This window comes from Streptomyces sp. NPDC088732, from assembly GCF_044751205.1.
Classification (GTDB): Bacteria; Actinomycetota; Actinomycetes; order Streptomycetales; family Streptomycetaceae; genus Actinacidiphila.
Window position 1 is genome coordinate 186,970 of sequence record NZ_JBIVLI010000009.1, and the last position, 57,671, is coordinate 244,640.

31 protein-coding genes, 1 tRNA gene and 1 other RNA gene (1 of these 33 running past the window's edge) are annotated in these 57,671 nt (G+C 73.1%); 23 read left to right on the forward strand and 10 right to left on the reverse strand.

What is annotated here, in order from left to right; all coding sequences use genetic code 11:
• Positions 1-478: 478 nt before the first annotated feature.
• On the reverse strand, positions 479-1,453 hold the full coding sequence (locus ACIP9H_RS17565) for a YbhN family protein (protein WP_401591705.1): 975 nt from the start codon (positions 1,451-1,453) through the stop codon (positions 479-481).
• A gap of 245 nt (positions 1,454-1,698) precedes the next feature.
• On the opposite strand from ACIP9H_RS17565, the gene ACIP9H_RS17570 reads away from it, so the two are divergent.
• Positions 1,699-3,126, forward strand: coding sequence for a fibronectin type III domain-containing protein (locus tag ACIP9H_RS17570; RefSeq protein WP_401591703.1), 1,428 nt, complete (start codon positions 1,699-1,701; stop codon positions 3,124-3,126).
• Between the two features lie 8 nt (positions 3,127-3,134).
• On the opposite strand, the gene ACIP9H_RS17575 is transcribed toward ACIP9H_RS17570, so the two are convergent.
• Positions 3,135-4,076 (reverse strand): GlxA family transcriptional regulator, encoded by a 942-nt coding sequence (locus tag ACIP9H_RS17575; protein ID WP_401591701.1) that lies wholly within the window; start codon positions 4,074-4,076, stop codon positions 3,135-3,137.
• Positions 4,077-4,262: 186 nt separating this feature from the next.
• On the opposite strand from ACIP9H_RS17575, the gene ACIP9H_RS17580 reads away from it, so the two are divergent.
• From ACIP9H_RS17580 to ACIP9H_RS17625, 10 genes are all read left to right on the forward strand, one after another.
• Positions 4,263-4,550, forward strand: coding sequence for a hypothetical protein (locus ACIP9H_RS17580; RefSeq protein WP_401591699.1), 288 nt, complete (start codon positions 4,263-4,265; stop codon positions 4,548-4,550).
• 11 nt (positions 4,551-4,561) lie between these two features.
• Complete coding sequence (locus tag ACIP9H_RS17585) at positions 4,562-4,996, forward strand: hypothetical protein (protein WP_401591697.1); 435 nt, start codon at positions 4,562-4,564, stop codon at positions 4,994-4,996.
• A complete protein-coding gene (locus tag ACIP9H_RS17590) occupies positions 4,993-5,244 on the forward strand; it encodes a DUF3817 domain-containing protein (protein ID WP_401591695.1) in 252 nt (83 codons plus the stop codon). The genes ACIP9H_RS17585 and ACIP9H_RS17590 overlap by 4 nt, the downstream gene beginning before the upstream one ends.
• Positions 5,245-5,307: 63 nt before the next feature.
• Positions 5,308-5,982: a YoaK family protein gene (locus ACIP9H_RS17595; RefSeq protein WP_401591693.1), complete on the forward strand. Its 675-nt coding sequence runs from the start codon at positions 5,308-5,310 to the stop codon at positions 5,980-5,982.
• Between the two features lie 244 nt (positions 5,983-6,226).
• Positions 6,227-7,438: a ferritin-like protein gene (locus ACIP9H_RS17600; RefSeq protein WP_401591691.1), complete on the forward strand. Its 1,212-nt coding sequence runs from the start codon at positions 6,227-6,229 to the stop codon at positions 7,436-7,438.
• A 421-nt stretch (positions 7,439-7,859) separates the two neighbouring features.
• The gene (locus ACIP9H_RS17605) at positions 7,860-9,149 is read left to right on the forward strand and encodes a glycosyltransferase (RefSeq protein WP_401591689.1); all 1,290 of its coding nucleotides are present in this window, start codon (positions 7,860-7,862) and stop codon (positions 9,147-9,149) included.
• The gene (locus tag ACIP9H_RS17610; RefSeq protein WP_401591687.1) at positions 9,146-11,008 is read left to right on the forward strand and encodes a right-handed parallel beta-helix repeat-containing protein; all 1,863 of its coding nucleotides are present in this window, start codon (positions 9,146-9,148) and stop codon (positions 11,006-11,008) included. Before ACIP9H_RS17605 ends, ACIP9H_RS17610 begins: the two co-directional genes overlap by 4 nt.
• 17 nt (positions 11,009-11,025) lie before the next feature.
• The gene (locus tag ACIP9H_RS17615; protein WP_401591685.1) at positions 11,026-12,159 is read left to right on the forward strand and encodes a right-handed parallel beta-helix repeat-containing protein; all 1,134 of its coding nucleotides are present in this window, start codon (positions 11,026-11,028) and stop codon (positions 12,157-12,159) included.
• Between the two features lie 187 nt (positions 12,160-12,346).
• Positions 12,347-13,726 carry a UDP-glucose dehydrogenase family protein gene (locus ACIP9H_RS17620; RefSeq protein WP_401591683.1) on the forward strand — a complete coding sequence of 460 codons (1,380 nt, stop codon included), beginning with the start codon at positions 12,347-12,349 and terminating at the stop codon, positions 13,724-13,726.
• A 1,108-nt stretch (positions 13,727-14,834) separates the two neighbouring features.
• The gene (locus ACIP9H_RS17625) at positions 14,835-15,926 is read left to right on the forward strand and encodes a hypothetical protein (RefSeq protein ID WP_401959680.1); all 1,092 of its coding nucleotides are present in this window, start codon (positions 14,835-14,837) and stop codon (positions 15,924-15,926) included.
• Between the two features lie 118 nt (positions 15,927-16,044).
• Here the strand turns inward: ACIP9H_RS17625 and ACIP9H_RS17630 are convergent, their stop codons facing one another.
• Positions 16,045-17,052: a ricin-type beta-trefoil lectin domain protein gene (locus ACIP9H_RS17630; RefSeq protein WP_401959681.1), complete on the reverse strand. Its 1,008-nt coding sequence runs from the start codon at positions 17,050-17,052 to the stop codon at positions 16,045-16,047.
• Between the two features lie 264 nt (positions 17,053-17,316).
• Here ACIP9H_RS17630 and ACIP9H_RS17635 point away from each other — a divergent pair, with 264 nt between their 5' ends.
• From ACIP9H_RS17635 to ACIP9H_RS17645, 3 genes are read left to right on the forward strand one after another with little or no spacing between them, the layout of a single operon-like run.
• Entirely contained in the window at positions 17,317-17,892 is a 576-nt protein-coding gene (locus tag ACIP9H_RS17635) for a sigma-70 family RNA polymerase sigma factor (RefSeq protein ID WP_401959683.1), read from the forward strand.
• Complete coding sequence (locus ACIP9H_RS17640; protein ID WP_401959685.1) at positions 17,892-19,097, forward strand: hypothetical protein; 1,206 nt, start codon at positions 17,892-17,894, stop codon at positions 19,095-19,097. The genes ACIP9H_RS17635 and ACIP9H_RS17640 overlap by 1 nt, the downstream gene beginning before the upstream one ends.
• A 25-nt stretch (positions 19,098-19,122) precedes the next feature.
• Complete coding sequence (locus ACIP9H_RS17645) at positions 19,123-23,670, forward strand: FtsK/SpoIIIE domain-containing protein (protein ID WP_401959687.1); 4,548 nt, start codon at positions 19,123-19,125, stop codon at positions 23,668-23,670.
• Positions 23,671-23,758: 88 nt separating this feature from the next.
• Here ACIP9H_RS17645 and ACIP9H_RS17650 read toward each other — a convergent pair whose 3' ends face one another.
• Together ACIP9H_RS17650 and ACIP9H_RS17655 are read right to left on the reverse strand one after the other, a co-directional pair.
• The gene (locus ACIP9H_RS17650; RefSeq protein ID WP_319663852.1) at positions 23,759-24,067 is read right to left on the reverse strand and encodes a hypothetical protein; all 309 of its coding nucleotides are present in this window, start codon (positions 24,065-24,067) and stop codon (positions 23,759-23,761) included.
• 50 nt (positions 24,068-24,117) lie between these two features.
• The gene (locus ACIP9H_RS17655; protein ID WP_401591671.1) at positions 24,118-24,987 is read right to left on the reverse strand and encodes a hypothetical protein; all 870 of its coding nucleotides are present in this window, start codon (positions 24,985-24,987) and stop codon (positions 24,118-24,120) included.
• 179 nt (positions 24,988-25,166) lie between these two features.
• On the opposite strand from ACIP9H_RS17655, the gene ACIP9H_RS17660 reads away from it, so the two are divergent.
• From ACIP9H_RS17660 to ACIP9H_RS17670, 3 genes are all read left to right on the forward strand, one after another.
• Complete coding sequence (locus tag ACIP9H_RS17660; protein ID WP_401959689.1) at positions 25,167-43,850, forward strand: hypothetical protein; 18,684 nt, start codon at positions 25,167-25,169, stop codon at positions 43,848-43,850.
• A 104-nt stretch (positions 43,851-43,954) separates the two neighbouring features.
• Positions 43,955-46,483 carry a right-handed parallel beta-helix repeat-containing protein gene (locus ACIP9H_RS17665; RefSeq protein ID WP_401591667.1) on the forward strand — a complete coding sequence of 843 codons (2,529 nt, stop codon included), beginning with the start codon at positions 43,955-43,957 and terminating at the stop codon, positions 46,481-46,483.
• Between the two features lie 185 nt (positions 46,484-46,668).
• Positions 46,669-49,776 carry a PA14 domain-containing protein gene (locus ACIP9H_RS17670; protein WP_401591665.1) on the forward strand — a complete coding sequence of 1,036 codons (3,108 nt, stop codon included), beginning with the start codon at positions 46,669-46,671 and terminating at the stop codon, positions 49,774-49,776.
• Positions 49,777-49,839: 63 nt separating this feature from the next.
• On the opposite strand, the gene ACIP9H_RS17675 is transcribed toward ACIP9H_RS17670, so the two are convergent.
• A complete protein-coding gene (locus ACIP9H_RS17675) occupies positions 49,840-50,388 on the reverse strand; it encodes a YrhB domain-containing protein (RefSeq protein ID WP_401591663.1) in 549 nt (182 codons plus the stop codon).
• A 1,157-nt stretch (positions 50,389-51,545) separates the two neighbouring features.
• Between ACIP9H_RS17675 and ACIP9H_RS17680 the strand changes: the two genes are divergently transcribed.
• Together ACIP9H_RS17680 and ACIP9H_RS17685 are read left to right on the forward strand one after the other, a co-directional pair.
• Positions 51,546-52,274, forward strand: a complete 729-nt coding sequence (locus ACIP9H_RS17680; RefSeq protein WP_401591661.1) for a hypothetical protein — start codon at positions 51,546-51,548, stop codon at positions 52,272-52,274.
• On the forward strand, positions 52,271-52,645 hold the full coding sequence (locus ACIP9H_RS17685) for a winged helix-turn-helix domain-containing protein (RefSeq protein WP_401591659.1): 375 nt from the start codon (positions 52,271-52,273) through the stop codon (positions 52,643-52,645). Before ACIP9H_RS17680 ends, ACIP9H_RS17685 begins: the two co-directional genes overlap by 4 nt.
• A 369-nt stretch (positions 52,646-53,014) precedes the next feature.
• On the opposite strand, the gene ACIP9H_RS17690 is transcribed toward ACIP9H_RS17685, so the two are convergent.
• Positions 53,015-53,761 (reverse strand): methyltransferase domain-containing protein, encoded by a 747-nt coding sequence (locus tag ACIP9H_RS17690; RefSeq protein WP_401959748.1) that lies wholly within the window; start codon positions 53,759-53,761, stop codon positions 53,015-53,017.
• Positions 53,762-54,020: 259 nt separating this feature from the next.
• Between ACIP9H_RS17690 and ACIP9H_RS17695 the strand changes: the two genes are divergently transcribed.
• Positions 54,021-54,491: an Imm1 family immunity protein gene (locus tag ACIP9H_RS17695; protein WP_401959691.1), complete on the forward strand. Its 471-nt coding sequence runs from the start codon at positions 54,021-54,023 to the stop codon at positions 54,489-54,491.
• A gap of 131 nt (positions 54,492-54,622) precedes the next feature.
• On the opposite strand, the gene ACIP9H_RS17700 is transcribed toward ACIP9H_RS17695, so the two are convergent.
• Both ACIP9H_RS17700 and ACIP9H_RS17705 read right to left on the reverse strand, forming a co-directional pair.
• The gene (locus tag ACIP9H_RS17700) at positions 54,623-55,042 is read right to left on the reverse strand and encodes a hypothetical protein (RefSeq protein ID WP_401959693.1); all 420 of its coding nucleotides are present in this window, start codon (positions 55,040-55,042) and stop codon (positions 54,623-54,625) included.
• Between the two features lie 196 nt (positions 55,043-55,238).
• Positions 55,239-55,562, reverse strand: a complete 324-nt coding sequence (locus ACIP9H_RS17705) for a hypothetical protein (RefSeq protein WP_401959695.1) — start codon at positions 55,560-55,562, stop codon at positions 55,239-55,241.
• Between the two features lie 309 nt (positions 55,563-55,871).
• Between ACIP9H_RS17705 and ACIP9H_RS17710 the strand changes: the two genes are divergently transcribed.
• Positions 55,872-56,003, forward strand: a complete 132-nt coding sequence (locus tag ACIP9H_RS17710) for a hypothetical protein (RefSeq protein WP_401959697.1) — start codon at positions 55,872-55,874, stop codon at positions 56,001-56,003.
• Between the two features lie 204 nt (positions 56,004-56,207).
• Here the strand turns inward: ACIP9H_RS17710 and ACIP9H_RS17715 are convergent.
• Positions 56,208-56,295: transfer RNA gene (locus tag ACIP9H_RS17715), tRNA-Ser, on the reverse strand.
• Positions 56,296-56,390: 95 nt separating this feature from the next.
• Here ACIP9H_RS17715 and ffs point away from each other — a divergent pair.
• An RNA gene (ffs, locus tag ACIP9H_RS17720) (signal recognition particle sRNA small type) lies at positions 56,391-56,487 on the forward strand.
• A gap of 36 nt (positions 56,488-56,523) precedes the next feature.
• On the forward strand, positions 56,524-57,671 hold the 5' portion of the coding sequence (locus ACIP9H_RS17725) for a DNA polymerase III subunit gamma and tau (protein ID WP_401959699.1). The gene runs 1,138 nt beyond the window's last position; 1,148 of the gene's 2,286 nt are visible here — the first part of the coding sequence; it begins with the start codon at positions 56,524-56,526; its stop codon lies beyond the right edge, outside the window.

Genomic DNA, 57,671 nt, shown 5'->3' on the forward strand with positions numbered 1-57,671 from the left:
CGAGGGAAATGTGCGGCGGGGCCGGTTGGGGAACGGGGCCCGCCGTCCGCCGGGGTGGCGGCTTGTTCGGGGGCACACCGGTCCCGCGTCGGGCGGCGTGGCCGACCGACGTGTCGAGGGGCCAGGTTCACGACGGCCCGGCAGGCGTCGAAGAGGGCATGCGACGGTCTTCCGGTGCACGAGTGTGCCGAGCGTCAGTGCGCCGGGGACGGGCGGCAGCCAGGCCGTGACGATGCGGAGGCCGGGTACGACGGAGGCCCGGAAACGGGCGTCGCCGCACGGCCGGTTCGGGGGCATCACCGGTCTTGCGCCGGACGGCGTGGCCCACCGATCTGCCGAGGGGCCACGTTCACGAGGGCGAACGGCGGCGCCGGTTGGGGAACGGGGCCCGCCGATCCGTGGAGCGCGTGCGTCGGACGGCCTTCCGGCGCACGAGTGCGCCGGGGATGAGCGGCCCCCGGTTCGCGGAGCGCGTGCCTCAGACGACCTTCCAGCGGACGAGTGCGCCGAGCGTCAGTGCGCCCGGTATGAGCGGCAGCCAGACCGTGACGATGCGGAAGCCGAGGACGACGGAGGTGGCCGCCGCGACGGAGGCGCCGGAGGCGACGAGGGCGAAGACGAGTGCGGCGTCGACGGAGCCGAGGCCGCCCGGGGTGGGGAGGGCGGCGGCCGCGATGCTCGCCGCGACGTACGCCACCGCGACATGCCCGATCGGCACCGGCATCGCGAGGGCCATCGACACCGCGACCAGGCCGGCCGCCTGGAGGGCGGGGAAGGCGAGCGCGCCGGCCCACAGTGCCAGTGCCCGCGACGGCCGGGCGTGCAGGGTGCGGGCGTCGGTGAGGGCGGTGGCCAGGAAGGAGCGGATGGCGGTGCGCACCTTCCGTACGGCCAGCAGGCCGATCACCGCCGCCGCGCAGACGGCGGCGATCACGGCGGCGGTCGTGCCCATCGAGAAGGAGACGCCGTTCGGCAGCAGGCCGTGCAGCCGCAGCGCGTGCGGGAAGACGGCGATCAGCAGTACCAGCAGCGCGCCGCGTCCCACGCACTCGGCCAGGAAGTACAGGGCGATGGCCGCCGCCGACCGGGCCGGGGGCAGGCCGCACGCCCGCATGAAGCGGAGGTTGACGGCGCTCGCGCCGATCCCGGCGGGCAGCAGGTGGTTGGCGGCGCCCGCGGCGAACTGCGTGGCCAGCAGGCGTCCGGCGGGGAGCCGTTCGAGGACGACGCCCTGCCGCATCAGGGAGACCGCGACCCAGCCGAGCCCGGTGGCCACCATCGCGGCGACCAGCCAGACGCGGTTGGCGTCGAGGAGCTGCCGCCCGCCGGAGGCGATGAGCGGCCAGTGCAGGACGACCCAGTAGCCGACCAGCACGATGGGGGCCGTGCAGGCGATCTGGCGGACGGGTATTCGCCGCAGGAGGGCTCGGATGTGCTGGATGGTTTTGGCCATGATCTCTTTAGCCCCCGCGCCTCACGCGCCTGTCCGCAGGTACTGTCGTCCCTTCTTGCCCTGCTGACACGTCTTCCGGGTGTCCTCCCGCTGACGTACGGCCGCTGTGCGGATGGCGGAAAGGCGATGCGGGGTGCGGGGCCCGTGCGGCTGCCGGGGCTGCGGCGCCGCGCGTACGCCGCCCCGACCCGGCGCCGATGCCGCCGGCACCGCCGCCGTTCACCCCCCGCGGGCACGCCGGAGGTATGCGCTGCTGCCTGACCGCCGCCCCGGCCCTGCTGACGGCCGCCGCATCCGCGTCGCTGCGGCGGCGGACGGCCTCGTGGCGCCCTCCGCACCCGGACGCCGTGGCGGCCGTCCACCTGGAACTGGTCACGCTCACCGAGGACTCGGCCGTCATCACCTGGTACACGGGTGTGCCCGGCACCGACGACGGCACCGGCGCGATGGTGCCCGCGCCGACGGAGGGGGAGGTCGACTGGGGCACGCACCCGGCGCGCCTGGACCGCACCGCGTACGGGGACGACGGGCCGACCGCCCACCACCATGTCGAGCTGACCGGCCTGGAGCCGGGGCGCACCTACTGGTACCGGGCCCGCTCGCGGGGCACGGCGGCGGCGCCGACACCGCTGCACCTGGTGGGCGGGAACGCCGTGGGCACGTCCCCGTACGGGCTGGGCGACGGCGGCCCGTACGCCTTCACCACGCCGCAACCGCCGCCGGGGAGCTTCCTGCTGGCCGTCGCGCTCTGCAACGACCTGCACCTGGGCGAGGTCAGGGCCGGGCTGGTCGCGGGCATCCCGCTGCTGCGCGGGGTCGGGCAGGACGCGGGCCTGGCACCGTACCCGCAGATCATGGGCCGGGCGCTGGCCGAGGACGCCCGCCTGCGCGGGGCCGACTTCCTGCTGGCGGCCGGTGACCTCACCGCGGGCGGCTCGGCCGCCGACCTGGACGAGGCCAAAGGCATCCTGGACGGCTTCGGCCGGCGGGGCGAGGACTGGTTCGCGGTGCGCGGCAACCACGACCGCGCGGCGGCCCCCGGCGCAGGGCCCTTCGCCGACGGCCCGGGGTGGTTCGACCACGACCTGCACGGACTGCGCGTCATCGGCCTGCACACCTACGACAAACCGGGCAACGGCGGTGACGCGGGCGGCCTCTCGCCCGAGCAGATGTCCTGGCTGCGTGGGCGGCTGCGGGACCACGCCGACCAGCCGACCGTGGTGTTCGGCCACCACCCGCCGGCGGTGCCGGACTCGCCGTTCCCCGTCACCGGCGGGCAGCGGCTCGACCGGCGCCAGGCGCGCGCCCTGCTCGACGGCTACGCGGCGGCCCCCGGCGTTTTCCTCCACCACGCCGGGCACACCCACCGCAACAAGCGCACGGTCCTGCCCGCCGCCCCGGGCGTCACCTTCCAGGAGGTCGGGGCCGTGAAGGAGTACCCCGGCGGCTTCTGCCTGCTGCGTGTGCACACCGGCGGCTACGCCCTGAACTTCTACAAGACCCGCGGTGCGGCCGCCCGCCGCTGGAGCGAGCGCAGCCGCCGGGTCGCGGCGGGGCTGTGGCCGCAGTTCGCGTTCGGCCGCGGGGTCGCGGACCGCAACAGCGTCACCGCGCGCGACCTGTCCGGTGTACGGGCGCCGCGCCGGCGGCGGGCGGCCGCCGTGACGGCCTGAACCCCCGCTCAGCCGCGGAAGGCGCGCCGGTAGGCCTGCGGGCTGGTGCCGACGACGCGCTTGAAGCGCTCGCGGAAGGCGGTGGGGGAGCCGAATCCCGCCTGGACGGCGATGCGGTCCACCGAATGGGACGTGGACTCCAGCAGGTACTGGGCGCGGCGGACCCGGGCGCGGTGCAGCCACTGGAGCGGGGTGGTGCCGGTCTGCTCGCGGAAGCGGCGGTTGAGGGTACGGGCGCTGGTCCCGGCGTGCGCGGCGATGTCCTCCAGGGAGAGCTCGCGGTCGCAGTGCTCCTCCATCCAGCGCAGCAGCGGCTCCATCGTGGCCCCGGCGGGCGTCGGCGGCTGCTCGTGGACGATGAACTGGGCCTGGCCGCCCTCGCGTTCCAGCGGCATGACGGAGAGCCGGGCGGTGTCGGCGGCGACGGCGGAGCCGTGGTCCTTGCGGATCATGTGCAGGCACAGGTCGAGCGCGGCGGCGGCACCCGCCGAGGTGAGGAACTGCCCGTTGTCGACGTACAGGACGTCGGGGTCGACGGTCACCTCCGGGTGGCGGGCGGCCAGTTGGGCCGCCGCCAGCCAGTGGGTCGTCGCCCGCAGCCCGTCCAGCAGCCCGGTGGCGGCGAGGACGAACGCGCCGACGCACACCGACGCGATCCGGGTGCCGTTCGCCGCGGCCTCCCGCAGCGCCCGCAGCACCTCCTCCGGTACCGGCCGCGCGGGGTCCGCGGTGCCGGGCACGATGATCGTGTCGGCCTCGGCGAGGCCCTCCAGCCCGTACGGGGCGCGCAGCGTGAACGGACCCGCGCCCACCTCGGGCGCGGGCGCGCAGATCCGCAGCCGGTAGCCGGGGCGGCCGTCGGGCAACCGGGTACGGGAGAAGACCTCGATCGGGGCCGCCAGGTCGAAGGCGATCACCTGGTCGAGCGCGAGGACGGCGACCGTGTGCATGGCGCGAGTGTAGATGGCCACCGGATTCCGGCCAATGCTGCTGCCAGGTCTGCGTGAAAGATGCCTGGGTTGACGGGCCTGGCGGGAATCCGTTGGGATATGGCAATCACGCCACTTCTGCTCTGCTGTGCGCCGTCCTAGCGTCTGAGGCGTCCGATCAACGTCCACCGCTGTGGAGGGGTGCCGATGCACGCCCGGTTCGTCCAGTACGACGGCTTCGACCCGCTCGCCGTCCTCGCGTCCCACGAGACGCCGGAGGCCGGCGGCGTCGAGGGCCCGCGCCACGTGCCCGGCGGCCTGCGGGGAGCGACCCAGCGGGCCGCCGCGGCCGGCGTGGACGCCACCATCCGCGCGTTCGGCCCGGACGCGCCGTGGAACGCCGGGACGGGGGCCGTCGCCGCCGGGTTCACCCCCGCGCCCGGCCTCGGGCCGCGCGCCGCGCACGCCGTGGACCCCGTCCCGGCCGGCGCCTGAGGACCGGCCCCGTGACCAAGTTCCTTCTCGCGGTGCACGTCCTGGCCGCGATCGTCGCCGTCGGCCCGGTCACCGTGGCCGCCAGTATGTTCCCGCGCATGGCCCGTCAGGCGCCGCGGTCGGCGCCGCTGCTGCACCGCGTCTGCCGGGTGTACGCGGGGTTCGGCACGGCCGTCCCGGTCTTCGGGCTGGCCACGGCCGGGAGCATGGGCGTCCTCGGCGACGCCTGGCTCATCACCTCCATCGCCCTGACGGCCCTGGCCGCCGGCGTGCTCGGCCTGCTGGTGCTGCCCCGGCAGGAAGCGGTGCTCGCCGCGCTCGACGCGGGGACCGACCCGGGCCGGACGGTCGCGCGCCTGGCCATGCTCACCGGCGTCTTCAACCTGCTCTGGGCGACGGTCACCGTGCTGATGATCGTCCGCCCCGGTTCGACGACGGGAGCGTGACCGCCGTGCGCCCGCTGCGGATCGCCTCCGCCGTCGAACTGCTCTCGCTCATCGTGCTGCTCGCCAACCTGGCCACCGTCCACCTGCCGCAGGTCTCGTCGCTCATGGGTCCGGTGCACGGCTGTGCGTACCTCTGGGTCGTGGTGGGCGTGCACCGCGCGGAGGGTTCCGCCGCGGCGGCCCGGGTGCGGGCGCTCGTGCCGGGTGTCGGTGGTGTGCTCGCCCTGCGGAGGCTGTCGATGCCGTGACCGGAACTCCCCGGCGCGTGCCCGGTGGTGGCGTCCTGCCGCCGGTGCGGTCAGGCTTCCGCCATGGAGTCGACGCTCGGCCGGGCCGCCGCCCGCCTCTTCCCCGGCACGCCCGGCCACCACGGGGTGCTGCCGCCGCTGCTGCTCGTCCTGACCTTCGTCACGGGGGTGGTGGACGCGGTCAGTTACCTGGGGCTGGGCCGGGTCTTCGTGGCCAACATGACCGGCAACGTGGTCTTCCTGGGATTCGCCCTGGCCGGGGACCGCGCACTGTCCGCCGCGGCGTCCCTGACCGCGGGGGCGGCGTTCTTCGCGGGGGCGGCCGCGGGCGGGCGGCTGGTGTCGCGGGTCACGCACCCCGTACGGCTGTTCACGCTGCTGGTGGCCGCGCACGCGGTGCTGGTGGCGGCCGCGATGGGCGCCTGCGGCGCGGACGCCTCGCGCTATGTGCCGATCGTGCTGCTCGCGCTGGGGATGGGCCTGCAGAACGCCGTGGTCCGCAAGCTCGCCGTGCCCGACCTGACCACCACGGTGCTCACCCTCACCGTGACCGGGCTCGCGGCGGACCGCCCGGGACCGGCCACCGCGCGCCGGGTGCTGTCGGTGGCGGCCATGTTCGCGGGCGCGCTCGTGGGCGGTGTGCTGCAGATCCGCTGCGGCAACGCCCTCGCGCTCGCCCCGGCGCTGCTGCTGCTCGCCGCCGTCGCGCTCGCGTCCGTGCCCGCGTCGCGGGGGTGAGCCGGACGCCGGGCCGGGGGAAACCCGGCGCCCAGGGCTCTTTCCTCACACCCGCGGCCGTTCCGCCGCACGGGTCGGCTGCCCCGGATCCGGCGTTCCACACCGCACCTGCCGAGCTTGCGCGCCGCCGTTGCGCCGCACGGGCGGAGCCGCCGCCACGCCGGGTGCAGCGCCCCGGGAGCGTCCGCGGCGGCTGGTAGCTTCGCCAGCCTCCGCAGACGGCTCCTCGGGGACGGAGAACTGGGTGACTCAGCGCCGCGACGACACCGGCAACGCACCGGCCGGACCGGGCGAGGTCCCGGCCGGCGCGCACGACGCCACCGGGGCCCTGGGCAGGCGGGGGTTCGTCGCCACGGCCGCGCTGGCCGCCGCGGGGCCCGCCGTCCTCGGTGGAACCGCCCAGGCCGCGGCGCGGGCGCCGCAGCGCGGCACGGTCGCCCGGCTGCTGGACGTGCCCGCTCCGGGTCGCGACGTGCGCTGGATCCGGCAGGCGCTGCAGATCGCGGTGCAATTGGAGCTGTCGACCATCCCGCCCTACCTGTGCGCCTGGTGGTCGGTGAAGGACCGCCGCGGTGAGGCGGCGCGCAGGCTCCGGAGCATCGTCGTGGACGAGATGTTCCACATGGGCCTGGTCTGCAACATGCTCACCGCCGTCGGCGGCCGCCCCTGGATCGCGGGCGCGGTGCCGGCGTACCCGGGGCCGCTGCCGGGCGGGGTCCGCAGCGAGCTGACGGTGTACCTGTCCGGGCTCACCAAGGAGTACGTCCACGACGTGATGATGGGCATCGAGATGCCCGAGAACCCGCTGCTGCGCGCGCTCGGCGGGCCCCCCACCATCGGTGACTTCTACGACGGGCTGCTGGACGCCTTCCGCGACGTCCGGCCCGCGCTCAGCGCGCGCGGCCAGATGACCGAGCGGATCGGCGGCGACGCGCTGCGGCCGATCACCTCGCCGGGGGACGTGGAATGGGCGATCGAGATCATCAAGGAGCAGGGCGAGGGCACGTCCACCTCCCCCCAGGCGCACCTGGCCCATGACGCGATCGGCCACTACTACGCCTTCGCCGAGATCTACCACGGCCGCGCCCTGCGCCGGGTCGGCCCGCTGTGGGCGTTCACCGGCGACCCCGTCCCGTTCCCCGAGGTCCGCCCCATGGGCGTCGTACCGGCCGGCGGCTGGCCCCGCCCGGCGCGCGAACCGGGCCGCCTGCTCCAGCAGTTCGACCTCAGGTTCAGTGACATGCTGCGCAACCTCCAGGCCGCGTGGGGCACGGGTGACGCCCACGCGCTGGACATGGCGGTCAAGGTGATGACGCAACTGCAGGAGCCCGCCGTGGCCCTCATGGACATCCCGCTCCCCGACGGCAGCGGCCGCACCTACGGTCCCCAGTTCCACGTGGTCCATCCCGCGGGCGGCCGCCCCGCCCCCGCCGGCGGTTCTCCGCAGGCCCACTGACCGTCGGACGAAGCGGACAATCCAGGCGTTCGGGGGAAGCGTTCATCGCGCGTTCACCAGTGCGGATGTGACGATGTGACATCCGCCACACAGGTCACGGAGTGTCAGCACGAGCCCGTCGGGGGGCCGGGTGCCCCGGCGCGGGTGCCGTGGTGGAACCTGTGAGGGTCCCGGCCTGATAGGGGGCGGGTGACGGCCTCCGGTCCCGTTGACCAGGGCAGTCAATTTCGGCCATCGGTCGATACGTTCCGGTTCACCGAGAGCACTTCCCCTCACGAAGGGACGTTCGTGACCAAAGTGAAGTTTGTGTTACCCGCGTGAAGGCGTTGTGTTTGATGCCTTAGATTCCTCCGTACCTGAGTCGCTTGCGTCGCTTTTTTGGTCAATCCCGATTGACCCGGTTCGTGTGGGGGCCTTTTTCATGTCGAGTTTCTTGGACTCGTCCTGGTCATGGCTGGTGGAGGCGGTCGGCGAGACGTCCTGGCGGGACGCGATGCCGCTGGGCCTCGCCGGCATCTTCGTGTGGGGACTCTGGCTCTACCGGGCCGTGCTGTCCCGCTTCGCGAGACCCGTGGTGAACAACTTCCGCACCACCACGTCCGTCGTCGTGCCCGCCTACCGGGAGGACCCCGACATCCTCCTGGACTGCCTGGACACCTGGCTGGCGCAGAACCCGACGGAGGTGATCATCGTTCCCGACGTGGAGGACCACGAGGTGCTCCGCCGGCTGTCGCTGGTGACCGACCCCCGGGTCCGCGTGATCGCCTTCGAGCACCGCGGCAAGCGCTCCGCCCTCGGCGTCGGCATACGCGCGGCGAGCGGTGAGGTCGTCGTCCTGGTCGACTCCGACACCCGCTGGGAGCCGGGCCTGCTGGACGCGGTGCAGATGCCGTTCGTCGACCCCGCGGTCGGCGGCGTGGGCACCCAGCAGAACGTGTACCTCCGCGGCTCCAGCGTCTGGCGCCGCATAGCCGACTGGCTGGTCAACCTCCGGTACTACGACTACGTCCCCGCGATGGGCCGGGCCGGAGCCGTCGCCTGCCTCTCCGGGCGCACCGCGGCCTACCGCCGCGCGGCGATCACGCCCGTGCTGACCAACCTCGAGGACGAGTTCTTCCTCGGCCGCCGCTGCATAGCCGGCGACGACGGGCGGCTCACCTGGCTGGTGCTGGCCTCCGGCTACAAGACGGTCCACCAGTCCTCGGCCCGCGCGATATCGATGTTCCCCTCGTCCTTCCGGGCGTTCGTCAAGCAGCGGGTGCGCTGGAGCCGCAACTCCTACCGCTGCTACCTCACGGCCGTGTACAAGGGCTGGCTGTGGCGTCAGCCGCTGGTCACCAAGATCACGGTGCTGCAGATCCTGCTCACCCCGGTCACCATGGGCATGGCCGTCGGCTATCTGGTCTTCAGCCGCCTCGAACTGACCGCCCAGGGCATCGCGCTGGCGGTCATCTGGCTGCTCGTCGGCCGCGGCGTCCGCGGCTACTCGCACCTGCGCCGGCACCCCCAGGAAGTGCTGCTGCTGCCGCTGCTCGCCCTGGTGGTCATCATGATCTCGCTTCCGATCAAGCTGTACGCGTTCGTCACCATGAACAAGCAGGGCTGGCTCACCCGCAGCAGCGACACCATCGGCGGCGAGGGCCAGGACTCCGCATCGCTCGGCACGACGCAGACGACCGCCAATTCCGGCATGGGGGCCTTCCAGTCATGAACCGCCCGACACCCGCGAGGCGCACCCGTCTCGCGCTGCGCCTCGCGGCGGCGCTGCCCCTCTCGGCGCTGCTGCTCGCCCCGGCGGTGCCCGCGCTCGCCGACGACTCCGGTGACACGACCTCGCAGTACACCACCGAGGAGTCCGAGACCCAGACCGCGCTGGCGGCGGGCGAGGACCACCGGCTCGACCAGATCCGCGCGATCGCCGCGGTCGCGCCGCTGAAGGACCTGAAGTACAGCAAGCCGTACCGGCTGGAGACGGCCGGCGGCTACACGCTCGTCCTGACCCGGCGCAGCCAGATCTACACCGTCACCGACCTGCTGAAGCTCGCGCCGCAGACCTTCGTGCGCAAGCCCGACGGCTCGTACCTGCTGACCGAGAACATCTACCTGAACTCCGGCGCGAAGCTGCGGCTGGCCAGCCCCGGCGGGCTGAACCTGCACCTGGCCAGCAGCCGCCTGGGCTTCGTCTCCATCGTCTCCTTCGGTGGCCGGATCATGCTCGACGGCGCCCCGCAGGCACACGTCAAGGTCACCAGCTGGGACCCCCAGAAGAACAAGCCGGACACCGACCCCCGGGACGGCCGGGCCTATGTCCGTGCCATCGGCGGCCAGTTCTCCATGACCTACGCCGACATCTCCGACCTGGGCTTCTGGAGCGGCCGGACCGGCGGGCTCAGCCTCACCGGAACCGACCGCCCCAACACCGGCAGCCTCGACGGCCCGGACTCCACCGACGAGGAGGACACCGGGCAGCTCAGCAGCAGCGGCGTACTGGCCGGACCCGCGGGCAAGCTCACCACGCCGGACAGCCGCTTCAACGTGCCCAAGCTGTCCTTCGTCTCGGCGGACATCAGCCACTCCACCGTGACCGGCAACGCCTACGGGCTCTTCGCCTCCGGCTCCACCGGCGTCACCATCGACAACACGGTCATCCGCAACAGCCTCCAGGACGGGCTGGTGCTGCACCGCTACGTCACCAACGCGGTCGTGGAGAAGACCGAGTCCCGGGACAACGGCGGCGACGGCTTCGTCATGGCCCGCGCCACCCAGCAGGTCCGCGTGACCGGCTCCAAGGCGATCGGCAACGGCGGCAACGGATTCACGATCAGCGGCCAGGCGCTGGCCCACGGCCCCTCCGCCTCCGGCCAGTCCGTCAGCAACTACGGCTCCAACTCCGTGTCCAGCAGCACCGCCAAGGACAACGGCCACTACGGCATCGAGGTCCTCGGCGGCACCGACGTCGGCGTCCAGGACAACACCGTCAACGGCGGCGACATGGGCATCGTGGTCCGCAAGGACGCGGAGAAGGTCGCCGTCACCGGCAACCACCTGATCGGCCAGTCCCGGCAGGGCATCTCGGTGCGCGACGGGGTGACCGGCGCCAAGGTCACCGGCAACATCGTGGAGGACGCCGACACGGCCGTGTACGTGCGCGACTCCGTCGCCGAGCTGCGCGGCAACACCATCGAGAACGCCGGCAACCACGGCATCTCGCTGGTCGGGGACATCGGCGGATCCACGATCTCCTACAACGTGATCGCCGGCGTCGGGCCGAGCGCCATCGACAGCACGCGGTCCAGCGGCGACGTCACCGTCAAGCAGAACCAGACCTTCGCCTGGTACGACACCAGCTCGTTCTGGGTGAAGTTCCGCCACTACGCGAGCCCGATGACCCTGCTGTGGGCGGGCATCCTGCTGCTGATCCTCTTCTCCGCGCTGCTCGGCCAGCGCGGCCGCCGCTCCCGCGGGCAGCTCGGCCGCCACCCGTACCTGGACAAGCGCCCGCTGCCCAAGGACAACGTCCGCGAGATCCGCCTCGCCGGCCAGGACCGGGTCCCGGTGATGGCCGAATGAAGCAGGGAACCCGGTCCATGTGGGTCTCCGGGGCCGCCCTCGTCATCGCCGTCGTGGCGCTGATCGTGGTGCTGGTCTCCGGCGGCGGGGACAACCCGCCCGCGGACAAGACGACCGACACCGCGCACCGCGCCTCGCCGTCCGCCCCGAAGGAGCCGGCCGAGGAGCCGTCGGCGCCCGTCACCGGGCCGCTCGGCGGACCGACACCGTCGTCCTCGCCGCAGACCACCGAGTCCGCCAAGACCTCGGCCGACGCGGTCACCTGCCCGGAGCCCACCGTCCAGGTGGGCGACGCCCACGCACTGGACGATGCCCTGGACAACGCCATGCCCGGCGATGTCATCGGGCTCGCCGACGGCACGTACAAGGACAAGTTCACCGCCGAGACCGCGGGCACCGCCGACCGGCCGATCTGGGTCTGCGGCGGCCCCGGCGCGGTGATCGACGCGGGCGACGTCGAGGGCGGCTACGCCTTCCACCTCGACGGCGCAAGCTACTGGCGGCTGGTCGGCTTCACGGTGCGCAACGGCCAGAAGGGCGTGATGGCCGACAAGGTCGATCACACCGTCATCCAGGGCCTGACCGTGGAGCACATCGGCGACGAGGCCATCCACCTGCGGAACTTCAGCACCGACAACGTCGTCCGCGACAACACCGTCCGCGACACCGGGCTGCGCAAGCCCAAGTTCGGCGAGGGCGTCTACATCGGCAGCGCCGAGTCCAACTGGTGCACGGTCAGCAAGTGCAAGCCGGACAACAGCGACCGCAACGTGGTCGCCGGCAACCACATCAGCGCCACCACCGCCGAGTCGATCGACATCAAGGAAGGCACCACCGGGGGGACCGTCACCCGCAACACCTTCGACGGCTCCGACCTGTCCGGTGACCACAACGACTCCTGGGTCGACGTCAAGGGCAACAACTGGACGATCTCCTTCAACACCGGCAGCCACGCGTCCGCGGACGGCTTCCAGACGCACGAGATCCTCAAGGGCTGGGGCCGCGGCAACACCTTCAAGGGCAACATCGCGCACGTGGACGGCCCGGGCTACGGCTTCAACCTCACACCCGTCAACGGCAACAAGGTGACCTGCGACAACAAGGTCACCGGCGCGGGGAAGGGCCTGACCAACACCGACTGCGCCGCCTGACGCGGCGCGCCGGGCCCGCCCCGCCGCACCCCCGTCCCACCGTCGCGCGGGGCCCGTCCTGGTGACGGGCCGCCGCGGCGGCCCGTCATGCCCGCAACCCGTCCCGAAACGTCCCGGGGGCACCGTGATCCGCGGCGCCCCGCACCACCCCCGACCCGCGAAGACACCGAGAAACCCTGGAGCGATCATGGCAGCCATCACCCTCGCGGAGGACGTCGCCGGCGCCAGAACCGTCGAAGCCGACGGTACGGCCCCCCGCCTCACCGTCATCGGCACCGGGTACCTCGGCGCCACGCACGCCATCTGCATGGCCGTGCTCGGCTTCGACGTGCTGGGTGTGGACGTCGACCCGGTCAAGATCGAGCGGCTCGCCGGGGGCGAGGTGCCCTTCTTCGAGCCCGGCCTGCCCGAACTGCTCGCCAAGGCCCTGGACTCCGGGCGGCTGCGCTTCACCACCAGCTTCGAGGAGGCCGCCGAGTTCGGCGACGTCCACTTCATCTGCGTGGGCACCCCGCAGCAGAAGGGGTCCGACGCGGCCGACATGACCTACGTCGACGGCGCGGTGACCGAACTCGCCCGCCACCTGCGCCGGCGGGCGCTGGTCGTCGGCAAGTCCACCGTCCCCGTGGGCACGGCGGCCCGGCTGACCGAGCTGGTGCGGAACACCGCGCCCGCCGGCTCCGAGGTCGAACTCGCCTGGAACCCCGAGTTCCTGCGCGAGGGCTACGCCGTGGACGACACCCTGCGCCCCGACCGCCTGGTCTTCGGCATCGCCTCCCCCTGGGCCGAGGAGCAGCTGCGCGCCGCCTTCGCCCCGGTGATCGCCCGCGACACCCCGGTGGTCGTCACCGACCTCACCACCGCCGAACTGGTCAAGGTCGCCGCCAACTCCTTCCTCGCCACCAAGATCTCGTACATCAACGCCATGGCCGAGGTCTGCGAGGCCACCGGCGGCGACGTCACCGGCCTCGCCGAGGCGCTGGCCTACGACGACCGGATCGGCGGGCGGTTCCTCAAGCCCGGCCTCGGCTTCGGCGGCGGCTGCCTCCCCAAGGACATCCGGGCCTTCGCGCACCGCGCCGAGGAACTCGGCGTCGGCCAAGCCGTCGCCTTCCTCCGCGAGGTGGACGGCATCAACAAGCGCCGCCGCGCCCGCACCGTCGACCTCGTGCGCGAGATGGCGGGCGGCGACCTCACCGGGGTGCGGGTGACCGCCCTCGGCGCCGCCTTCAAGCCCAACTCCGACGACATCCGCGACGCCCCCGCCCTGGACGTCGCGAGCACCCTGCAGCAGCTCGGCGCCCACGTCACCGTCGTCGACCCCGCCGCCACCGAGAACGCCCGGCGCAGCCACCCGGAGCTGTCCTACGGCACCGACGCCCTGTCCGCGGCGACCGGCGCCGACGTCGTCGTCCTGCTCACCGAGTGGACCGAGTTCCGGCAGATCGACCCCGAGGCGATGGGCGCCGTCGTCGCCTCCCGCCGCATCGTCGACGGCCGGCACGCCCTGGACCCGGTCCAGTGGCGCACCGCCGGCTGGGAGTACCGCGCCCTCGGCCGTCCCTGACATCCCGTCACGCCGGGCCCCCGCGCGGGGGCCCGGCGGAGCGGCCGCGCATCGCGGATCCCACCCCGGGGCTGCCGCTGCGGCCGCAGTGCCGGCCGGTCGCGACCTCGTGCGTGCACGACGCCGCCGGCTGCGAGGCCGTGCCCGCCGAAGTACGGGCCGCCACCGGGGCCGGCATCCCGGCCGACCTTCCTGTCCGTACGGGGGGGCGGGCCGCGAACCGGCGTTCGCGGTCTCCCTGCGTCGGCGCCCGGCGGCCCGACCGGCACGTCCGTTCGGTCCCCGCCGTGCCCGCCGTCGTGGTCTGCGGGTTCCAGGGTGTTCGCCCGGTTCGGCTGCCTCACCGGCGTCCGCGTGTGCCGCGTTGAGCGGCTGGGTCCCGCGGCGGGCGGTGCTGTTCGTCACGACGGGGCTCGGCGGTCCGAGTCGCGTCAAGCTCTCGCGTCGGCACGTCCGTTCGGTCCCGGCCCCGCCGTCGTGGTCTGCGGGTTCCAGGGTGTTCGCCTGCCTCACCGGCGCCCGCGTGTGCCGCGTTGAGCGGCTGGATCCTGCGGTGGGTGGTGCTGTTCGTCGCGACCGGGCTCGGCGGCCCGACCGTGGGCAGGGACGTCAAGGCCCTGCGTGGGCACGTCCGTTCGGGTCCGGCCCCGCCGCTGTGGTCTGCGGGTTCCAGGGTGTTCGTCCGGTTCGGCTGCCTCACCGGCGTCCGCGTGTGCCGCGTTGAGCGGCTGGATCCTGCGGTGGGCGGTGCTGTTCGTCGCGACCGGGCTCGGCGGTCCGAGCCGGGGCAAGGGCGTCAAGCTCCTGCGTCGGCGCGTCCGTTCGGTCCCGGCCCCGCAGCCGTGGGCGGCGGGCCTCCAGGGTGTTCGCCCGGTTCGCGCGCCCCACCGGCGCCCCGCGTTGAGCGGCTGGATCCCGCGGCCGGTGGCGCGGGGCTGTTCCGTGTCGGTGCTCCGCGTGCCGCCGTTCCGCCGTTGCCGCTGCGCCGAGAGGGGAGGGCGGGGCACGCGTGTCCCGGTGAACTCCCGTCTTCTTGATGACCGGTCGGGGCGCCCGTACGCTGCGGTCCTGCTCGCTTCTGATCCGCCGGTGATGGGGAGTTGACGCCTTGTACGGAACGCCGTCCGCACCGCCGACCGACGAGGACGTACTCCGGGCAGTGGAGCGGCACCTGTCCGGGCGGAGCGGCGGCCCCGTCCGTCTCGGCTCACCCGATGCGGTGCGGATCTCCTGGCACTCGCTGCTGGAGTGCCGGATCGTACGGACCACGGAGACACGCGTCGAGAGCACGCGGGTCCACAAGGGCCGCACCGACCTGTCGAAGCGCGCCGTCTACACCGACCTGACGACGTACAAGACCGATCCGCCGCCGGAACCCGGCCGGCCGCGGCGGATCGAGCTCGTCCAGCGGGACTCCGTGCGCGAGCGGGCCTGCGAGTGCGGCAACGGCACGTGGCACTGCAAGCGGTGCGAGGGCCGGGGCGACATCCCCTGCGACACCACCGTCGTCTGCGCCGCCTGCCGCGGCCTGGACCCCTGCACCTCGTGCGAGGGCACCGGCCGTGCCCGGGACCGCGCGTCCGCCCGGGTGCAGGACACGGCTTCGCCCGAGCGCGTGCGCTGCGCCAAGTGCCGCAGCCCGCGCGCCGCCTGCCCCGCGTGTGCGGGCCGCGCCCGTACGGAGTGCCCCAAGTGCCGCGGCGGCGGCTCCGTTCCGTGCCCGCAGTGCAAGGGGTCCGGCACCGTCCCGCACGACGCCTGCGCCGGCACCGGCGTGATCACCACATGGACCGGCGCCGTCATCGAGCAGCGCGACCGCCCCGAGGAGGTGACGCTGCCCGAGCGGCGGCCGCCCGTGTGCGCGCGACGCCGCGCCCGGTCCGCGGGGGCCTGGCGCGAGGCGGTCCTGACCTCGTCCCGGGCCGACCTCCCGGCCGACCTGGAGGACGCGCACCGCGCCGCGATCACCCCCCGGCTGGGCCGCTCCCCGGGCGAGGTCGCCCGCCGGGTCACCATCCGCCACCTGCCCCTGGCCCGGCTCTCCGCCGACCACGAGCCGGACCGGGTCTTCTACGTCTTCCCCGGCCTCACGGACCTGGAGGTCGTCGCGCTCCCGTCCCGGCGGCAGGTGCTGCGGGCGTCCGCGGTGGGGGCGGCGGTGCTGCTGGTGGCCCTGCTGGTGCTGGCGCTGGTCCTGTAGCGCGTCCTGGCGTCTCCCGTCGGGCCGGGGACGTGCCCGGCCCGACGGGGGAGGAACGGGCCCTCGGGGCGGAGGCACGAGCCGGCGGCCGTCCTGGCGCCGGATTCCCGGCCCGTTGTCAGCCCTTGTGCCATTTCTGGTTCGGCTGGCCGTTGCACGTCCAGAGTTGAAGACGCGTGCCAGAAGCGGTTCCCTCGTCCACTACGTCCACGCATTTGTCGGCGTCGGGGTTCACCAGGTCACCCGCGGCGCTGAGCCGGAACTGCTGGGCGGCGCTGCCGTGACAGTTCGCGAGTTGAATGACAGCGCCATTCTCGTGGGATCCCCACGCGACATCCATGCAGAGACCGAGTGAGCGCAGGGTGCCGTCGGAGGCGAATTCCCACTTCTGGTTGGCGTTGCCGTTGCAGTTCCAGATCTGCAGCGGGGTGCCGTCCTTGCCCTTGCCGCTGTTCGCGTCGGTGACGTCGATGCAGAGGTGGGACCCGCTGCCGACCAGGGCCGTGCCGGGCGCGGGAGGCGTGTTTGTGCCACCCCCGGTGCCACCCCCGGTGCCACCGCTGGTGCCACCGGTCGTGCCGCCCGTCGTGCCGCCGCCCGACGAGCCGCCGGTGGTCGTGGAGGGGGTGGTCTTGGTGCCGCCGCCGTGGGCCGAGCCGGACGTCCCGCCCTGCGTGCCGCTCCCGCCGCCGGTGCCGGACTGCTGTCCCGACGTGCCGCTGCCGGCGGGCGGCAGGCCCAGCCCACCGGAACCGCCCCCGACCGTGCCCGCCGCGGCGGACCGCGGCTGTTGGCCGCCCGCCGGCGGCCGGGCCGCCGAGGCCGAGGGGACGGGGCTGCCGGGTGAGGTCACCGCCGGGTCGTGGGTGTCCCCGGAGACCGTGCGGACGGAGGTCGACGCCGGCTCGGAGAACAGGTCTATTCGTGCCAGCAGGGGCACGATCAGGACGGCGGCCACGGCCAGCGCCGCCACCCCGCCGGTGGTGGCCCACACACGCTTGCCGGGCAGCAGCCCGCGCCGTGGCAGGGCTGGGCGCCGGGCGAAGGTCGCGGTGAACCGTGCCGGCTGGTCGTCGCCCGGGTCCGTGGCGGACCCCGGGGACTCGGGATGGGGAACGGACGGCACGTCGCCTCCTTGAAGCCGCGAAGAATTCATCGGAAATGCCCCGAAGGGGCTTGCGGAAAATCCGCCGGCCCGGCCCGGTCCGCTGAGGCGGCGAGGGGGGCAGGGACACGGTAGCGAATTCCGGCCGCTGTACCATCACCGGAGTGAACGGTTGGCCGATTTGCGGCCGCCTTCGCCCCGAGTGCGGTGTACCTCCGTTGACAAGCGCTGATTTAATCTGCGCGACAAACACCGCCGCAAACACTTCGGACTCCTGGGGAGATTGTGAGCCTCGCCGACCATGACCGTGCGGACGACCTGGCCGACACCGTCGCGCTCCTCGTCGCCGAACGGGACAGTCTCCGCCGCTATGTCGCGGGCCTGATAGGACGCGACCCCCACACCGTGGAGGACGTGGTCCAGGAGACCCTGCTCCGGGCCTGGCAGTCCGCGCCGCTCCTGGAGTGGCGCGACCGCCCCATCCGCATGTGGCTGTTCCGGGTCGCCCGCAACCTCGTCGCCGACCGGGTCCGCAGGAACCGGACCGTGCCGGTCGGCGTCACCGCCGAGGACTTCGCCGCGGCCGGCACCGCGTCCGTCCCGGACCACGCGGACGAGGTCGGGGACCGCTGCGTGCTGGTCGCCGCCCTCCACACGCTGGCTCCCGCGCACCGCGAGGCGGTCGCCCGGGTGCACCTGCTCGGCGAGGCCGGCGAGGACGTCGCCCGCCGCCTCGGGGTGCCCCGGGGCACGGTGAAGTCCCGCACCCACCACGGCATACGGGCGCTCCGTGACGAACTGGGCGCACGCGGCTACGGCCGCCCGGCGACGGGCGGCTCCGACGGAAAGGCCGCGGCGTGATGGGCGACGGCGGACTGACCACCTGGTTCGGGCTGGCAGGCGCCGTCATCCTCGTGGTGGCGGTGACGCACTGGCTCGTCCGGCGCGGCGGCGGGTGGAAGGCGCTCCTGCGCCGTACGCGCCACGAAGTGCGGCTCACGGTCCGGGCGTTCACAGGCCCGGTGCGGACCGAGATCCGCTACCGGAGCGGGCTGCGGCTGCTCGTCCGGCTGCTGCGCGACCGGGACCTGTGGGCCGACGCCGAGCGGGCCGTGGTCCTGGCGGGTGACGTGGCCCCGCAGGCCCGCCCGTACGGGGTGCTGGCCGGCCCGGATCTGCTCGGGGTGCTGCTGGCCGCGGGCACGGCGAACGGCTCCCCGGCCCCCGTCCCCCCGAAGCCGTGGGCGGCGGACCCCGCCGACCCCCTGCTGTGGTGGATCTCCCGCACCGACGTGAACGACGCGAGCGGCACGAGCGGTCCCGCCGCTGCGCCGCTGCTGGTCTGCGCGGGCACCGACGGACGGCACGCCGTCCTGCTCGACCTGGCCACCGGCCCCTCCGCGGTCTCCGTGCACGGCGCGCCGCGGGCCTCCCGCGCGGTCCTCCAGGCGCTCGCCGCCCAGCTGGAGGTGCGCCTGCCGGCGGGCACGGTGGCGGTGTCCGGCGGTGTCCACCCGCGTCACCAGGGCCGCCCCGCGGACGAGGTCGTGGACCGGCCCGGCGTCTTCTTCGCGGTCACCGCCGAGCCCCCGGCCCGGCCGCTGCCGGACGGCGTGCGCCTGCTGACCCTCGGGCTCGCCCGCGGCCGGGTGCGGCTGCTGGCCGCCTCCCCGGACGGGATGCTGACCGTCCACGGCGCCCCCGCCGTCGGGCGGATCGACGCCCTGCCGCTGGCGCGCGCGGTGGTGAAGGCGCTGAACGCGCTGCCGCCGCACCCGGCGTCCGGCGGCCCCGGCCCCTACGACGACGAGCCGCCGGTGCAGACCGCGCCCGTGGAGCACCCCGACGTCCTGCCCGCAGGCGTCGCCGCGGCACCCCACGACGACCTGGCCGAGCCCGACTTCGCGCTCGGGGTCACCTCCGACAGCCCTCCGGCCCGGTCCGCCCCGCCGGTCCGGCCGGCCGTCCAGCGCCCGTCCGCCGACACCGGCGAGGACCTGGACGATCTCGCCGAGCCCACGACGTCCGGTATCGCCGGCGTCTCCGCCGCGCCCCCGACGCCCTGACGCACCGACGCACCGACGGGACATCGTGAACCTCACCATCACCACAGTGGACAGCGCGGACGGACTCCGCCGCGACCACCAGCTGCGGCTGCCCGCCGACGCCACCGTCGGGGAGCTCGCCGCCGCCCTGGAGCACGAGGAGCAGCCGGCCGACGGGCACGGGCCGGAGTGGGCGGCCGCCGCCGCCCCCGCCGCCCGCTCCCTGTACGCGGACGGCAGCCGCCTCGACCCCGCCGCGCCGGTCGCCGGCACCGGCGTCCGGGAGGGCAGCCTGCTGGGCCTGGGGGCCCCCGCCGGGACCGCCGACCTGGTGCGCCTGGCCGGCGACGACGAACTGGAACTGGCCGAAGTGCACGTGGTGTCCGGCCCCGGCGCCGGACGCACCTGGCGGCTCGGTCCCGGCAGCCACGAGATCGGCTCCGACCCGCTCTGCGCGATCCGGCTCGACGCCGCGGCCGAGGGCGTGCCCGCCCGCGGTCTGTGGGTGACCGTCGCGGCGGACGGCACCGCCTCCTGGCACCGCACCGGGGAGCCCGGCGGGTCGGTGCGGGCCCGGGTGGCCGCCCCGCCGCCGGACGACGCGGTGACGGCGCTGCGCCGGATCCGGCCGCCGCGCGCGGCCACCGAGCGCACCGGCGCTCCCGGGCAGCCCGTGCCGTGGCCGGCGGGTGAGGACCTGACCGTCGGCGCGGTGCTGCTGCGGCTGAGCGGGCCGGTCGAGCCGGACGCCGCCGTGACGCCCTCGGCGGACGGCTACGGGATCGACTACAACCGCCCGCCGCGGATCGCCCCGCACCTGGACGCCGAGCGGGTCCGGCTGCCGTCGCCGCCGACGCCGCCGAACAAGCGCCCGTTCCCGGCCGTGATGATGCTGTCGCCGGTCATCCTCGGCTTCTTCATGATCAGCGTCTTCAAGTCGTACTACTACCTCGTCTTCATCATGCTCGGCCCGGCGATGCTGGTGACCAACTGGGTGACCGGCCGCCGCACTTCGCGCAGGGACTACGAGGAGGCGGAGCGCCAGTACTCGGCCCGCCGGGCCACGCTGGAGGAGGGCGTCCGGGAGGCCGTCGCCCGGGAGCGCAAGGTGCGCAACGTCACCGGCCCCGACCCGGCCGCGGTCGCGCTGATCGCCACCGGCCCCGGCGGCCGGCTGTGGGAGCGGCGCCGGCACGACCCGGACCACCTGGTGCTCCGGCTGGGCACCGCCGACCAGCCCTCGCTGCGCGAGCTGGAGGACCCCTCCCGCGACGAGAACCACCGCTCGATCCGCTGGAACATCCCGGACACGCCCATCGGCGTCGACATCCCCGCCCACGGCGTCGTCGGCCTCGCCGGCCCGGGTGCCGAGGTGCAGCCGCTGGCCCGCTGGCTGGTGGTGCAGGCGGCCGTCCTGCACAGCCCGCGCGACCTGCGGATCGTCGTCCTCACCGAGCCCGAGCGGGCCGCCGACTGGGCCTGGGTGCGCTGGCTCGCGCATCTGCGGCCCGCGGCCACCGCGGGACCCGTCGTACTGATCGGCAACGACCCGGAGTCCACCACCGCGCGCGTCGGCGAGCTGGTCTCGCAGATCCAGTCGCGCAAGCGGGCGACCGGCACCGACCGCAACGCGGGCATCGGCGGTCCCGACGTGCTGGTCATCGCCGACGGCGCCCGGCGCCTGCGCGACGTGCCCGGCATGGTGCAGGTGCTCACCGAGGGCCCGGGCGTGCGCGTCTTCAGCGTCTGCCTGGACGAGCAGGAGCGGCTGCTGCCCGAGGAGAGCACCGGCGTGGTGCTCGCCGCGGACGGCCGGCTGACCGTCAAGCGCCCCGGCACCCCCGACGTCCCGGCGGTCCGCGCCGACCAGGTCGGGCCGCAGTGGTGCGAGCAACTGGCCCGCGCGCTGGCCCCGGTGCGCGACGTCAGCCCCGAGCACGACGCCGGACTCCCGCAGCGGGTGCGGTTGCTGGACCTGCTGGACCAGGAGCCGCCGAACGCCAGGGCGATCCTGGAGGGCTGGCGGGCGCGGCCCGCGTCCACGTCCTTCGTGATCGGCACCGGCTTCGACGGGCCGCTCTCCCTGGACCTGGTCCAGGACGGCCCGCACGGACTGGTCGCCGGCACCACCGGCTCCGGCAAGTCCGAGCTGCTGCAGACCTTCGTCGCCTCGCTGGCCGCGGCCAACCGCCCCGACGAGCTGACCTTCGTCCTCATCGACTACAAGGGCGGCAGCGCCTTCAAGGAGTGCGCGCACCTCCCGCACACCCTGGGCATGGTCACCGACCTCGACGCCCACCTGGTGGAGCGGGCCCTGGAGTCGCTGAGCGCCGAACTGCGGCGCCGCGAGCACGTGCTCGCGGCCGCCGACGCCAAGGACCACCCGGAGTACCAGGCCAAGCGCGCCGCCGACCCGAGCCTGAAGCCGCTGCCCCGGCTGCTGCTGGTGATCGACGAGTTCGCCACCCTGGTCCGGGAGGTTCCCGACTTCGTTCCCGGCCTCATCAGCATCGCCCAGCGCGGCCGTTCGCTCGGCATCCACCTGATCCTGGCCACCCAGCGTCCGGCCGGTGTGGTGACCGGCGACATCCGCGCCAACACCAACCTGCGGATCGCGCTGCGCGTCACGGACCAGAACGAGAGCCAGGACATCATCGACACCCGGGACGCCGTCGACATCTCGTCGGCCACCCCGGGACGGGCCCTGATCCGCCGCGGCCCGAAGTCGTCCGAGCCGTTCCAGACGGCGTGGGCCGGCGCCGAGCGCCCGCGGCCCAAGGAGGCGGGCGCCGCCCGGCCCGAGGCCGACAAGCGCAGGCCGGTCCACGCGGCGCAGCTGTCCTGGGACGGACTGGGCCGGGCCGCCGCCATGCCCGCGGAGACCGTCGTGGTCTCCGGCGCCCCCCAGGCCCCGGCACCGACCGACCTCCAGGTGCTGGTCTCCGAGATCAGGGCCGCCGCGGACACGCTGGAGGACTTCACCCCGGAGTCCAGCCCGTGGCTGCCGCCCCTGTCGGACCGGGTGCTGCTGGCGGACCTGGAGGCGATGGGCACCACCCGCGAGGGCCGGCTGCTCATCCCGTACGCGCTGGAGGACGTGCCGGCGCTGCAGCAGCGCCGGGTCGCGGTCGCCGACCTCGCCACCTTCGGGCACCTGTACGTCATCGGCTCCCCGCGCTCCGGCCGCACCCAGGTGCTGCGCACCCTGGCCGGTTCCGCGGCCCGCGCGGTGAGCAGCGCGGACGTGCACCTGTACGGCATCGACGCGGGCGGCGGCGGTCTCGCCGCCCTCGCCTCGCTGCCGCACTGCGGCGCCGTGGTCTCCCGGCACGACATGGAACGCCTGGGCCGCCTGCTGCGCCGGCTCAACCAGGAGCTGACGAACCGTCAGGACTTGGCGCAGCAGCACAACGCCACCGGCATCGCCGAACTGCGCCGCCTGCTGCCGCAGGCCGAGCGCCCCGCCCACATCCTGCTGCTCGTGGACGGCTGGGACTCCCTGTCGGCCATCCTGGACGACCACGACCACGGCGCCCTGGTCCAGGAGGTCATCCGGCTGGTGCGCGAGGGCGCCGGCGCGGGCATCCACGTCATCGCCAGCTCCGAGCGCTCCCTGCTGGGCGGCCGGATGGCGGCGCACAACGACCACAAGCTGCTGCTGCGCCAGGGCGACCGCAGCGACTACCAGGCGGTCGGCCTGATGCCCGGCAAGATCCCGTCCAACATCCCGCCCGGGCGCGGCTGGCACGTCCTGACCGGCACCGAGACCCAGGTGGCGCTGCTCGCCGAGGGCGGCGGCACCGAGCAGGCGGAGGCGCTGCGCACCATCGGCGACGAGGCCCGCAAGAGGGACGCCCGCGTGCCGCAGGCCCGCCGGCCGTTCCAGATCGCCTCGCTGCCCCGCTCCGTGGAGTTCTCCGAGACGTACGACAAGGTGCCCGCCGAGTTCCGGCGGCCGCTGTGGGGCCTGCTCGGTGTCGGAGGCGACGCGGGCGAGCCGATCGGCGCCGACCTCGCCGGCTCCTCCTCGGTCTTCGGGGTGCTCGGTCCCGCCGGGTCCGGGCGCAGCAACACCCTCGCCTCGCTGGCGGTCTCACTGCTGGCCGGCGGTACGTCCCTGGTCGTCCTCGCCCCCCGGGAATCGCCGCTGCGCGCGCTCGCCCGGCACGGCACGGTCCGGGTGCTCACCGGCGCCGACCCCTCGGCGGAGGACGTCCGGGCGGCGCTGGACGCGCTCCCCGGGCCGCGGGCGGTCGTCGTCGACGACGCCGACCTGCTGATGAACCCGGCCGCCGACAAGGTCCTCAAGGAGATCGCCCTCTCCGGCCGCGACCAGGGCCTCGGCCTGGTCTACGCCGCCTCGGCGGACGGTCTGCAGGGCGGTATGAGCGGCTGGACGGTCAGTGCCCGCCGGGCCCGCCGCGGCCTGCTGCTCGCCCCCAAGACGATGGCCGAGGGCGACCTGATCGGTGTGCGCCTGACCGGCAGCGTCGTCCGCGGCGTCAGCCACCCCGGCCGCGGCTGGACCGCCGGTCCCGGCGGCACGGTGCTGGCGGTCCAGGTGCCCCTGACCACGCTCCGGGCGGCGGAGTGAGGGCGGCCGCCCCGCACATAGCGGCACAACGGCGAGGGGCCGGACCGGAAGCACGCTTCCGGTCCGGCCCCTCGCCGTTGTGCGACGGTCAGTTGTTGCCCTGGAGGCTGCTGCTGATGCCCTGGTCGAACTGGATCGCGTTCTCCTTGATGCCCTTGAACATCTCGGAGAAGTCGTTGATGCCCTTCACCGCGGCGAGCAGGCTGGTGTCGAAATTGTTGTAGGTGGTCCGGATGACCTCACTGGACTGCTGGAACACCATGCCGTCGTCGACGAGCGCGTTGACCTGGTTGCGCAGGTTGCTCAGGGTCGGGAGCAGGTTCTCGTGCGCGTTGTGGAGGAGGTTCACGACCTCCTCGATCTTGGCGTAGTCGAGGTTGATGCCGTTGTAAGCCATGTCGTCCTGTCTTTCTGGGATGGGGTGGGGGGAAGCCGCAGGGGATGCGGTCAGGCGATGCTCGGCCGGGTTCCGCCGCCGCTGCCACCGCCGGTCGGGCGCGGGGGCGGCTGGTGGCCGCCGCCACCGTCGCCGTCGTCCGGGTCGTTGCCGCCGACCTGCACCCAGTCCGGCTGCTTGCCGTCGGTGCCCTTCGGGCCGCGGGTGTACTCGGTCTTGTCACCGTCGCTGTTGGTGACGACCATGCTCCCGCTGCCGTCCGTGTTGAGGTTGGTCTCCGAATGGACCTTGGACCCGTCGGGGTAGGAGGTGTCCGTCGTGTAACTACGGCCGTCGTTGCTGTAGTTGGTGACGGAGGTGTACGTCTTGCCGTCGTAGGTGACGGTGGACTCCTCCTTGATCACATTGCCCTTGTCGTCCACCGTCAGATGCGTGTGGACCTCGCCGCGCTCGGTCTTGATGTTCTGGTCCAGCGGGGGCTGGCCCGGGTCCGTGGCCGAGCAGAAGTCCGGCATCGAGCCGTCCGGACCGGGCACGCACTGGTCCATGTGCTTCTGCTTGTAGTCCCACAGGTCCTTGTCGCGGTAGTAGTTCTGCAGGGCCAGGTTGCTGCCCGTGATGCCCATGCCCTGGGCCAGTTCCGAGTCGAACGACAAGAACGCCTCGCCGACCGAGCCGAAGGCGCTCGCCAGTTCCTTGATGCCCTTGTCGGCCCGGGTCATCGTGGACTGGGCGTTGTAGTAGAAGCTGCTCAGCGCCGAGGCCAGGCCGGCGTCACCCAGCACCGAGGTGCCGTCGCCCCCACCGAGCTGGGCGAACAGTCCGGTGTCGAAGAGCGGACCGATACCGCTCGCCAGGTGTTCCAGGTCGGTCTTGGCGTCGTTGAGGACGTCGTAGTCGATCTTGAGTTTGTCGGGCAAGAGGGCCTCCCGGTACCCCGTCGAGACTCCGGTCAGCAGGACCACGCGCGACCGGCCCGCCCGGTTCACCACCCGGCGCCGTTGTAACGCAGGTCACGTGAACCGCACCCCGCACTCGTGCGTGGTCGGGGTGAGGGAACCGCCCCCGCCCCGTCCTGTCGTTTCCGGGAGGAACACCCATGGCACGCCCGACCGACTGGGACGCGATCGGGCTCTCAGGGGACCCCACTCCGGGTGACCCCGAGCAGATCAGGCAGCTGTCGACCGAGCTGAAGACCATGGGCGACAACGCCCGGGACATCAGCGCGGCCATCGACGCGGTGATGAACATCGCGGGCGACAGCGTCTTCGTCGGCCAGGCCGCCGACGCCCTGCGCGGCAAGGTCGACAACCGGCTGCGCGGCCACATCGAGGACGTCGCCCAGTCCTTCGAGAAGGCCGCGGACGCCCTCACCACCTGGGCGGACAAGCTCGTCGAACTCCAGGCCAGGGCCGATGGCGCGCTGAACGCCGGCCGCGGCCTGTCCGCCGACGACCCGCAGCGCGAGACCTACGCCACCACCGCCAGGGGCGCGGGCACCGAGCACGGCGAGGGGGCCGGCACCGCCGCCTCCAACATCAACGGCGTCGCCAACATCCAGCTCCCCATCTCCCAGTGCCAGGTGTTCTGGGAGGCCTTCCAGTGGCTGGCGATCATCCTGATCATCCCTGCGCTGATCTTCGGCGGCCCCATCGCGCTGCTCGCCCTCGGCGTCAACCTCACGCTCTTCATCAAGACCATCGTCGACTTCGCCAAGGGCGACGCCAACTTCCTCGACCTCTTCCTCGCCGGCCTCGGCATCATCGCCCCCACCACCAAGGCCCTGCCGATCTTCCAGATCATCAAGGCCGGCGGCACCGCCTTCGCCAAGGGGTTCAAGGCGATCGCGAGCACCGCCTTCCAGGCGCTGCGCAACCTGTTCACCAACGGCTTCCGGTTCACCACGATCATGCCGGGCCTGCGCGACTTCGTGCACCTGAGCACGACCTGGATCAAGGCCGGCGGCCTGTGGGTCATGCAGGGCGTGCACAACCTGCCCGGCCTCGCCGGCATGGTCATCCAGCGGGGCGGCATCACCGTCGTGCAGGGCCTGCGCGGCATCCCCGGCGTCGTCCGCGGACTGCCGGAGATCATCAGCGGCGGCCTGGCCGCCGGCTGGAAGGGCCTCGGCCGCGGCCTGACCATCGGCTGGGAGGGCCTGACCACCGGCGCCAAGGCGACCTACGACTTCGGCGTGCGCGAACTCGGCGGCGGCAAGTGGCTGCGGCTGCTGCTCCCCGTGGACGCGGGCGAGATCGGCCAGTTCGGCCTGGGCGGCGCCCTGCGCATCGGCTTCATCGACCGCGGCCTCATGGGCCAGCACATCTTCGGCGCGCCCCTCGCCAACGCCGTCGGCCACGGTGTCAGCGCGGTGCCGATCCCGCACGGCGGCCCGCACGGCCTGGACGCGCTGGTCGACATGCCCCGCGTGGAGCTGGGCAACGTCCGGCTCGGCGACTGGGCCGGCACCAACGCCGGCATGCGGCCCTTCGACCTCAACCTCGGCCCCGTCGACCTCGCGTCCGCGCTGCGCAGCCCCTCGCTGCACATGGGGAACGTCGGCGCCATCGGCGAGCGGGCCGGCCTCGGCTTCCACGCCTCGCGGCAGCTCGACGCCCTCGTCGACATCCCCAAGGCCCACCTGAACAACCTGGAGCTGAACGGCGGCTTCACCCCGCTCGGCGGCCGCACCGACGCCGGGCTCGGCGTCAGCGCCGCCTCCTCGGCCCCCTCCCTGCACTCCTCAGGCCTCTACCTGCCGGGCTCCGCCGGGGCCCCCGCCGTGCAGGGCGTCAACCTCGCCACCGGCACGCCCCTTCCGGGCGCCGCGCACTCCGCGCTCACCGCCGTGCAGGCACCGCCCCCCGGCGCCGTGAGCCACCTCGACACGCTGCTGCCGGGCACCGCGGGCGGCGCGCACAGCCCCGCGAACGTCCTGCTCGGCGGTGTGCAGGCGCCGCCCCCCGGCACCGCCGCCGCGGGCAACCTGCTCACCCCCGGCACCCCCGGCGCCGGCAACGGCATGCTGCACTCGGCGGTGACCGGCGCCCAGGCACCGCCGCCGGTCACCGCGGCAGGCCACGACCTCACCGCCGGGATCACCCCGGGCGGCGCGGCCGCCGGCGGCCACGTGCCGGTCACCGGAATCGGGCAGGCCCACCACGGGGCCAACGGCACCGGCGGCTCCGCGCTGGACCTGCTCGCGGCCGGCGGACGCAACACCCCGCAGAGCCCGGTACCGGCGGGCACCGGGGCCCAGTTCGGCGACCGCGCCGCGAGCGCGCTGACCGCCAACCAGACCCGGCTCCACCTCGACGAACTCGTGCACACCCCGGGCTCCCCGCGCGCCGGTGCCGTTCCCGACCGGCTCGTCCCCGGCTCCTCGGCCGCGAACGGCCCGACGCCCTCGCCGGTGCGCCTGCCCGGCGACACCCTTCCCCCGGTGGACGGCACCCGCGCCGCCGCCCTGGACCTCGTCGAATCCGGGCCGGGCCTGCGCCCCGCCGACACCCATGCCTTCGCCGGTGCACCCGCCAGGACCGATGACGCCGGGCACGCCTTCGCCGGCGCCCCCGCGGGCAGGGGGGAGCAGCCCGTGCTCCCGGCGGCGGCCGATCTGCACGGCACCCCCGTCCGCCCGGGACCGGCCGGCCGGGGACCGCACACCCCCGACGGCACCCCGCCCCGCGTCACCGAACCGGCGCTCGGCACCGCGGGCGCCGGGAAGGCACCCGCGTCGGTGTCGGGCGGCGGCCACGTCCACTCGCACGACGCGGAGCTGTTCCACGAGGTCAACATCAAGCTGCGCAAGATGGGCCACGAGGACACGACGCCGGGCACCGTCAGCGCCTCCCGCGAAGTGCTGGAGAACATCCGCGGTGCCGGCTTCACCAAGGTCGACGTCCGGGCCCAGGCCGACCAGCTGGCCGTGCACATCGCCGGCCCGGAACGCGGGAGGCTCCCGGGCGGCGTGCGGGAGACGGACCTCGGGCACGACGCGTCCCCGGCCCCGGCCCCGGGTACGGGCGGGCACCCCGCGCCGCCCGCCCCGCCGAGGCCTCCGCGGCCGGAGAGCGGCCTGCTCGACGGGCTGGACGACATGGTCCTGGACGACACCGGGGCACCGGTGCGTTCGCGCTTCGACTTCGACGACGACTCGTTGCCCGGGTCCCCGGTCAGCGAGCACGGGACCGAGGACCTGGACGGCTTCTCGGAGTTCGTGGACCTGGTCCGTCCGCTGCGGCAGCACGTGGAAGCGGCCATCGACCACCCCGCGGCGAACATCGAGGTGGCGCTCGTCGCGAGCCCCGGAGGCCGGACCTGGCGCGAGTTCTCCGACGACGTCGGCCACGCGATGGTCTCCGTGCTGCTGCCCGGCGAGCACCGACCGCTCACGATCGGCTTCTACCCCGAGAACGGGCACCTCTTCGGCAGCCCGGGTGCCATCGTCAACGACGCCGAGTACCTGCTCTCCGGGCACGTCCGGGTCCTGGGCACCTACCGGATCACCGCGGCGCAGCTGTTCGACGCGTACCGCTACGCGATGGCCAACTCCGGGTCCGTGTACGACCTGTTCCGCTTCAACTGCGTGCGGTTCGCGGAGGGGTTCGTCTCCGCCGCGCTCGGGAAGTCCGTGGCGGACCTGTGGGTGGCGGCCCCGTACCGGCTCGTCGACACGATGCTGCACCGCGACGGCGCCTGGCACTGGGCGGACGGCACGGGGCCCGTGGCCAAGCTGACCGCCGACGACACCATCAGGTACCAGAACGCCTTCGGCGAGGTGGAGGACTGGCGGCTCCACAACGAGGGCCGGTTCCAGGCGGCCACCGACCAGGCGAAGACCTTCGTGCTCTTCGACCACCAGCGTCCCCTGATCGACGGCAATCTCGCGACGGCCTCGCAGAAGGAGCGTCTGTTCATCCTCGACCAGTTCGAGAAGATGATCACCCACACCATCCTCACCTCGGGTGACGACGCGGGACGACAGTTGTCGCGTCAGCTGGGCGAGTCGTACGGCACGCTCCGCCCGGGGCTGGCCGACCTGCCTGGCCCCTCGGTCGCCGCCCCCGCCGCCGGCGACTCGCTCACCGGGATCGGGCGGGGCTCCGTGGGCGGCACCCCGGACACGGTGCCGAGCCCCGGCCCGTCGACCGCGGGCGACTCGGCCGGACACACGCCGGAGTCCCTGGTGCGGTACCCGTCCGACGTGCAGCACCTGTTCGGCGAGATCGACGACATGCTGCAGGACATGGGCCTGTTCCGGCACTCGGTGGACGATCTGGCGGGCGGCTCGCCGCCGTTCGCGCACGGCACCGAGACGGGCCTGCCCGGCGGCGCGGGCCATGACGTCCGCGGGGCCGGCGGGAACGACGTCGGACGGTTCATGGACGACACGCTGCCGGTGCGGCAGCACCTGGAGCACGCGATAGCCGACCCCTCCGCCGACATCCGGCTGGTCGTGGGGACCGACGGCACGACAGGCGCCCGTTCGCTGACCGTCTGGCTGCCGGGCCGGGACGCGCCGGTGCCCCTGGGCCCGGGCGCGCCGGGCGACCTCGGTGCCGTCCGCGGCACCCTCGACGGGACCCCGTCGGGCGGGCCGCACGCCCTGGAGGAGCACCGGATCACGGCGGCGCAACTGGAGAACGCCTACCTGTACGCGGCGCGGAACCTGCCGCTCGCGCACACCGACGCGGGCCGGTTCACCGACGGGTTCATGGACGCCGTGCTCGACGCGCGGCCCGCGGCGCACGAGCCCCCGACGGGCACGCCGGTCCACAACGCCCCGGACGCGCCTCCCGCGGTGGCGGGCAAGGGGAAGGCCGCGTCGCCCACCGGGACCGGCACCGTGGACATGCCCCACACCGGATCGCACCACGGCGGCCCGGCCGGGAGCTCCCTGGACGAGCTGTCGCACATCGACTCCGCGACGGCCATCACGGACGCGCGCCGCGAGCTGATCAACGCCCGGATCGTCCGCGACGACCTGCAGACGCGTTACGTGGAGGGCCTCGGCACCTCGGCGGAGGTCGACGGCGTCCGGTACCTCGAATCGTGGGAGCAGGTCCGGCAGGCCGACGCCGCGCTGACCCAGGCCGAGGCCCACTGGTCCGAGGTGACGGGGGGCGCTCCGCTCCCCGAGGTGCAGTCGTACCGCGGACGCGGGCTCGGCGGCGGCGCGCCGCAGCAGGCCGGCGACCTGGTGCCGCCGCCCGGTGGGGACCGTCCGGTGACGGCGGGCGACGACCTCGCGAATGCGGGGACCTCGGGCTCGCACCAGCCGGCGCCACTGCCCCCGGTCGACAACCGTTCGGTCGTCGGTGTCCCGGGGCAGGACGGCTTCGTCGTGCGTGCCGAGCGCGGCAAGACTCCGGAGCTGGTGGGGAACCCCGTTGTCGCCGGACATCACTTCGATGTGGCGGACGTCCAGCGCGGGGGCGCCCAGTTCACGGTGCGGGAGCTGGACGCCGGCGGCACGGTTGTCCACAGCTGGACGTACAAGCGGCTGGGGCCGGCGCTGCGCACCGCGGGGGAGACCGCGGCGCTCTCCGGCGGCCACTTCGCGGGCGCCGAGATCAAGATCGCCGGCAGCACGGTGGCGGACGTGCCGGTCGGCGGGACGTCGTGGCCGGCGAAGCTGGTCGGCGATGGTGAGATCCATGTGGCGTCGCCGCTGGGCAATCAGGTCTACGACCGGGTCACCGGCACGTTGACCAGGACCGAGACGTCCGGCCGGCCGCCGGTTGAGGTGCCCGGGAGCGTGCCGCCGGGTGAGGCCGGGAACTGGACCGCCGCCGCTGACTTGGCGCGTGCGCATCTGGGCAAGGCCGCTGTGGACAACGACCTGAAGTTGTTCATGCAGAACGTGATCGGTGGTGCCTTCACCTCGAAGAAGGGCTACGGGGGCTACCTCAACGCCGGTGTCCTGGAGGCGAACCCGGGCCTGATCGGCAAGGTCGAGGAGTTCAACAAGGTCACCAAGGGCTTGCTGCACGAGGGCGCGAACGAGCCGATGACGGTCTGGCGCGGTGTGGCGATGGACCCCCACGCGGCGCAGGCCGATGTGTTCATCGAGCGGCTGCCCGCCTCCACGTCCAACAACCGGGGCTTCCAGGCGGAGTGGGCGAAGAACGGCGTCAACAGCAACCGTGTGGTCTTCGAGATCGAAGTGCCGGCGAATCACGGCAAGCTGGCGATGGACTACCCGCCGGGCTATCAGAGGGCGTCCGACGATGTCGCGGTCGCGCTGAGCGACCAGTCGGAGGTGACGCTCTCCCCGACGCGGCTGGTGCGCACCGGTTCGCCGCGCGTCGAGCCGGACGGCATCACCGTCATCCCGGTGCGTGCGGAGCAGATCCCGAACGCCGAGCTTCCCGCGTTGCTCCGTGAGGAGTGGCAGGGCCTGCCGTCGGGGACGGCTTTCGAGGACTTCGGCCGGGCCTTCGAGCAGGGCGCGGTGCGGCGCTGGGAGGGCCTGGACGACGCGATCGTCCGGACCGAGGGCACGAATCCGAATGTCAGGGAGTTCGTGGTCAGCCGGCCCGGCTACACGGACGAGCTGACGGTGACCGTCACCCACGATGCGGACCGCAACGCGGTCAAGGTGGAGATCACCGGTGGCGACCGGGCGTTCACCAAGGAGTGGAGCGGCACGGGCTTCAGCAACCTCGCCGCCGACCTGCGCGGCACGGTGCTGCACAACAACGACCTGTTCAACCCGCTGCCCACGCCCGCGTCCTGGAAGGAGGCACCGGCCTCCGCACCCGTGCGCAGCGAGTTGTCGCGGGAGACGGACCTGTTCCACACGGTGAACCTGCGGCTGCAGAAGCTGGGCGAGGGAACGGTGACGCGGGCCGAGTTCCAGCAGGCCTACCACGTGGTGCAGGACCGGCTGGGCACCCTCGAAGGCCGATTGACCGTGCGGGCGCTCACAGAGGACGTGACCGCGCAACTGCTCGGCCACGAGTTCCCGCGGCTGCGGGGCGGCATGCACCCGACGGCGAACGCGGGCGACGACCTGGCGACGGCGGGGCCTTCGGGCTCCGGCTCCGGGTCCCACCAGGCGCCGTCGGCGGCGCCCGCCGCGCACACGCCGGTCGACCTCGCGTCGCTGAACAACGCCTTGGAGGTGCACGCCGGCGCGGCGAGCAAGCTGCGCCAGGTCGAGAACGACCTGGCACAGCTGTCGGACAACTCCCCCAAGCTGTCCGATGCCCAGGCCAAGGTGGACGACGCCGTCCTGGACGAGCAGAAGGCCACGGCGGCGCTCGACGGCGCTGTGGACGACCTCATCGGCTCCCGGAACCTCACCCAGGTCGAGCTCAACAGCCTGGTCGACCGGCTCGCCGGTTCGAGCTACGTGGACCAGGCCGTCCGGCTCCGCGCGCACGGCGACGACCTCGACCGCTTCGCCCGTACCCCGCAGGGCGCCGGCCGTCCCGACCAGGGGGTCTGGACCGGGCCGGAGATCAGGACGCAGGCCGGCGCGGTGCGGGTGCGGGTCGCCGACCTCGAGAACGCGCTGCTGCCCGGTTCGCAGGCGAGCCGCGTGGAGATCCAGGGCCTCGTCGACGAGCTCAGGGGTTCGGCCGGCCGGCTGGGCGTGATGACGGACGGATTCGTCAAGGACGCCGCCCGCTTCGGCGGCGCGTACGCGCTGCGCGCCCAGAACAAGGCGCTCGTCGTCGCCGCGAACCACTACGCGAAGCTCGTCGACGACGCCCTCGCCGCGGCCCGGCCGGGGGAGGCGGTGCAGCTGTCCGAGTCGTTCCTCGTCGGCAAGGCGGCCCGCGGGCTCTCGGGCGGGGCTGTCGACGTGGTGCGCAGGTACCGGGTGTGGGGCGCGTACAAGGACGTACCGACGGGCCATCAGTGGAGGAAGGTCCTCCCCGACGCCGAGGGGAAGTGGGCCCAGGCGATCGGGGACTTCCCGGACAACCTGACGCCCACGCAGAAGGGCGAGTTCGTCAAGAACCTCTCCGGCCGGAACATCCGGGTGCTGCGGGAGGAGTTCGACGCCCTGCTCGGCAAGATGGACGCCGGTGACGCCCAGGCCCTGCGCGACCTCCGCGCCCGGGTCGAGAACCTCCCGCACCACGTCAAGCACGCGACACCGGCCTACCACACCATGGCCAACAGCGGTTTCATGATGTCGCAGGGCGAACTGGAGCGCCGCGGCCTGAAGTTCCTCGCGTCCGGCAAGAGCTCGGTGAAGAACACGTCCAACCTGGGCAACGACGACTTCGTGTTCTTCCGGATGGAGTCCGGCAAGGCCCCGATGCAGACCCGGTACGGGCCCACCACCATGATCTTCGACGCCAAGGTGCTGGAGGAGAGGGGCGGCTGGGTCTCCCTGCACGACCAGCTCAACCCGCTGGACCGGCCGACCATGCGGAACCTGGAGTTCGGGGGGGAGAGCGTCCGCAAGGCCGATTTCGACGATGGCTTCAAGGGAACGGGCGAGCGGGCCCGGTGGACCTACACGTACCCGGACAACTCCACCCGTACGGTCTCCTTCGAGCAGGAGGTCTTCCACGGCGCGGAGGTGCGGGAAGGGCTCGCGCTGTCGGTGGTGCGCGAAGTGCAGTCCATCGGCGGTGACTTCAAGGCCCATGCGCTCCGCGTCATGGACAACCCGGACGAACTGGGCAAGGTTGTCTCCGATCTGTTCCGCCCGGAGGCGAAGTTCGGCGGCAACCTCCCCTTCACGCCCCTGGGGTCCGAGGTCTCCGGACGCTGGGCCGGCCTTGTGGACGTCCACAATCCGGCGGGCGACGGCCGGTACCTCCCGGACGGCACCGTCGACCCGTTCGCCCGGGCCGCGGGCAAGCAGCACGACGAGGCGCTCGACAAGGTCCGCCAGGCCGACAACGGCATCGCGAGCGGGCACACCAACTCCGTCAGGTTCAACCTGCGCAAGGCGGAGACGCACGCCCAGCAGTCGGTCGACCTGACGAAGCAGTTCCAGAGCACGGCCACCGGTGACCGCCTGGTGATGGCCAACGACCTCCTCGCCGAGCGCACCAAGCTGCTGCACGACATCAAGTCCCGGCTGGCGCCGGCGCCGCAGGCCGCGCCCCCCGCGCAGCCTCCGGTCGCGGCCCTCGGCACTGCCGGGGCACAGCCGCCGGCCGGTGCCGTCGCGAGTGTGGAGGACCTGCTGCAGCGTCCGGCGCCCAGGGTGGAGGGCGCGCTGAACGACGCGGCGGCGGAAGCGCTGAGGGACGCGGTGCAGGCCGGGGTGACGAACGCCAAGTTGGTGAAGGTCACCCCCCACATGGTGTCGGTGGGCAAGGTGCTGACCCACTCCGACGGGTTCCGGCCGCTGCTGAACTCCAAGGTCGACCTGGAGACCCAGGCGGCGTTCGGGCTCAGCAAGAACCAGTTCTCCAAGGCCTTCTCGGCCTTGGACAAACTCGGGCTCGTCAGGGGCGCGGACGACGGACTGCATCTGACCGACAAGGGCCGCGGATGGCTGCTGCCCCCGGGCACGGCGACCGACGTCCCCCCGCCGGTACCCTCGGGCTCGGGCGTCGCCCACGACGCGCCCACGTCCCCCGCCGTCGCCCACGAGGCGACCACGACCCCTCCCCCCGCCGGTACGCACGGCGGCGCCGACCCCTGGGCCCGCGACACCCGTGCGGTGGACGACCTGCTCGGCGGGGAGGGGCGGCCGGCCCGGCAGCACTACGCGGACCTCACCGCGGCCCGGACCGACCTCGGCAAGGCCGAGGAGGGGCTGCACGGCACCGAGGCCGGCACCTCGCAGCACGTCAGCGCGGTCGACCAGCACCACCAGGGCGAGGTGCTGGCGGCGCGCGGCCGGGAGGCGGACGCCTTCCACCAGCTGCAGGACACGGGCGTCGACCCGCTCGCCGTCGACGGACGGATGCACGAGCTCAACCACCAGGCGGCCGTCGAGCGCGGCGCGGTCAACGCGGGCTCCCGCGGGAACCTCCCGCCGGAGCGTGTTGTGCCGGTGTCGACGCACGAGACGCCGCTGTCCAACAGCGGCGTCAGCGGGCAGAACGGCCTCATCGTCCAGCGCAGCACCTGGGAGAACGGCGACCGGACCTTCCGGGTGCTGGGCAACGACCTCGCCGAGCACCCCGACTACACCGTGACCGTGCGGCGGGACGGCGGCTTCGACGTCCGCCACGCGCCCAGCGACTCGATCGCCACGTACAACGACAGCGGCCTGCGGATCGCCCACGACCTTCCCCTGGTGGACTCCGCGTACAACGCGACCGGTTCGCGTCTGCACGTCGAGCTGAACGGGCGCGGGCACGCCACGGACGCCACCGTCACCGGCCCGGGCGGGCAGCACTACCGCGTCGAGCTGTTCCGCGGCGACGTCGCGCGCGTCACGGACGAACTGGGCGCGGCGGCCCGCTGGACGACCGACGGCCGCCCCTGGGACGTTCTCGGGCAGCTCGACGGCCCCCTGGCGAAGCACACCAAGGCCGTCGAGGAGCTCCAGGGCGTCGAGCAGCAGCTCGCGCAGAAGACGGAGGCGGCCGGGAAGGACGGCAAGGCCGTCACCGGCGCCGAGGCGCTCCAGGAGAAGGTCACCGACTTCCGCGGCAAGGAGACGCTGGCGCGGCAGGCGGTGACCGACGCCGTGCAGGACCTGATGGACGCGCGGTACCTGGCCCAGGACGAGGTCAACCACCTCGTCGAGCGCTTCGCCGGGCTCGGTGACATCAAGCACGCCGAGATGCTGCAGGCCCACGGCCGGGAGCTCGACGCACTCTCGCGCGCCACGGCGGGCGAGGAACCCGGGCGGCTCTGGCAGCGGATCTGGACCGGCCGGGAGATCACCGACCAGTCCGCCGAGGTCGAGAACCGCGCCGTCCGGCTGTACGAGGCCCTGCGGGCCGATCACCAGGTGCCGCCCGGCCAGTTGCGGGTCATGGCCGGGGAGCTGCACGCGGCCGCGGACGACCTCGACACCGGACTGCGGGGCTTCGTCAAGGACGCCGCCGGCTTCGGCGGCGTCTACGGACTGCGCAACGCGCACACGCCGTGGGCGGCCGTCGGCCGCCACTTCGCGAAGCTTGTCGACGAGGCCGCCGCGGCGGCGCCGTCCGGTGCGCGCGTCACGGTGCGCAATCCCTTGCACCCCCAGCTCACCTTCGCCCCGCGCGAGGCGGTGGACCGGACCCGCGCGCTGACGGACATGGTCCGGCAGTACCGGACCGACGAGGCCTTCAAGGCGGTGCCGACCGGCACCCAGTGGAAGGCCGTCTTCCCGGGCACCGAGGGTCAGTGGACGTCGGTGTTCGGGGACTTCGGGAAGCTGACCCCGCAGGAGCAGACGGCCTTCGTCCGCACGCTGTCCGAGGCCAACGTCCGCAACCTGCGCGCCGAGGTCGACAGGCTCCTGGCCGCGATGCCGGAGCCGGTCCGCGCGCAGTTCGTCGAGCTGGGCAAGCAGCTCGACGCGGTCCCGTACCACGTCAAGCACGCCACACCCGCCTACCGCGCCATCGAGAACAGCGGGCAGATGGCGTCGCAGGGCGAGCTGGGCCGGCGCGGCCAGAAGTTCTACGCCTCCGGCAAGAGCTCGCTCAACAACACCTCGAACCTGGGCAACGACGACTTCGTGTTCTTCCGGATGGAGTCCGGGGACGCCCCGATGCAGACCCGGTACGGGCCGACCACCCTGGTCTTCGACGCCAAGGTACTGGAGGAGCGCGGCGGCTGGGTCTCCCTGCACGACCAGCTCAACCCGCTGGACCGCCCGGCCATGCAGAGCCTCGAACACGGCGGGCACGAGGTCCGCGGCGCCGCGTTCCCGGAGGGAGCCACCGGAACGGGAGCGCGTTCCCGGTGGACGTACACCTACCCGGACGGCAGCAAGCGCCTGGTCTCCTTCGAGCAGGAGGTCTTCCACGGCGCGCACGTGCGCGAGGGCATCACGCTGTCCGTGATGCGTGAAGTGGCCTCCATCGGCGGCGACTTCCAGAACCACGTCCTCGGGCTGCTGGGCAAGACCGACGAACTGGGCCGGATCGTCACCAGGATGTACCGCCCCGAGGCCAAGTTCGGCGGCAGTCTGCCCATCACCGCCGAGGGCGCCGTGGCACGCGGCGAGTGGCCCACCCCCGTGAAGGTCTGGAACGCGGACGGCGACGGCCGCTACTTCCCGGACGGCACCGTCGATCCGGTCGCCCGCGCCTCCGGCAAGCAGTTCGACCTGGCCTCCGACCGGTTGCGCCAGGCCCAGGGGGGCGTGGACAGCATCGAGCAGACCGGGAAGCGCCTCGACCTCTCCGACACCGAGCGTGCCAAACGCATCACGGGCATGGAACGCAATGTGCGCTTCAACCTGCGGAAGGCGCATCAGCACGTCACGACGTCGATCGAACTGACGAACCGCTTCCACGCGTCCGCGGAAGGCGCGCGAAAGGCTCTGGCGCAGCGCCTGCTCGACGAGCGCGGCGGGCTGCTGGGCACGATCGAGGAGAAACTGGGCCTGCGGAAGACGGAGGTCGCGCCCCCGCCGGCCGTGCAGCTCTCGGACGGCGAGATCCTCGGGCACCTGCCGGACGCCGGCCAGGAGCTGCGGCAGGTGATCCGCAGGCTGGTCGAGAACGGCGGAAGCATCGAACTCGCCAAGTTCGACGGCACGAGCATCCAGCAGGCCTTCGGCGTCGGCCGCAACAAGGTCGACAAGATGCTCAAGATGGACAAGGGCCCTGTGTACGGGTACGTGCAGGAGGGTGCCCCGGGCCGCGTCATCGCCCTGAGCGACACCGCCCGCGAGTGGTTCCTGTCCGGGCGTGCCGCGCCGGATCTCCCGGCGCCGTCCGCGTCGCTCGGCGCGGTCACCCACGAGGTTCCCGCCCCGGCTGTCGCGAGCGGCTCCGGACTGCGGCACAGCCCGGCACCGGCCGGCCCGCTCCACGACGCCCCGGCCCCGAAGCCGGTGGTCGACGCCTTCGCCGGCGGTTCGGGCGCGGAGCTGCTCCCGCCGCCGAAGCCGGTGGACGACGCGCTGTCCGCCGGCGCGGGCGCGGAGACGCTGTCCGCCCCCAAGCCGGTGGACGGCGTACTCTCCCGTCCCGGCGTGCTGGACGACCTCCTGGCCGGGCCGCGGGACGGCGGTCCCGTCCGGCACGTGGAGGAGACCCGCCCGCTGGGCACCGGCAGCGGCAGCGGCACGGACGCGGTTCCGCCGCCGAAGCCGCTGGACGCACTCCCTTCCCGCCCGGCGCTGATCGACGAGCTCGTCGTCCGCCCGGAGGGCACCTCCGGCCGCCCCGTCACGGCGGACCGCACGGTGACCGCGGGGACCGGGCGGCCAGCGCACCCCGATCTGCTCGACGCGGACACCTTCCAGAGCCGGACCGCGACCCGGACCGGCATTCGCAGCCGGTCGCAGATCAACCCCGTGGACCAGGCCGTGAACGACCTCCAGGGCGTCCCCGAGACGGACTTCGCCCGGCGGGCCGACGCCCTCGACCGCGTCGTCACGGCGGCCGACGAATTCCTGCGCGTGCGGCCCGGCTCGGACCGGGCGCCGGGGGTCCGGGACCTGCGCAACCAGGCCCGGGACGAGGCCGCCGTCTACCGTGCGCTGGACGACGTCCACCAGGGCGGATCGGGAGACCTGGCCCGCGGCGCCAGGTCCCTGCTGTCCGGGGACACCCTGCGCGCCGGCACCCGCGGGCACCTCGAAGCGGCCCTCACCAGGATCGACCGGGCCGACGACATCACTCCGCCCTGGGCCGACGACTACCGCGCCGTCGATGACCTGCTCGGCGGGGAGGGAAGCACCGCCCGGCAGCACTGGGCCGACCTCACGTCGGCCAGGACCGACCTCGGCCGTGCCGAGGACGGGTTCCGCGGCGGCGACGCCAGTACGTCGCAGGGACTCAGCGCGGTCGACGAGCACGTCATGGGCGAGGTGCTGGAGGCCCGCGGACGGCTGGCCGCCTCCTACCACCAGCTGCGCGAGGAGGGCCTCGACCCGCACGCCGTGGACGAGGAGATGCGCGGGATCAACGAGCGTGCCGCCATCCACCGCGGTGCCGTCAACGCGGCGGGCGGCGGGGACACCCTGCCCGAGCGCGTGCCGGTGTCGACGACGTCGACCCACCTGTCCGACTCCGGGCACTCCGGGCCCAACGGCTTCACCGTGCAGGAGCAGACCTGGGCGGACGGCTCCGTCACCCACCAGGTGGTGGACCGTCAGCTCGTCCCTGATCCGGACCGTACGGTCACCCTCCGGCAGGGCGGCGGCTTCGACGTCCGGCACACGCCCACCGACGTGGTCGTCACGTACAACCAGGCCGGTGCGCGCATCGCGGACGACGTCCCGCTGCGCGGCGCAGACGGCCTGCCGACCGGGGCGCGCCTGCACGTCGACCTCGCCGGCCGCGGCGGCCCGCAGGCCGTCCACGCGGTCGACGGGCAGGGGCACGCAGTGCACGCGGTGCTCCTGGACGACGCCCATGTGCGCGTGACCGACACGGGGACCGGTGTCACCACGCGTGTCACCGTCCGGGGTCAGCACGTCGACCAGGGACTCCAGTTGACCGGCCGCAACGGCGTCCCGGCGGACGCCGACCGGGTCCTGATGACCGAGGGCGCCGGACACCACGTCACCGACCTGCACGGCAACCGGCTGCCCGGCACCGTTACCGATCTCGGCCCCGGCAACGGCTTCCGGGTCACCGACGACGCCACCGGTGCCTACGCGGCCCACGGCGCCGACGGCCGGCTGGGCGAGACGGGCGTGGCGCTGGCCGACGCCGGGGGTGCGCGGGGTGCCGTGTTCGTGGCGGACCGTCCGGGCGGGCAGGTGCTGACGGACGCGGGCGGAGTGGTGCGCGGGGAGCGGCTGACGGTTCTGCCGAACGACGCCGGTTTCCGTGTGACGGACGACGTGACGGGCGCGACGACGCGCTACGGCGCCGACGGCCGCAGGGTTGAGACCGGTGTGGCCCTCGCCGACGCCGAGGGCGCGCGGGGTGCCGTGTTCGTGGCGGACCGTCCGGGCGGGCAGGTGCTGACGGACGCGGCGGGTGTGGTGCGCGGGGAGCGGCTGACGGTCCTGCCGGACAACGCGGGTTTCCGTGTGACGGACGACGTGACGGGCGCGACGACGCGCTACGGCGCCGGCGGCCGCCCGGTGGAGACCGGTGTGGCCCTCGTCGAACCGGCGACGGGCACGCGCGGCGGCCGTGTCGCGGTGCCGGACGACCGGGGCGGCCACCGGCTCACCGACAACGCCGGTGTCGCGCTGGACGACGCGGTCACCACGCTGCCCCGCAACCAGGGCCTGCGGATCGCGAACCGCACGGGATACGACACCTTCGGGCCCGACGGCGCAGTCACCGGCGACGGCCTGCGGCTCACCGGACGTGACGGCCGCCCTGCCGGCCATGTCGACCGCCCGGTGGGCGGCGCGGCCCGATGGCTGGACGACGCGTTCGCCGCCGACGCGGGCCGCGCGCTCACGCACCGCACGAACGGCGACTTCGAGATCACGCTGCCCGGTGGCGGCCGCGAGGTCTTCGACCGGACGACCGGGCGGTTCCTGGGGGACAGGACCCCGCTGCCCGGCGGCGGCCACCAGGTCACCGCGGCCGACGGCTCTTTCGGCCGCTACGACGGGACCGGCGTCCGTACCGCCGACGGCACCCCGCTGCCCGGCGAACCCGGCGGCCGTGTGCTCGTCACCCAGCCGCCCACCGCGGCGGCCCCGCAGGCCGCCCGCTGGCTGGAGGACGGCGCGGGCAACCGCCTCGCGCACTGGGACGTCACCTTGCAGCAGAACGGCGCCGTGCGCGCCGAGTTCACCCTGCGCGGCACGCCCCGGCACGGGGAGTTCGTCGAGGTCGCCGCTGACGGCACGCTCGCCCGGCAGAGCTTCAACGTCGTGGACAAGGGCCGGGCGACCGGCTTCCGGTACGAGGTGGACCACGTCGCCCACACCTGGCGGCGCACCGACGCCGCGGGCAACCCCGTCGGCAGCGGGTCCTTCCACCGCGGTGCCGTCGACCGCGCGGGGGAGGCCAACGGCCGGGTGCGCCTGCTGAGCACGACGAAGGGGGCGGTCCCGGTCTTCGAGCGGCGGCTGCTGCCCGGCGGCGACGTGCTCGACGCGTTCCGCCGTACCGACACCATCCAGTTCGGCCGCACCAACGCCCGTACCAGCTGGGCGCGGTGGGACCACGGCGGCCGGCCGACCGGCTCCGGCACCCGGCACTACGACACGGCGGGCACCGGCTGGCGGGACAAGGAAGGCCTGCAGACGGTGCGCGAGTACCGCGACGGCCTGCAGAAGTACGACGGCCGGGCCGGTCACACCCTCGCCGAACGCGGCGCCGACGGCACCTGGACCTGGCACCGCTACGACGGCGCCGCCAGGGAACTGGACCAGGGCCCGCGCACCCGCGACTTCCGGGACTCCGGCTGGACCGACCGCAACCGGGCCGGCGCCGTCGTCCAGCGGCAGTGGGGCATGGGCCGGCTGCCCGACGACGCCGGGCAGTACCAGGAATGGACGCTCACCCGGGACGGCACGCTGCCCGGCACCTGGGAGCGCCAGTCGCCGCACGGCAAGGAGACCGGCAAGCGCGAGGTGTTCGGCGACGGCCACCTCACCACCGAGCGCTGGCGCGAGCAGCGCCCGCCGTCCTGGGTCCGCAACCAGTGGATGCCGGACGCGGGCCGCGCGGACGCGGCGTTCGCGCACGTGCTCGGGGACGGCACCTACCAGATGTTCACCTGGGTCAAGGAGTCCCCGACCGCGCGCGGTTCGGGCGTGCGGTACGTCGGCTTCGACGGCGGCATCGTCGACCTCGCGGCCGACGGCTCCTTCGCCCGGTCGGTCACCAAGCTGCACGACGGCACGACCCTCAAGGCCGGCGACAACGCCCGTCCGCCCGCCGCCGCCCATGTGCGCGGCAACGGGGACGTCCCGTGGGAGGCGGGCGGCACCAGCGGCTACCGCGTGCGGGTGGCGGACTCGCCGGACGGCATCGTCTGGCGGGACGAGTTCCTCGACGGGACCGGCCGGTTGCGGGTCGCCCGCGAGGGCCTGCCCGGCGGCGTCGTGCGCGAGTACGCGGACCCGCCGGCCGTCGGCGACCCCGTGGGCCGCGGCACGTGGGTCAGCCGCGACGCGCACGGCAACCTGACCGGACAGCAGCACCCCGACCCGAACGGCGCACCGAACAGCTTCGTCCGCGGCACCGGCGGAGCGGCCGCGTCCCGCTGGACATGGCGGCAACTGGACGGTGCGGGCACCGAACTCGCCTCGGGACGGCGGGAGTTCTTCCGCGGTTCGCACGACGCCCGGATCCCGTGGGACGACTCCTACCGGGACTTCGACCGGCAGGGGAACCTGGTCCGCGAGCGCCGCATGCTCGACTCCGGCCGCTACGTCGACGCCTGGCGCGACCCGGCGCCCGGCGGCAACGGCTGGCTGACCGCCAAGTTCGAGCGGAACGGCACGCGGGTCGACCCCGGGGCGGGACAGCAGATCCGCACCTGGTGGAACGGGCGCGCCTGGCAGGACCAGTGGACCACCGGGGCCCGCCACTTCCGCGACGAGCTCGTCCCGCCGCCCGGCCAGGGCGGCGTCCAGCCCGCCGCCGTCAGGCTCCGCGAGACGCCGGTGCACTCCGGCGGCCCGCTGCGGGTGCGCGAGTTCGACACGGGCGCGGCGACCGCGCACTCGGTGTGGAAGGAGTTCGACCACGGAGCGGTGGTCCGGCAGCGCGCGGTCGAGGGCCAGGGATTCCTGGAGACCGACGCCTGGCGCGGCCAGTGGAACCGCTACGACGGGGGCGGCCGGCTCGTCGCCCAGCGCACCGACAACGGCCTGGTCTTCGAGACCGACGCACTCGGCCGGATGCGGCTGGTCGGCAACGAGTACGACTTCCGCGGCCCGCTGACCGAGATCCGCGGCTGGGGCCGCCGGGTCCGCGAGGCGCAGCGCATGCCGTGGTCCGGCACCGCGCTGCCCGAGGGGCCGGGCGCGGGCGCGGCGGTGCTGCGCGAGGCCCGCTACCAGCCGTACTGGCAGACGGTGGCGTACAAGGCGGCCCTGGAGTTCGGCCAGGAGTTCATCCTGGAGTTCGGCGCCAACCTGATCGTCAACGGCATCGTCGCCGCCGTCCAGGACAAGCCGTTCACCGGCAAGGAGGCCCTCAAGGCCTTCGCGAACGCCGCCGTCGGCGCGACGGTCAAGACCGGCCTGAGCACGGCGATCCACGAGAACCGCGGCGCGATCTTCCGCGACGCCGGCTCGTTCAAGGCGGGCTGGGCCAACATCGACAGCGGCAAGCACTGGAACCGCCGGCCCGGCAACCACGACAAGAACTGGGCCAACGAGTGGGGCGGCAACGAGACCCCGACCCGTTGGCGCGGAGGCATCTACGACTTCTCCTTCAGCGCCGGCAGCAGCGTCATCTCCGGCTGGATCAACGGCAGCATGAACGCGGCGGTCTGGGGCATCACCAACGCCAACGGCGAGACCGTGAAGCTCCACGGCGCCGACGCCTTCCTGGACGGCGGCATCAACGCCCTGGCGGCGCTCACGACGGCGTCCTCCACTGCCCTGGTGAAGAACATCTTCGTGATGGGCGGCGGCAGCCGGCTGTTCCACCGGCAGGGCTTCGCGGAGTTCTGGATCCAGCTGCCGTTCAAGATCTTCGAGAAGACCGTCCAGTCGCTGTACCTGACCAATCTCTATCGTGCGAGCATCGACCCGGCCTGGCGCCACCACACGCCGCCCCCGACGACGTCCACCGGCCAGAACAAGTAGGAGGACCGGCGGGAAGGGCAGTAGAAAGGGAGCAGCACGCCAGTACGACCAGCACGACCAGCACGCCGGCAGGACCAGCAGCAGAGCCAGTGAAGGATCCGGACATGACGCGTCACACCGTGGCCCCCAAAGGACAGGGCGGCAAGGGTGCCTTCCACCGGATCGCCGACGCGGTGCGCGCCGCCGCCGCCGGCGATCTGGTGGTGATCGCCCCCGGCACCTGGACCGAGGCCGTGGTGCTCGACCGCGCCGTCGTGCTCGCCGCGGAGCACGGCCGGGGCAGCGTCGTGCTGGCCGCGCCGTCCGGCGACCAGCCCGCGCTCACCGTCGACGGCCCCGACTGCGCCCTGCACGGCGTGACCGTGTGGGGTTCCGACGAGGGCGCCCCCGCGGTCGCGGTGCAGCCCGGTGCCGGGCTGGTCATGGAGGACTGCGCCGTCGAGGGCGGCCGGATCCAGGTCCGCGGCCCGGACGACGAGGAGGCCGGCACCACCGCGGTGATGCTGCGGCGCTGCCGCCTGGAGGGCGCCCGGCTGGCCGGCCTCTACCTCGCCGGCGGGGTCCGCGCGCAGATGGAGGACACCGCCGTGACGGGCGTGGACGGCACCGGCGTCGTGCTGTCGGGATCGGCCCGGCTCGACGCCGTACGGCTGCGCCTGGGCCGCACCACGGGCTCCGGCATCCGGCTGCGCGGCAACGCGCGGCTGCGGCTCGCCGACTCCACGCTGACCGGGACCGGCCGGGCCGGGCTGCTGCTGGAGGACGGTTCCGAGGCGACGGCGGGCGAACTGCGCATCGAGTCGCCCGGCGCGGCCGGTGTGCACCTCACGGGGTCGGCACGCGCCGAACTGACCGACTGCCGCATCCGCGGGGCCGCCTCCGTCGGCCTCGCCGTGCAGGACAAGGCCCAGCTCAAGGCCACCGGCTGCGCCGTGGCCGACGCGGGCGCCAACGGGGTGCTGCTCAGCGGCACCGCCACCGGCCACCTCGCCGACTGCCGGATCGACGGCAGCGCCTTCAGCGCCGTGCACGCGTCCGGCACCGCCACCGGCCGCCTCGCCGACTGCCTCGTCCGCGGCGGCTCCGAGCACGGCGTCCACGCCGCGGGGGAGTCGCGCGTGGAACTCGCCGACTGCGGCATCCGCGACGTCGCCATGACCGGCGTCGCCGTGGCCGAGCAGGCCACCGCCACGGTCACCGGCTGCCGGATCGACGGCGCGGCGACCGGCATCGGCGTGGGCTCGGCCACCGGCACCCGGGTGGAGCGCACCACCGTGACCGGCACCAAGGAGATCGGCGTCCAGATCGCGTCCGGCGGCACCGCCGTCCTCACCGGGATACGGATCACCGGGGCGGGCGCGGCGGGCGTCGTCGTCGACAAGGGCGCCGATGCCACGGTCGACGGCGGATCGGTGGAGGACTGCGGCGGCTCCGGTGTCGTCGTGTGGACCGGCGCCCGGCCCTCCGTCACCGACCTGCGGATCAGCGGCCCCGCCAAGAACGGCGTCTTCCTCGCCGAGGGCGCGGGCGGCACCTTCACCAGCATCGACGTGACCGGCTCCGGATTCCCCGCCCTGCACGTGGGCGCGTCCGCCGACCCCTTGTTCCGGCAGTGCCGGACCCGGGACTGCGCGGAGGCCCTCGGCACCGACGAGGGCGCCGCGCCGCGGCTGGAGGACTGCACCGCCGACGGCGTCCCGCTGACCTTCGGCTCACCTGTCTCCGCGGCCCGGCCGGGCTCCCCCGCCGCGCCGCCCGCGGCGCCCGGCGAGCCGCGCTCCGCGGCGTCCGCCGACGACCCGGAGGTGCCGGAGGAGCACCTGGAGGACCTGCTCGGCGAACTCCACGCCCTCGTCGGCCTCGACCGGGTCAAGCACGACGTCGGCTCGCTGGTCAAGCTCATGCAGACGGTCCGCCGCCGCGAGGAGGCCGGCCTGCCCGCGCCGCCGCTCAGCCGCCACCTGGTCTTCGCGGGCAACCCCGGCACCGGCAAGACCACGGTCGCGCGGCTCTACGGCCGGCTGCTCAAGGCGCTCGGCCTGCTGCGCCGCGGCCACCTCGTCGAGGTCGACCGCACGGCCCTGGTCGGCGAGTACGTCGGCCACACCGGCCCGAAGACCACCGCCGCCTTCAACCGGGCGCTCGGCGGCGTCCTGTTCATCGACGAGGCGTACTCCCTCGCCCCGCTCGGCGCGGGCAACGACTTCGGCACCGAGGCCGTGGCCACCCTGGTGAAGCTGATGGAGGACCACCGCGACGACGTGGTCGTCATCGCCGCCGGCTACCCCGGTGACATGGACCGCTTCATCAGCTCCAACCCGGGCCTGTCCTCCCGCTTCGGCCGCACCCTGCTCTTCGAGGACTACGACGCCGGCGAGCTGGTCTCGATCGTCGAGCACCAGGCGGAGGAGCACCAGTACGAGCTGACGCCCGCCGCCCGCGCCGAACTCGCCCTGCTCTTCGAGCGGATGCCGCGCGGCGAGGGCTTCGGCAACGGCCGCTCCGCCCGGCAGATGTTCCAGGAGATGACCGAGCGCCAGGCCCAGCGCGTCGCCGAACTCCCCGCGCCCACCCCGGACCAGCTCATCAGCCTGGAGACCCAGGACCTCCCGGTCCCGGTGGTCCCGTCCTGACGGGCGGTACTCCCGCGGCCGGCGTGTGTCCGTGCGTGCAGGATGCACACGAAATTCGCACACACCATCACACGAATACCCGTTCCCATGCCATCATCGTGCAGCTGAGGTGATCAACTGGTCGGCGCACGGGCGGTGTTGACGCCTCGGGGCGCCGCCGGACCCGAGGAAGGACGACGCCCCGGATGGGCAGACCCGTTCCCGTTCCCGTTCCCCCGCGATCCCGTGTCCGGACGGCGCACCGGCTGCTGTGGCCGGTCACCGCTGCCGCCGCCGGGGCCGCGCTCGTCGCCGGTACCGTGCAGACCCCGCCCCCGGTACGGCAGGACACCGTGCCGGCCGCCGCCGTGAGCTGCGCGGACGGCGTGTGGAAGGCCGACTACTACGCCAACACCACCCTCACCGGCACACCCCGCAGGTCGGTGTGCGACACGGCCATCAGCGAGAACTGGGGCAAGGGCCGTCCCAGCGGGACCACCCTGCCGAACGACCGGTTCGGCGTCCGCTGGACGATGCGCCGCAACTTCGGCGGAGGCGGCCCCTTCGTGCTGAGGACCGCCGCCCAGGACGGCGTCCGGGTCTGGATCGACAGCAAGCGCTACGTCGACCTGTGGCACGACTACACCTCCACCCGGTCGGCCGCCGTCAACCTGACCGTCCCCGCCGGGAAGCACACCGTGCGGGTCGACTACGTCGCTCTCAAGGGCTCGGCCAACGTGGCCGTCACCCTCACCCCGAGGACCCCGGACAAGACCGCCCCCCTGGCCCCCGCCTCCGTCAAGGCGACCCGGGGCGACGGCCGGACCACCGTGGGCTGGGCGGCCAACGCCGAGGCGGACCTCGCCGGTTACCGGGTCTACCGCTCCACGAGCAGCCCCGTGGCGATCGACACCGCGCACCGGATCAGCGGCAGCGCCGTGCTGAAGGGCCGCACGTTCACCGCGACCGGGCTGCGCAACGGCACCAAGTACTGGTTCGCCGTCACCGCCGTGGACCGCGCCGGCAACCAGTCCCGCGCCTCCGCCAACGCCTCCGCCGTCCCGGCGGACACCACCCCGCCGCGGCTCCCGGACCTCCTGGGCGCCGACGGCTACGGCGACATCGACCTCAACGGCAACGGAGCGCCCGACGCCGCCGACGACCTCGGCGAGAACTACCTGACCTGGGGCCCGAGCTGGGACGACGATTTCAGCACCAAGGACTCCTTCGCCGGCTACAACGTCTACCGGGCCGCCGCGCCGGGCGGCCCCTGGACCAGGATCAGGAGCGCCGACGCCCGGGTCGTCCAGGACAACGCCTACGCCGACAAGGCCGCCCCGATCGGCGTCACCTCGTACTACCGGGTGACCGCCGTCGACACCGCGGGCAACGAGTCCGCCCCGGCCACCACCGAACCCGGTGAGTACGCCCGGACCACCGCCGCGGCGCTGCGCCCCGACACCGGCCTGTTCCCGCCGCAGCGGCCCACCGGGCTGAAGGGCACACCCGGCAGCGGATTCGCCGTGCTGGACTGGGCGGACAACCCGGCCGGCAGCGCCGCGTACGGACTGACCACCGGCTACCAGGTGCAGTCCGCCGACTCGGCCTCCGGCCCCTGGACCCTGCGGGCCGGGAGCGGCGCACCGCTCACCACGTCGGCGTACTCCGACGGCACCCTGCCCGAGGGCAGCACCCGCTTCTACCGGGTGCGCGCCGTCGGCAAGGTGACCCGCGCCGGGACCGCGCCCGCGTACTCGGCCTGGACCGAACCCGTCACCGTCAGCCGCCCGGTGGAGCCGGACATCTACCCTCCCGCCGCGCCCGCCGCCCCCGAGGTCACCGCCCTCGAGGGCGCCACCACCGTCACCCTGGCGTGGACCACCATCGGATGGCCGGGCTACGACGCCGACTTCGCCGGCTACCAGGTCACCCGCGGCACGGACCCGGGCGGCCCGTTCACCGACTACTGGGGCGTGCGTACCCCGGTGTGCACCGCCATCGCCCCCGATACCGACGAGCGGGTCCGCTGCACCCTCACCGACGGACCGATCGACCCCGACGCGATCCCGTACTACCGGGTCGTCGCGGTCGACAGGACGGGCAACCGCTCCTCCGGCACCGTGGTGCGGCTGACCCGGCTGGCCCCGCCGCCGCCCTCGGCGACCGGGCTGACCGCCACCCGCGACGACGGCGGCGTCCTCCTCGACTGGGACGACTACCCGTCCTCCCGACTCGACCGCTACTACCTCTACCGGGGCAGCTACGGCGACCCGTGCGTCAACTCGGACACCTTCAACACGGCCGACTCCTGGTACCTGGACACCAGCCCGTACCGGCAGGCCCGCTACTGCCTGACCGTGCGGGACAAGCAGGGCAACTACAGCGACCCGGTCTGGGTCGACGTGCCCGCGGAGACCGACGGCTCGCCCCGACGGCCGACCGCGGAGGGCACCACCGACGGCACGCACGTCACCTGGGCCTCCAACGGCCTCGACCCGGCCCGCTACGAGGTCTGGCGCCGCACCGAGACCGACCCCGTGTTCAGCAGGGTCGCGGACATCGCCGCGACGGCCTCCCCGGAGTGGACCGACACCGGGGCACCGGCCGGAGTGGCCGCCTGCTACCGGACGGTCGCCGTGGGCCCGTCGGGGAGCCGCTCGTACTTCTCCGACCCGGGCTGCGCGGTGCGCCCGTACCCCGAGGGCACCACGCGGCCCGGCCGGCCCGGTGACCCGGCCGCACGGCAGGACGGCGCCCGGGCGGTGCTGTCCTGGCAGCCGGTGCCCGGCGCCACCGGCTACCTGGTCTACCGGGACTGGCAGGACGCCGCCCACCCCGGCACCCGGGTCCAGGACCAGCCCGTGACCGGCACCACCGTGACGGACACCGCCGCGCCCGCCGTCCGTTTCGGCGCCTACTACGCGGTGGTGGCCGTGGACGCCGACGGCGTGCGCTCCGAGGCGGCGGTGCTGCCGTGGACCGGCGACGGATACGTCAGCCACATGACACTGGCCGCGACCGGCTCCGCCGACGGCGTCCGGCTCACCTGGGCATGGGTCTGCCCGTACGACAGCGGATGCCCGGAGCCGTACGCGGTCACGGTCCAGCGCTGGAACCCGGCCACCCAGGTCTGGGACGAGGTGACGCCGCCCCTCCCCGGCACCGCCGAGTCCTACCTGGACACCACCGCGCCGGCCGGTGCGACCTCCTCCTACCAGGTCCGGATCCAGGCCGAGGACAGCGAGGGCTCCCACTACGTGATCGGTGAGGGCGCCACCCCCGCGACCCGCCCGGCCCCACCCGCCACGACCTGACCCCGCGCCCCCACCGCCCGCCCCACCGGCGGGCGGTGGGGCGCGCGATCGCAGGGAAGGTGCCTAACGGCGGACGGTCCGCACCGCGTACACCGGGTTGAGCGGTTTCACAAGCGCCCGATCGGCGATGGCCAGCAGGCCGGCGGGGACGTCGCCCCGGTGCAATCCGGTGACGTACTCCAGCGCCCGCGCGGGTGACAGCACGGGCAGCCGCTGCCGCAGCGCACGTCCAGCATGGATGCGCCCACGCCTGGTGGCGACTTCGCGTATCTCGTCGTGCAGATCGTCCACCGCGGTACGGACGGGCAGCCCCCGGATCCGGGCACGGTAGTCGTCCTCCCAGTGGCCACCGGCCGAGGAGACGACTCCGATTTGGTGCAACCCCCCGTCGACACGATCGACCAAGTAGGGTCCGTTGCCGACCAGCAGGTGCCGCGTGTTCCCGGTGCGCAGGTATTCCACGGACTGCCAGGAGACGATCCAGACCAGTTCGTGCTCACTGACATCCGCCACAGCCGTGCGTACCGCATGCGGATCTGTCGCCGCCCACTTCCGGTCCTCGCGTTCCAGCTCGTCCTCCACGATCCGGACCGCGACGTCTCGCTCGATCACGCGTGCATCCTTCCTCGTACGCCCCGCGGTACGGCGACGCGCAAGTTCCCAAGCCAGGGAACTGGGGCGGCGACTTGTCTCGCTACCCCGAGAGCATCGGAGCCCAGTGGCAGAGCTGCCCCTTCGTCGGCGAGTACGGAGCGATCCTCGCGCGACCTGACGGCCTCGTTCATCTCATTTGTTCCGGGGTTGCCGGGCCGCGCGAAACGCTGGACCTCTCCCGACGGATGAGCCGGTTCAGAGCCTCCTCGAAGGACTCCGCGACCCGCCAGTGGGCACAAGGGCTCATGCCGCCGTGGGACCGGGATCCGGCGCCAGGTTCGGTGCCGTACCGGGCGGGAGTCAGAAAGCGTCCCTCCACCACCCGTTTCCGTTACGGCGGTCGATGTCCAGGTACTGCCGCTGGATGATCAACTGATCCACCCTCTCGACGATGCGACGCACCTCGCGCGCTGTCTTGGAGGGGAGGGCGCAGATCGCGGATTCCAGGATGTCCCGCTCCTCGGCGGGCTCCGGACAGCAATCGGGATGGCCGCAGCGGTCGGCGAAGAGGGACGGAAGTTGTCCCCGTGGGGCGCGTGCGATGCTGCACCAGCGCGAGAGGGCTCGCCCGACGACCCCTGGGCCCAGGCGCGTGCGCTCCAGTCCAATGATCTCGGCCTGGGCCGGTCCGGACAGTTGGCCGATCCTGGAGTACCTGCCGTCGTGCGGCGAGAACACCCGGTTCTGCGCCCTCAGGCGCGTTGGGCGCCTACGCGGCATGGGCCCTTCGGTCGGTGTTCATGCGCACAGCATGGCAGGGCATCCGCGCGATTGCGCTTGATATCTCGCGCCGAGCTGGGGAGCCGCCGTCACCGACCGTGCCGCTGTTCGGCGCCGGCCCTCCCCGCCGACTTCAGGCCGACGCTCACGGGCGGCTGATCGGTGCGCCGCCGCAGGTAGCCACAACTCCTCTTGACCGCAACGTACTTTGCATTGCAAAGTTCATGGATGCGGGCAGCCGACCGGCGGCCCGCTTCCCAGCGCTCCCGAAGCGCGACCACAAGGGGGGCCTCATGGGGACACCGTCACTGAGCGGCGCGGGATCCGAGCCAAGGACGCACGCCGTCAGCCTGTTAGCGGCGACGGAAGACCTAAGGGCCAGGACTCGCGCGCAGATGAACGGCTCGTGGGTCTCCCTCCTCGGCTTCGCCTTTCTTGCGCTGGCAGCCTCTCCGGTTGCCCGGTACGCCTTCAATTTCGGCGCCCATGGACGCAACGTCGGGTCCTATCCGGCCTTCGCCTATGCCGAGCTGAGTGACCTGTGCGTCGTCCATGAACTGGGAGCCCCCTGTGTGAGGGGCGAGTTCGACGGCGCCGTCCTCCGCTTCGCGGCCTGGGGCGTGTGGTTCGCGCTGCTTCCCCTGGCATGGTTCGTCTTCGCCCGCTGGTACCGCCTGCGCGGTGAGGACCGCGGTGTCGTGCCCCGTCGTGGCATGTGGGTCCGTACGACCGCCGTAGCCACCGCAGCGATCACGACGGCCCTGATGGCCCTGCTGTTCGGCGGGGACCAACCGTGGGAGGTCGTACTGCTGGAGAACAGCTACGTCTCCCCGTGGTACCTCGTCGGCCTTGGACTCGTCGCACTCGGAACAGCCGAACGCAGCTGGATCGCCGTGGCCGCCGGTACCGCTCACGCCCTGCTGCTCACTGGGTACCTCGGGGCCTCCTGGGGCAGCGGATGGCTCCCCTGGCAGCATCCCGCACACCCCGACTGGACCGACGGACCGCAGGCCAAAGCACTCCTGCTCGCCGCCATCCTGCTCCTTGCCGGCCTGGCCGAGTGGGCCGTGGCCCGTCGTCGGCCCGCGCCCGAGGCGGTTGAAGCCGGTACGGTTGCCGCATGAGTGTCGGGGACTCGACCGCCGGGTGGGACGAAGAGGAAGGACTCCATCCGACGCAGTCGCTGAACGACACCGTCCACCAGCGTGTACGCCTCGGCATCCTCACCGTCGCCCGGGAAGCCGATCGCGTCGAGTTCGGCTTCCTGAAGAATCAGTTGGCCGTCACCGACGGAAACCTCTCCCGGCACGTGAAGGTGCTGGAGGACTCAGGTCTGATCACCGTGGAGAAGGGCTACGCCGGTCGGCGCCCCCGAACGTGGATTGCCCTCACCCGTCAAGGCGCGCAGGCGCTGGACGCGGAACTTCGCGCCCTGCGTGCCCTCGTCCTCCGCCTGGAAACCCCCCGTCCCACGGCCGACCCGTCGGAGGCGTGATCACCGTTCCGTCAGGGGTGCGGTACCCGCGGGTGAGGCTTTACGGCCTCGAACGCCGAGAACGCCGCCATTCGCCGAGCGTCCCGACCACCGTGATGCCGACGAACGCACAGACGCCGAACTGCACCAACTCCCAGAACGGCGCATGGCTGAACAGAACCCCCGCCAGCGTGCCCGCCACAGCCGCAAAGAGGGCAGCCCCCGCGTTCCCCAGCAACATTCGGCCCATGCCTCATCCCCCGTCCCCGTGTTGCCCATGTACCCGTACGAGGCCGGGAGGCCGACCTCGCAGGGGCGGTCTCAAGGATGACCCAGGTCCGCCGTGCCGGACGAGGCAATTGCCGGTGCGGCGATCGGACCCCCCGGGGGTCAGGCCTTCGTGAGGACGAAGAACAGGAAGCACAGGAACTTGCCCGACGGCTTCTGCGCGAAGACTTCGGGGAACCGTTCGCGGGCCTCGGGCGCCGGGGCCGGTTCGCTGATGACGTCGATCCGGAAGCCGGCCGCGGTGAACGCGTCGGTGATCGCGTGCAGCGGCCGGTCCCAGAAGGTCATCAGGTGTTTGGCGCCGCCGAGTTCCCACATCTCGGAGCTGGCGCGTGTCGCGAAGTAGTCGGTTCCGCGCGGCGCCGCCATCTGGCTGACGAAGGGGTGGTTGACGGACACGATGAGCCGTCCGCCGGGCTTCAGCACGCGCCGCAGTTCGGCCAGGGCCGTTGTCCAGTCCTCCAGGTAGTGCAGGACCAAGGAGGCGACGACGTCGTCGAATCCGGCGTCGGCGAACGGCAGCGGGCCGCCCAGTTCGGCGCGCTCCAGCACCACGTCGTCGCCGAGCCGCTTGCGGGCCAGCGCCAGCATCCCGGCGCTGGAGTCGAAGCCGGCCACGATCGCGCCCCGCGCGCGCAGGTCCTCGACCACGGGGCCGGCGCCGCAGCCGGCGTCGAGGATCCGGCGGCCCGCGACGTCGCCGGCGAGGTCCACGATCGCGGGACGCGCGTAGTAGGCGTTGATGAGGCTGTTCTCGTTCTCCGCCGCGTACGCCTCGGCGAAGCGGTCGTAGTCGTTCGCCTTCTCCCCGGGCCCCGGGGGCGCCTCGACGGGACTGATCCAGGACATCGACCTGGGCACTGGGCCGTCCACCTGTCCGGTCTCAGGGATGGCGGGTCCGCCGGTCGTTCCGGGACGGTTCGGCAAGGTCGACCTCGTTCGTTCGGGCCACGGTGGGCATGACGGGAGTTCCACGAATCGGCCGCTCGGCCCCCGATGAAGCCGGCGTACTCGAAACTACGCGACGAAGTCGTGTGCGAGGACGTACTTCCTGGGAGTTGTACGGCGACATGCGAGGGTAGGGAGGACGTGTGGCGAGGTTGAGACAGTGACTGATAACCGATTGGAAGCGCGTTACCGCCGAGCTGACATGCAGGACCCCGTGCTGATTTCCACATCGGGTGAAGTGGATTGCCTTATCGACGCTCTGTTGGCAGGGCCGGAAACCCACAACGCGGTGCACATCCTGTCGAGGGCTCGACCTGTGATGTGGCTGGGATTTCCGGATCATGAGCTCTACGTCGGAGTAAGCAGAGCTGACCAGGTGGGCTCGTTGGCTCTCTCGCTGCCCGAAGTCGGACGCATTGCTTCAGTGGGTTCCCCAGGTTCACGCAGTGGCGTCACATATCATGTCGCAGGGCATTGGACTGAATTTGCCGACAATTCCGAGATTTCATTGACGCGCGTTCGCGAGGCCGTCAAGGAGTTCCTCCGTTCGGGAGGAAATATTCCGACTTGCCTGAAGTGGAAGCCCTTTGAAACCCTTGGCGAGGGTGTGGACAACGACCCTTGGGCGTAGAGCCTTGATGCCATGGGAATTCGTCTCACCTGTCGGAAGGCTGCGGGCCGGGCCTCATCCGGGCGGATGCTGACCCGCGGCAACGCCGTCCCATCGCCGCTGTTGGGAGTTGCACGGCGCCGGGTCTGTCATCAGTTGAGGCAATCGGGGCAGTCCACCACGGGCGGCGGGTGCGGGAAGGTGCGGTTGCCTTCCAGCCAGTTCTCCAGCCACTGGGCCAGGGTGAACCGCTCCTCGAAGAATCGGTGCCGCTCGCAGAGCGCGTTCGGGTCCCAGCCCCACATGCGGGCCTCCGGTGTACGGAAGTCGACGTGCCACCAGATCGCGCAGCCCAGTGTCATCAGCGGCGGAGTGTGAAGCAGATACAAAAACTCGGGGTCAGACTTGATCTCGCGCACGCACCGGAGCAGGGACTCCTCCTCGCTGTACCACTTGCCGGTGTCGGTCAGGGACAGGACGCCGTCGGGTCCGAAGCCGCCATTGGCGACCTCCAGGTACAGGCGTCGCAGCAACGCCGGCATGGGGTGTCCCACGATCTCGTCGTCGGTCACTGGTCGATGATCAGCGCAGGCGCCGAAAGTCTCAAGGCTTGCGGAGCGGCCCCGACCTCCAAGGACCAGGCCGGCCGTGCGTTTGGCGGGGTGGGGCCGTAGCGGCGTTCGTCGCGCAGCGGGGCCCACAGTCCGTACCTTGCCGGACAGCTGCAGACACCGGTGAATGAGACGGAAGGTGAGATGGAGGCCGTCGTCATGCTCCCATTCCCTGGTTTCCTGAACGCCTTTCCTTGATCGTCCGCCAAGCCTCCTTGGGGCTTTGGCCGCCCGCTCGCGCGACAAGGTAGACCAGCCACTGTTGCCGGGTCATGTACTCGTCGTGAGGATCAAGCACGCGGATGTCGTCGGTCGTGGGCGCGACTTCAAGGGCGAGACCGTCGTCCGAACCGAAGTCGACGTGGATCAGCCAACCGGCCGCGCCACGCTCGATCTCGAACTCTGCCGAGAGCCCACGTTCGTGCAGTGCGGACCGGGCCTCCTCCACGAGTCGGGTACCAGGGTCGGGTGTTGTCGCCATGCCGGCAGGCTATGGCGAACAGGCCCGCTCCTCATGCCATGAGCTGGGGAATCACCGCTCGTCGGAGTCCACATGGAGTCGTGACCTGGATGGATGGGTCCCTGCTGCCCGTGCAGGAGGGACGTGCGATGCCCGACATCGACCGTGCGCGTATCGGTCAGAAGGGAGGTTCGAGATCGCCGCGTCCATCGCTGTGCGGCCCCCGGTCCCAGGCCTCCTCCCCGAATGGTTCAGGGGCGGGGACGTCATGGCCCCGTGCTTCGAGGGCTGTCCGGGAGCGTCGCTGCTGGTGTCCAGGATGTGGCGAGCGTGCACGACGAGGTGATCGCGGTGTTCGGTGAGCGCGGGGTGTTCGGCGAGGATGAGCGCGGTGATGACGGCGGCTTCGCGCACGTCTTCGTGGCTGTCCAAGGCTTGGCGCAGGTCTTTCGCCCCGAGTAGGGACCGCTCAGCGACTCGGAGAGGCCTGCGCAGCGGGGCCGGCTCCTGCCTGCTGCTCGGTGTTCCCGGTGTCGACCGGACCCGTCAGGTCGGCGGCGCGCCGTGGAGCTCGCCGGACATCACGAGACGGAAACTGAGCCGCAGAACCTCGAAGGGCCCCACCGCGACCGGTGGGGCCCTTCGACAACGTGCCCGGTGAGGCACTGGCGGAGGATACGAGATTCGAACTCGTGAGGGGTTGCCCCCAACACGCTTTCCAAGCGTGCGCCCTAGGCCACTAGGCGAATCCTCCGCGGCAAACATTACTAGACCGGAGGGAGTGCTCGCGAACTCGTTCCTCGGGAGCGTCGGCGTGCATCCGGGGGTGATCGGATCGGGTAGGCTGGGTGCAGCCCCTCACGTGGCGCTATCTCGCTGAACCCCCCCAGGGCCGGAAGGCAGCAAGGGTAGGTGGGCTCTGGCGGGTGCGTGAGGGGTCTTTCTTTTGGCCCGGGAGGGCGGCCCGTGTGGGGTCCGTCACATGGGTGGGGCCCGGGTGTCGGTGGGGGCCGATATCGTCGTAGGCGTGTCCCTTGCTCTGTACCGCCGCTATCGCCCCGAGACCTTCGCCGAGGTCATCGGGCAGGAGCACGTCACCGACCCGTTGCAGCAGGCGCTGCGGAACAACCGGGTCAATCACGCGTACCTCTTCAGCGGGCCGCGCGGCTGCGGCAAGACGACCAGCGCGCGCATCCTGGCGCGCTGCCTGAACTGCGAGAAGGGCCCGACGCCCACGCCGTGCGGCGAGTGCCAGTCGTGCCGCGACCTGGCCCGCAACGGCCCGGGGTCGATCGACGTGATCGAGATCGACGCGGCGTCGCACGGTGGTGTGGACGACGCCCGCGACCTGCGGGAGAAGGCCTTCTTCGGGCCGGCGAGCAGCCGCTACAAGATCTACATCATCGACGAGGCGCACATGGTCACCTCGGCGGGCTTCAACGCCCTGCTGAAGGTGGTCGAGGAGCCGCCGGAGCATCTGAAGTTCATCTTCGCGACCACGGAGCCCGAGAAGGTCATCGGCACGATCCGCTCGCGCACCCACCACTACCCCTTCCGGCTGGTGCCGCCAGGGACGCTCCGCGACTACCTGGCGGAGGTCTGCGAGCGCGAGGCGATCCCGGTCGAGGCCGGGGTGTATCCGCTGGTGGTCCGGGCCGGGGCCGGCTCGGTGCGCGACTCGATGTCGGTGATGGACCAGTTGCTCGCCGGTGCGGGCGAGGCCGGTGTGACGTACGCCATGGCGACCTCGCTGCTGGGGTACACCGACGCCGCGCTCCTGGACGACGTGGTGGACGCCTTCGCCGCCGGGGACGGCGCGTCGGCGTTCGAGATCGTGGACCGGGTGATCGAGGGCGGGCACGACCCGCGCCGCTTCGTCGCCGACCTGCTGGAGCGGTTGCGGGACCTGGTGATCCTGGCGGCGGTGCCGGACGCGGTGGAGAAGGGCCTGATCGACGCCCCCGCCGATGTCCTGGAGCGGATGCGCGCGCAGGCCGGCGTCTTCGGCGCGGCCGAACTGAGCCGCGCCGCCGACCTGGTCAACACCGGGCTCACCGAGATGCGCGGGGCGACCTCGCCGCGACTCCAGCTGGAACTGATCTGCGCCCGGGTGCTGCTGCCCGCGGCGTA

What these genes read in the sequence shown, in the direction of transcription:
- ACIP9H_RS17565 (WP_401591705.1), bottom strand. Translation starts at nt 1,453, where the DNA reads ATGGCCAAAACCATCCAGCACATCCGAGCCCTCCTGCGGCGAATACCC.
- ACIP9H_RS17570 (WP_401591703.1), top strand. Translation starts at nt 1,699, where the DNA reads ATGCGCTGCTGCCTGACCGCCGCCCCGGCCCTGCTGACGGCCGCCGCA.
- ACIP9H_RS17575 (WP_401591701.1), bottom strand. Translation starts at nt 4,076, where the DNA reads ATGCACACGGTCGCCGTCCTCGCGCTCGACCAGGTGATCGCCTTCGAC.
- ACIP9H_RS17580 (WP_401591699.1), top strand. Translation starts at nt 4,263, where the DNA reads ATGCACGCCCGGTTCGTCCAGTACGACGGCTTCGACCCGCTCGCCGTC.
- ACIP9H_RS17595 (WP_401591693.1), top strand. Translation starts at nt 5,308, where the DNA reads ATGGAGTCGACGCTCGGCCGGGCCGCCGCCCGCCTCTTCCCCGGCACG.
- ACIP9H_RS17605 (WP_401591689.1), top strand. Translation starts at nt 7,860, where the DNA reads ATGTCGAGTTTCTTGGACTCGTCCTGGTCATGGCTGGTGGAGGCGGTC.
- ACIP9H_RS17610 (WP_401591687.1), top strand. Translation starts at nt 9,146, where the DNA reads ATGAACCGCCCGACACCCGCGAGGCGCACCCGTCTCGCGCTGCGCCTC.
- ACIP9H_RS17615 (WP_401591685.1), top strand. Translation starts at nt 11,026, where the DNA reads ATGTGGGTCTCCGGGGCCGCCCTCGTCATCGCCGTCGTGGCGCTGATC.
- ACIP9H_RS17620 (WP_401591683.1), top strand. Translation starts at nt 12,347, where the DNA reads ATGGCAGCCATCACCCTCGCGGAGGACGTCGCCGGCGCCAGAACCGTC.
- ACIP9H_RS17640 (WP_401959685.1), top strand. Translation starts at nt 17,892, where the DNA reads ATGGGCGACGGCGGACTGACCACCTGGTTCGGGCTGGCAGGCGCCGTC.
- ACIP9H_RS17650 (WP_319663852.1), bottom strand. Translation starts at nt 24,067, where the DNA reads ATGGCTTACAACGGCATCAACCTCGACTACGCCAAGATCGAGGAGGTC.
- ACIP9H_RS17660 (WP_401959689.1), top strand. Translation starts at nt 25,167, where the DNA reads ATGGCACGCCCGACCGACTGGGACGCGATCGGGCTCTCAGGGGACCCC.
- ACIP9H_RS17665 (WP_401591667.1), top strand. Translation starts at nt 43,955, where the DNA reads ATGACGCGTCACACCGTGGCCCCCAAAGGACAGGGCGGCAAGGGTGCC.
- ACIP9H_RS17670 (WP_401591665.1), top strand. Translation starts at nt 46,669, where the DNA reads ATGGGCAGACCCGTTCCCGTTCCCGTTCCCCCGCGATCCCGTGTCCGG.
- ACIP9H_RS17680 (WP_401591661.1), top strand. Translation starts at nt 51,546, where the DNA reads ATGAACGGCTCGTGGGTCTCCCTCCTCGGCTTCGCCTTTCTTGCGCTG.
- ACIP9H_RS17685 (WP_401591659.1), top strand. Translation starts at nt 52,271, where the DNA reads ATGAGTGTCGGGGACTCGACCGCCGGGTGGGACGAAGAGGAAGGACTC.
- ACIP9H_RS17690 (WP_401959748.1), bottom strand. Translation starts at nt 53,761, where the DNA reads ATGTCCTGGATCAGTCCCGTCGAGGCGCCCCCGGGGCCCGGGGAGAAG.
- ACIP9H_RS17705 (WP_401959695.1), bottom strand. Translation starts at nt 55,562, where the DNA reads ATGGCGACAACACCCGACCCTGGTACCCGACTCGTGGAGGAGGCCCGG.